A 57,671-nucleotide genomic window follows, 5' to 3' on the forward strand; every position below is an offset into this window, starting at 1 on the left:
CGGCGTGGAAGGTCCCGTTGGCTGGCACACATTCCGGCGCACGGTAGCGACGCTCCTGGTCGCCAACGGCGAGGACATCAAGACCGTGCAAGAATCGCTGCGGCACGCCAACAGCAAGCTGACGCTCGATCTCTATGCTCAGGCGGTCACGCCGACGAAGCGGAAGGCGCAGAGCAAGATAGTTCAGATGCTTCTTCCGGCACAGAAATCGCCGGCGGAAGAGCACGAGTCTGCCGAGCAAACCCGCTTAACAAACCCTAACAAACCCTCGCCGCTTGACCCACGTTCACGCAAGCTGTTGAAAGGTATGGTGGCCAGGGACGGAATCGAACCGCCGACGCCAGCCTTTTCAGGGCTGCGCTCTACCATCTGAGCTACCTGGCCACGCTCGTATCCGGAGTACCGCAGGAGAGGCGCCACACAAGCCGCGAACAGATCAGGGTCCGGAAAACACATTGTAGCAACCGGAAGCCGCATCCCTCAAATCAGGCCCTCGCTCCATTCAGAAAATCGGGATGCGCGGCGCTTCAACACGAGCGGCATAGCGCGTGCGCCTATCTTTCACCAAAACAGGAAACCGCAAACGGCAAGGACGCTTCTTCTCCGCGCCGCTTGCGGTCTGGCTGACTTCCCGGCCGGTCCGCGCGGTGGCAAACAAAGACCTACTTACTTTCCGGCGGCGCTTCCGTGCTCCTTCAACCACGTTGCCAGGACAGTGCTCTGCGTGTTGCGCACGCGGATACAACCATCGATCCGCTCCAATCCCTGACGTAGCGCACGCGGACCTCCGGGATCCGGATGTTGAGCGAACCACTGCTGTACGTCCTGCTTCGCCTGCTCGCTGCAAAATACGCTGGCCAACCCACCAAAACCGAAGCCCACCGTGGCGCCGAACTTCTTCTCAACTTCAGGCCAGTGTGACTTGAAGAAAGACCACGCCATATCGCGCGTCTCCGGGTTTTGCAACGAACTTAGCATGCTACGAAAGAAATCCTGCGCCCTGATTTCCGGCGTCAAAGACAAATCCAGTGTTCGCTGCGCAAGCTCCGGCTGGGAGAAATGAGTCAGACCTTCCATGTACGCATACAGCTCCTGCGGCGACTTTGCCTGCTTCATGTGTTCCATGTACTCGTCGTAAAGTTTCGCGTCGCCGTGCAGGGCCGCCAACCCGACCGCGAGTTCTCCCACGTTGGGATCCACCGAACCTGTATCTTTCATATATTGCTGGGCCACATCCGCGGATTGCCGCAGAAGCTCCGGATCGCGCCCGGAATACCCGAGCACCTCGATCACCGTCCTCCTCATGGTCTTCACGTCTTCGCTATCGCCCGGCCTTGCCTTCCAGCCGAATTTATCGAACATCGGGCGAAATTGATTCTGGACCCACGCGCGGTAGGGGCCTCGGTCTCGGTTGTCCACTACATAATCGGAGATGAACTGCACCCGTTCCGCGATCTGCTGCAAAACCTGGCGCGTGGGATCGCTGCGCATACCTTGTGCCAAACTCAGATATTGCGAGATGGGGTGCTGCCCACCTCGCGCCAATATCCACTCGTCGTTCAGCAGCGAGACACGCTCCTGTGGCGTCAACCCCTGCTCGGCAGCCCCGGCCAGTCTTGCGGTTAATTCCGGACTGTAGGCCGACCAGTAATACCCGCGTCCTCCCGCATTCACGAACACCCACGGCGAACAGCCGTTGACTTGGAACGTCTGCTGCCTTTGCGTCATCAAGTGGCAACTTGCGCTCGCGCTGGTGGCGCTCTTGATGCACACCGGGATCTGCCATAGTTCAGGGCTTCCGGCTTTGAGCAGTTCCGGATCGGTGTAGTACCGGGTTTGTGCCAGTTCAACATTCGTCTGGTTTCCGGCACATTGTGCTTTCACGCTCAGCAGCGGCGCGCCGGGCTGCTCCACCCACGTCGACATCACCTTGTCCACCGGCTTGCCGGAAGCTTTTGCCATGGCATTCCAAAAATCGGCTGCGCGCGTATTTCCGTAGGCATGCTGCGCCAGGTACTGGTTCACCCCTTTCTGGAACGCTTCTTCTCCCACCCAGCTTTCCAGCATGCGCAGCACGGCAGCCGTCTTTTGGTAAGCGATGCCGTCAAACAATGTTGCGATTTGTGCCGGGGTGTTCACCTCGCTCGCTGCCGCGTGGATGGCCCGAGTGGACTTCAGCGCGTCGATGCTCAAAGGCCCCTGCTGCGGCCAGACATTCCATTCCGGCTTCCAGGCCGCCAGCGGTTTGTCTGTCATCCAGGTCGCAAAGCCTTCATTCAGCCAAATGTCGTCCCACCATTGCATGGTCACCAAGTCACCGAACCACTGGTGCGCCATTTCGTGCGCCAATACCCCCGTGACGGCTTTGTGCTCGTTCACTCCCGAGGTCCGCTCATCGAGCAGCAATAACTCTTCGCGATAAGTGATGTCCGCCGTGTTTTCCATCGCGCCGGGCGCGAAATCGGGTAGCGCAACTATGTCGAGTTTCTGAAATGGATATTTGATCCCGTAGTATTGGTCATAGAACTTCAGGATCTGCTCTGCCGATTCCAGCGCAAACTTGCCCATGTCCTTCTTGTCGGGGGTGGCACAGATGCGGATGGGCGTTCCCTCTGCTTCGCCTTCGAGGCACTGGAAATCTCCCACCTCGAGCGCCACCAGGTAGGTTGACATCTTGGGACTGGTTGCGAACTTCAAGGTGTGCTTGCCCGAGCCCGGACCCGGCGTATCGGACACGATCCTGCCGTTGGAGATCGCCGTGTCGCCCTGGTCCACCACCGCGCTCAGGTCGAATGTCGCCTTCATCGCCGGTTCGTCAAACGACGGAAACGCCCGGCGAGCATCCGTCGCTTCGAACTGCGTCACCGCGTAATTTCGCTGCTTGGTCTTGCTCAGGTACAAACCGCGGAGTTGGTCGTTCAGGATGCCCGTAAACTTAATGTGGATCGTCGCTGGACCTGCAGGCACAGCATTCGCCAATGCCAGCGTCGCCATCTCGGCCTTCTCATCGGTCGTGACTTTGGCGGTTTGATTTGTCGATCCCGACGCAACGGTCGCGTCCACGAACTTGATCTCGGCCGCATTGAGCACGATCTTCGACAGCGGCTTCGTCACGCGAACTTGAATTGTCTCCTCACCCTCAAAAGTGGCGTTCTTCAGGTCAGGAGTAAGCGTGATCTGATAATGGCTCGGAATCACATCCCCCGGCAGACGTTGTGCCAATCCCACCGCCACCATCGCCAGCAACATCGCAACCCCGGCAAACAAGCGCTTCATGTGGCCTCCGAAAAACGAATGAGTGCAAGACACGAAATGCCGCGTCGGTTAGACGGACCAACCGGCCCATCGTTATCGCTTTTTTTCTATACGAATTGTGCCCCTGAAAGTTCCCGGATTGCGCCCGCCACCACCGTCATGCCGCACAGGTTAGAGCCAAACCAGTACGCGATTTCCCGGTAATCGCGAACTGCGTAAACGGCCAGGTCTGCATCTTTGCCCGCTTCGATGCTCCCCTTTCGTTGGCTGAGCCTCAACGCATGCGCGCCATTGACGGTGGCCGCCGCGATCGCCTCCGCCGGCGACATCCTCATGTGCGTGCAGGCCAGGGAGAGCACGAACTGCATGTTCGATGTTGGCGAACTCCCCGGGTTGTAGTCCGTAGCGAGCGCCACCGGCACGCCCGCATCGATCAATCTCCGCGCGCCGGGATATTCCATTCCCAAAAAGTAATTCGCCCCCGGCAAAAGTGTGGCTACGGTTTTTCCGCTCGCCAGGAGCTTCACCTCGGCATCAGCCACGTGGTCCATGTGGTCCAACGAAGCCGGTTCGAACTCCAGCAATGGCTCGACATTCTCCGCGCTGAGTTGACACACATGCGCGCGCGTTCCCAAGCCACGCTCGCGCGCAGCGGCAAAGATTTCCCCCGCTTCCTGCAGGGTAAACGCTCCGCGCTCAACGAATACATCCACGAACAGCGCCAGTTTGCGCCGCGCCGCCTGCGGGACCATCTCGCCGCAGATCAGGCGCACATACTGCTGGCGCCGGTCCGCAAATTCCTTGGCGATCACGTGCGCGCCGAGCAGCGTCGGCACCACCGTGCCCGGCCATTGCCGCGCCGCATCACGGATCGCCTCCAGCGACTTCAATTCCGCCTCGACGCTCAGCCCATATCCCGACTTCGCCTCCACCGTGGTCGTGCCCTGCGCCGCCATTTCGTTCAGCGCCGCCAGAATCTTCCGCGCTAGCTCTGCCCGGCTTGATTTCCGCACGCCCCCCACGCTCGATAGAATCCCACCGCCGGCCTCCGCTATCTGCTCGTAGCTTGCGCCGGCAATCCGCTTTTCGAAATCGAGTAAGCGCGCCGCCGCGAACGCCGGATGCGTGTGCGAATCCACGAATCCTGGCAGCACCACCCCGCCTCGGCAATCGATCTCTTGTACTTTTTTTCGCTGGGATTTCAGCCAGTCATCGCGTTCGGCGTCTCTGCGCCGGCCGACCGATACAATTCTCCCGCCGTGGCAGAGCACCGCGGCGTCTTCCATTAATCCGATCTCGCCCAGTGCGCGCCCGCGCCGCGGGCCCGGCGCTCCTTGCAATGTCAGAAGCTGGCCGATGTTGGTCAGCAGCAGCGCTGGCATCTATTGCATCGCCTTGCTGAACAGGATGTCGTGTCCCCAGTCCGTCTTCATTCCCTGCTGACGAAGCGCCGTCGCCAACTGCGCCCAATGCCGCATCCCGTGCAGGAACGCGTGCACAAAACACTTCCGCTTGCTGGCTGAAATCATGCCCGCGGACAGCGTTTTGAAGCTGATGGCCTTGTTCCAGTCCGCTTCCGTCGCGCGCGCCATGAACTCGCGAAATTTCGTGCGCGCAGTCGCCGCGATCCCGAACAGTTCATCGGCAGTTAGCTTGGGGAGCGCATCGGGCGCCGTTTCCGGCTGCTCCAGCAAACGCTCGGCATAGCGCAGTTCCACCAGGAAGATGTGGAACAGCACGCCGCGAACGTCGTGCATCATCGCCAGCTCCATTTTCGCGTCCAGCGCCTCCGGATGACGGCGAAACCATTCGTGCCATTGCTCGGTTTCCTGCTCATCGTGGTTGAGAAGCTCGGTATACGAGAGCGCCGCCGTGGCAGTTGCCGTCTCTGCTTGAGCTGTCATCGCTGCTCACCTTCCTTGCGCATGGGAATCCTGATTCCCTTCCGTTCCGCGAACTGGCCTGCCTCTTCGTATCCCGCATCCACGTGCCGCGCCACGCCGATCCCCGGATCATTGGTCAGCACGCGCTCTATGCGTTTCGCCATCGCGTCGCTTCCGTCGGCGACCGTTACCTGTCCGGCATGTTGCGAATAGCCGATGCCAACCCCGCCGCCATTGTGAATCGAAACCCAACTCGCTCCGCTTGCCGTATTCAGCATCGCGTTCAGCAGCGGCCAGTCGGCGACCGCGTCGCTGCCGTCCTTCATGCCTTCGGTTTCGCGAAACGGCGAGGCTACCGAGCCCGTGTCCAAATGGTCGCGCCCGATCACGATCGGCGCCTTGATCTTGCCTTTCTTCACCAAGTCATTCATCGCCAGCCCGAACTGCGCGCGCTCGCCGTATCCGAGCCAGCAAATTCGCGCCGGCAGACCCTGGAACTTGATCCGCTTCCTCGCCAGGTTGATCCACCTCGACAGAATGCGATTTTCAGGAAACAGTTCCAGCACCAGGTCGTCCGTAATGTGAATGTCCGATGCCTCGCCGCTCAGCGCCACCCAGCGAAACGGGCCTCGTCCTTCGCAGAACAGCGGGCGTATGTAGGCAGGCACGAATCCCGGAAAATCGTACGCCTGCTTCACTCCGCGCTCGAAAGCGAATGTCCGGATATTGTTTCCGTAATCGAAGGTGACCGCGCCCATTTTCAGCAGCGCCAGCATGCCTTCGACGTGGCGCGCGATTGAATCCAGCGCACGCTCCTGGTAGCCCCGCGGGTCGCGTCCGCGCAACTCCGCCGCCTGCTCCACCGTCAGGCCTTGCGGGATATATCCATTGAGAGGATCGTGCGCGCTGGTTTGGTCGGTGAGGATGTCAGGGACCACACCGCGCGCCGCCAGTTCCGGCACCACGTCAGCGCAGTTGCCCACCAGCCCGACCGAAACATTCTCCTTTTTTCGCAGCGCATTCTTCAGGATGCGCAGCGCCTCGTCCAGCGAGGTCACCATGAAGTCGCAGTACCCGGTCTTCAGCCGCTTCTTGATTCGCTCCGGGTCAACTTCAATCCCGAGAAATGCGGCCCCCGTCATGGTAGCCGCCAGCGGCTGTGCGCCGCCCATGCCGCCCATTCCGCCAGAGACAATCAGCTTCCCTTCCAACTGGCCGCCCAAACTTTTCTCGCCCGCGGCGGAAAACGTTTCAAATGTGCCCTGGATGATTCCTTGCGAACCGATATAAATCCACGATCCCGCCGTCATCTGCCCGTACATCATCAGCCCCGCGTGTTCTAACTCGCGAAACTTTTCCCAGTTCGACCAGTGCCCCACCAGGTTGGAATTTGCGATCAGCACCCGCGGCGCGTATTCGTGCGTCTGGAAAACCCCCACCGGTTTGCCGGACTGCACCAGCAGCGTTTCATCATTTTCCAACGACTTCAGCGCGCGCACGATCGCGTGGTAACACTCCCAGCTTCGCGCCGCTCTTCCCGTGCCGCCGTACACCACCAGGTCGCGCGGGCGCTCGCCTACCTCCTCGTCCAGGTTGTTCATCAGCATGCGCATCGCGGCCTCCTGCTGCCAACCTTTGCAGGAGATCTGCGTCCCCCGTGGCGCTTTTACTGGGACATAGGTGCTCTGTGTGATTTCCGTTTCCACCGGCATAACCGATGATGGTAGTCCTCAAGATCGGAAAGGTTCAACTGGAAGGGATCGGAAAGGTTCAACCGAAAGGGCGGATTGCCGAACTGCCGAATGGGAAATTGTCGTATTGCAATTCCGCAGTTCCGCAATTCGTCATTCCGCAATTCAGCGGCTCACCAGGTGTTATACGCAGTGCCGTCCGATGCCGTGCCGGTCGATCCGCTATGCACGTCGGTAATTCCCGGCTGGTTCTGATCGACGCTTTCCAGCACGTCTTCCTGCACGATCTGCCAGGTGTCGCGCGAGGCGGTGAATGGATCTTTTGGAATTTCGCGGAGATACCCGCCGTCCGACACCAGGTCCTGCAGCGCCTGCGGCGCTTTCCCCTTGTCCATTGTGTACTGGTCGATCGCCGACCGCATGGTGAAGAGGTCCTGCCGCAGCACCGCTTCTTTGGCGCGGAGGATGGACTGGCTGTAAATCGGGACCGCGATGGAGACCAGGATCAGGATGATGCTGATCACCACCATCAGCTCGATGATGGTGAACCCTCGCGAACTTTTGCTCCTCAACAATTTCAGACTGTTCCTCAAATCACCTGATCGCCAGGTCAGAAGATCGCTCGATGGTCAATGTTACCAGTCGCTATACTTGGTTCCATCCAGACCGGTTCCAGTGGACTGGGTGTAGACGTCAAACACGTTGTCGCCGCACCAGGACTGCGAATCCGGATCGTCCTTCATGCAGCGCTTGCCCCAATCGTCTTTGCCGGTCATCGGATCGATGGGAATCTTCCTCAAGAACCGCACTTTCTTGCCGGCCACGTCAACGCCCTTCACCAGCGTCTCCAGGTCGGGCGGGTAGCCTTCCGTCCCCAGCTTCACCTGGAATGCGCCCCGGTCGGCGGCGTCCTTGTAGCGGTCGATGGCATCCCTCAACTCCCAAAGATCGCGGCGCAGCTCACGTTCTCTGTCGCGGCGAATTCGCACCCGGGCCAGGGGAATAGCCGCGCCGGTCAGGATGGCCAGGATCGTGATCGCGACAATCAATTCCACCAGCGACAGGCCACGCTCGCGGCGCCGTCGCCAACCGGTCCCGGTTTTCTCAGGATTCCGCAAAGACACAACTCTCAGGAAAATCGGCTATACAAATTTTAGATGATTCCCCGCCCGCCAGAGAACCCCGGTTTGGGCCGCCTTGTTCGCTGCCAGCTATTTCACCGTCACCATCGCTTGACCGGGCGTGACTTGCACCGGCTGCATCGCCGGGTCGCGAGCTCCGGCGCGCGTGATCGCCAGTGTCGATTGGCCCGCCGACTTGGCCATGAACGTCAGGGTGAACACCGTGCCTGTTCCCGACACCCCTCCCGAACCCGGCGGACGTGTCGCCGACACCTGCTCCAGCCCCGGTCCATCTTCGCGATGAACGATGACCACCGGCTGCCCGTCGCGCGACAGAAAACTACCGTTCGAGACGTTGAGCAACTGCAGCGACTTCGGATCGTAGCTGAGCTGCACCGGCACCGAGAACAGATTGTTGGCGCCGCTCACCGTCACGTTCACCGCGAAGGTTGAACCCACAGCAGGCGTCACCTGCGGCGGATCGAAGCTCATGATCGCCGCCCCGCTCGTGCCCTGGGGCGGTTGGGTCGCTGCCGGTCCCGTCTGCGGCGGCACAGGCGCTGGTACTGCTTGCGCCGGTTGCGTCGGTATGGGAGTTGCTTGTGCCGGCGCCGCCTGCGCGCCCGGCATCATGGAATTTTGTCCCGTGGCCGATTGCGGCTGTGCCGGAGCCTGGGCGGTCACCGGGCGTGCCGCCGAGGCGCTGCCTCCATTGCCGTTTGGAGAAGGCTTGGGCGCGGCGCGGCGCAACCCGATAGCATTCGCGGTCCCGACCTCAATCGCTCTCAAATTCACGTCATTGACGTCCTGGCCGCGAATAATGTGCGGAATCAGGACGAACACGATCTCGTTGGTACGGCGTTCCGTATTTTGCGACGAGAACAGGTATTTCAGGATCGGCACCTGCGACAGCCATGGGTACCCGTTGACGCTTTTCAGCACATCTTCCTCTAGCATCCCGCCCATCAGGCTGACTTCGCCCTCCCGCAGCCGGATGGTATGCTCCACGCGCCGCTGCCCGATCACCGGCTGGTCGATGCCGCCGATGTTCACGTGCGAACTCACCGACGAAACTTCCATCGTGATCTTCAGCGTCACTTCGTGCGCCGCGTGCACGGTGGGCTGCACGTCGATGTTCACGCCGACGTCGATATATTGGAATTGCGTATTGACCAGCGGGTTGATGCCGACGCCGCCGATGCCCGGCTGGAACGACCCGGTCGCTACCGGCACGCGATCGCCGATCTTCAGCGTGGCTTTCTGTCCGTCGAGCGCGCGTATCTGAGGATTCTGGATGATCTTAGTATCGCTGTCTGTAAAAAGAAAATTTGCGGTTGCGCCTGGGATGGTCACCAGGAAATCGTTCGAGGTCAGGTTGGCCAGCTTGTTGAGCGTGAGTCCCGTCGTGCCTGAAGTCGTGGGAGTGGTCGTCGTTGTAGTCGTCGTCGTCCCGGTGGTGGTCGTAGTCGGGGTTACGTTGTTCTGGAGCTGGATGCTGGCACTCGTCGGCGGGGACAGTCCCAGATTTTTCAGCTTGTCGCGGCTCACCTGCATGACCGCGATGTCCACAACTACTTCCGGACGCGCCTTGTCGAGGTCGGTTACCAATTTTTCCGCTAACGCCACCTGGTCCGGAGTACCCCGGATCACAATCGCGTTTTGCGTCGGCAGCGAAATTACGCGCGTGATCTCCACCACCGTTCGCAGGGTGTTGACCACATCCTGGATCTCCGTCGTCTGCGCCAGGTTCGCCAGGTAAAACGTCTTGACGACGTTTTGCTCAATTTCCGTCCGCTTTGCCTTGGTGTCCGTCGCAACGAAGATCGTGTTCGGCGTCACCGCCCGCCAGAACGTCTTGGATTCCAGCGCCACAATTTCCAGCGCCTGGTACAGCGATACATTGTTCAGGTCGATGGTAATGCGCCGCGACACGTAATCGGGATCGAACAGCACGTTAACGCCTGCCAGTTTCCCGACCGCGGTGTACACATTCTTCGTGTCTTCGGTCATGCGCATCGTGATCGGGACAGCGGAGATCGGCTTTAATTCTGCCGGTCCTTCCGCCTCAGCCGCCATCCGGCCGAGGTCAGTCACGCGCGAGGGAGCAGCCGCCTGCGGACCTTTGCCCTTATCCATCTCCTGCGTACGCCGGATTTCCTGGCGCGCGATGTCCGACGATGGATCGATTTCGGCAGCGCGCATGAATTCCACCAGCGCCTGCTGCAAGTTGCCGTCATCGCGCAGTTTCTGGCCGCGATGCACGTGCGAGGCCCCAGCCTGGAACCGCGATCGCTCGAAAGCGGCGCGGTAACGAAGCTCCTTGGGCTTCAGGTCGTACGCCTGCTTGTAAAATTCGTACGCCTGCTCCCAGTTCTGGCGAGCTTCCGCATCTCGACCTTTGTCGTAAAAACCCTTGGCTTTGTCGGCAGCCGCGGGCAGCGCGAGGGTCAGCACCAGCAGAAAGGCGGTGGCCAGGCGCCCGAATCGGACAACTCCCCACCGCGCGCCGCTGTTGCGCGCATTTGGATGCGATCGCAGACCGGCCCTCCAAGTCTGCCGAAGGCTTTGTCGTTGTAGCAGATGCATGAGAACGCAAATTATAACATCAGGCTTCCGCCGCAAAGCGACCGTTTGACGTGGCACCTTGGATGCAAACCTCGTGCTAGCATGAAGGTTTCGGGTCATGCGGCGCGCCTTGCTGCAGGGGGGGCGCGTCGTAATTTGAGGGGCATTTATTTCCATGGCACGGCAGGCGGCACATCAAACCCGGCCTAATCCGGAGAAAAACCCGCGCCGCGATCCGGTGGCCGCCGGATTGCGAGATGCCACCGTCAATCGCGCCGCCGCCCACAACTACTTCCTGCTTGAAAAGTTCGAGGCCGGCATCGTTCTTACCGGTACCGAGGTGAAGTCCATCCGCGCCGGCCATGCCAATCTGAAAGACGCGTACGCGCTCGCCAAGGACGGTGAACTCTGGTTGCTGAACGCCCATATCGGCCATTACGAACACGGGAATATCTTTAATCACGCGCCCTTGCGCACCCGAAAATTGCTTGTCCACGCCGCGGAACTGCGGAAGCTCATTGGTAAAACTCAGCAAAAGGGTGTCACCTTGATCCCCACGCGCATGTACTTCAAGAATGGCCGCGTGAAGGTGGAGATCGCTTTTGCCAAGGGCAAGCAGCTTTGGGACAAGCGCGAAACCGAGCGCCGCCGTACGGCGGACCGGGAAGCTCGCGAAGCAATCGCGCGTTCGCGTAAAACATAGGACTCATGAGGAATGACCGGATCCCATGAACTTGCGTTCAGTTTAATAATTTTGCGCGGCAAGAATTTCTTAACGGACAGTCCAGAAATGCTTTTTGCCTGCAAGGAATAACAACATGAAGACAACGCTCTCCTTTTCCTCCCCGGCTCAGCTTGAGACTGAATGCCTCGTCATTCCGGTGCTTGATCATGGCGATAAGGACAAGCCCGTCGTTCGTATCACCGTCGGCGACAAAGCGCTCCAGGATGCCGCCGCCGAGCTCATCTCCACCGGCGAAGTCACCGGCAAAATTTTTGAAACCGTCATGTTGCATCGTCCACCCGGACTTCGAGCCAAGCGCCTGCTCCTGATCGGCGGCGGAAAAGCCAAGAACTTCTCCGCTTTCGAACTGCGCAAGCTTGCCGGCACCGCCGTGCGTTTTCTCAAGCCGAAGTCCATTCGCACCTTCGCCTTCGTTTTGCCTGCGCTGGCCACCGGCTCTGCCGATGCCGTGAAGTCCGTGATCGAAGGCGCCTTCGTCGGCAACTTTGACCCCGACAAGTACCGCAGCGACCGCAAGGACCAGCAGATCGATGACCTCACCATCGTAGCCGGCCAGGATGAACCCGCGCTGCGCGCCGTGGTTGAGCAGGGCCGCATCATCGGTGAGTCGCAGAACTTCACCCGCGAACTGGTCAACGAGCCCGGCAATCGCATGACCCCCACCATGATGGCGGAGCACGCCCGCCGCATGGTCGAGTCGCTCCATGTGCCCGAACTTACGATCGACACTTATGGTGCCGAGAAGATCAAGGAACTCAAGATGGGCGCTTTCTGGAGCGTCGCGCAGGGCTCCGACGAGCCCCCTGCATTGATCGTGGCGCGATATGAGCCCCAGGACGCCCCGGCGACGCCTGTCATCGGCCTCGTCGGCAAGGGCATCACCTTCGACACTGGCGGCATCTCCATCAAACCGGCCGACGGCATGGAGAAAATGAAGTACGACATGGCGGGCGGAGCGGCCATGCTGGGAGCCATCCGCGCCATCGCGCTGCTCAAGCCGAAAGTCCGCGTTATTGCTGTTGTCTGCGCTTCGGAAAACATGCCTTCCGGGAAGGCGCAAAAACCCGGCGATGTGCAGATCGCGATGTCCGGTAAGTCGATCGAGATCATCAACACCGACGCCGAAGGACGCCTCGTTCTCGCCGACGGCCTGTACTATGCCCGCCAGCTTGGCGCCACGCACCTGGTCGATGCGGCCACTCTTACCGGCGCCTGCGTGGTCGCGCTCGGCGCTGTCAATGCCGGTGTTTTCACCAACAATGACGCCATGTGGGAGCGTTTTCGCGGCGCCTTGCAGCGGGCCGGCGAAAAGATGTGGCGTCTGCCCGTCGATACCGAATATCTGGAGCTCATTCGCTCTTCCATCGCCGACATCAAGAACACCGGCGGACGCTACGGCGGCGCCATCACCGCGGCGATGTTCCTGAAGGAATTCGTGGACGAGACGCCGTGGATGCACCTCGACATCGCCGGCACGGCCTGGGAAGAAGAGAACAAAGCCTGGATCGCCAAGGGTCCGTCGGGAATAGCGGTGCGCTCGTTGGTGGAATTTGTGCGCGACATCGAACGCAATGGCCCGCCCACCGATGGAGCCCGCTCGCCCAATGATCTCGGAGCGCGCTCGCCCTCGAGCGCGACCTCAACCGAAGCCGCCCAAGCCCGCTCGGATCAAGGCGCAGGTTTGTAGCGGTTGCGGGCAACACGAGGAGAGCATAGGATTTCAAACTCTCGGAAAGGAGTTCCCATGCATAAAGATCCGTCACTGGGACTCAACCGCCGCAGCTGGCTCAAGCTTGGCATTTCTGCCGCGGCCGCCGCGTCCGCATCAACCCTTCTGCTGCAAGCGCAAGCTGGGCCCGAAAGCTGCGCGCCCCCCATCCCGCAAGATCACGCTGTATCCAACGGGGGCTTGTGCCCGTTTCCCATCCCGTGGCTCGACAAGAATGGCAATCACAACCAGATGCCGAAGGATAATGTCGAGCTCTCCAACATTTTTCACTTTAACGGCAAACTGGCGCGCTGTGCCGGCTTCAAGGGAATGGGCACCGACAACCAGGGCAACCGCCTCGCCTGGGGCAATCCGACTACGGATTACAGCTACATGGCCGGTGAGTACTGGGCCGCGCGCAAAGCTCAGCAAGGCATCTTCACCCATACTTGACTCACCGTCTTCAAGGGACCGGCGGTCCCTGCCAACCAGATCCACGATTTCCATCCGCCCATCTCACCGGAAGGTCTTTACTGGGTCACTCCCGTTCCTGCCAGCGGCCTCGTGTTCAGTGCCGACGGAAAAGTCGCCACCCTGCAGATGAACAATGTTGCCGTCATTGACCAGCCCAAATGGCCCGCCATGGACGCGGAAACTACGCCCGCATTCATGGACTTTAAGCTCGTTTTCAAGCAGCTTGACGAGACTGTGACCTTCGACAATCCCCAGCAGCAGTACCACTTCGAAGGACACCGGGCAAGCGCGCAACTGGAAGCCACCATCCGCGTGCCGTCGATCAATTTCACATTCAAGACCGACCCGCTGGAATCGTCGAAGTGTGATTTCGCGGTGATGGGCACCGAGGTCAACGGTAAGTACTACCCGGCGAAAGGATGAGATCTTACCGGGACGGGAGCAGTTCCAAGACGGGGTAACCCGCCACGATGGCCGCGAAGGCATCCGGCGAGAACCAGCGCGCACGCGAAAGTAGCTGGAACGAATCTAAACAGATTACTTCGCCGCTTCGTACACGGTCTTACCGCCAACCACGGTGCGCAGCACCTTGGTCTGCAGAATTTCCGCCGGCGCAACCTTGCTGATATCGCGGTCAAGAACCACGAAATCGGCAAGGAACCCGGGCGCCAGCCTTCCCTTCTCCGACTCGGCAAATTCCGCGTAAGCGGCGCCGGTCGTGTAGGCAGCAATGGCCTGGTCAATCGAGATCTTCTGTTCCGGCACGTACTCCTTCGTGCCCGCTTCATTCTTGCGCGTGACCGCGGCGTAGAGTCCGCGGAAAGGCGTGATTGGTTCTACCGGATAGTCGGTGCCGAACGCGAGCACCACACCGTTGCGCAGAAATTCATTCCACGCGTAGGAATGCTTCGCTCTTTCGGTACCGATGCGCTGAATCGCCCAATTCATGTCCGTCAGCAGGTGGTTGGGCTGCATGGAAGCGATCACCCGCAGCTGGCGAAAGCGTGCGAAGTCTTCCGGCTCGACCACCTGCGCGTGCTCCATGCGGAAACGAAAGCCGCCGGGCTGTTGCAGTTGCGGCGCGTTCGGATTTTTTTCTTCGACGTATCGTTCGGCGGCGGCAAATGCCTGCAAGGCCATGGCCACACCGCGATCGCCGATGGCGTGGAAACCCATCTGGAATCCCGCCGCCGCTCGCTGGGCAGACATCTGGTCCAGTGTTGCCTGTTCATATTGCGGCAGGCCGGAATTCTTCGGTTCGTCGGTGTACGGCGACAGCATCGCCGCGGTATGCGATCCGATCGAGCCGTCCATGAACGCTTTCAGCATTCCGGTGTGCAGCATCGGGTCTGCGGGCGAATGGAACACGCGGTGCTGCTCCAGAATGTTCAACGGCTGCGGGAACGGCAGCCACTCGGAAATACGCAGTGTCAGCTTGCCCTCATTTTCCAGGTCGGCATAGGTGAGGAAGTCCTCCCATTGCGAGTTGTCCTGCGCCGATGTGAGCCCGTAGCGCGCCGCCTGCTGCAGCGCCAGTTCGGCTCCGCGCCGCCGTTGCGCCGGCGTCGGCGGGGGAACCATTTTCCGCGCCAGGACTTGCGCAGTTTCGCGCAAGCCGCCTTCGGGTTCACCCGTGTTGTCGCGATCGATGCGACCGCCCTCCGGATCCTGCGTTTGTTTCGTAATGCCCGCGATGCGCAGCGCCGCCGTGTTCGCCACCAGCATATGCCCGTCGGTGCGAATGAAGAGCGCAGGATGGTCCCCGGTGACAGAGTCCAGGTCCTGCCGCGTTGGAATTTTCTGCGCGGTCCACTTGGTATCGTCCCAGCCCCGGCCCAGGATCCACTCGCCAGGCCCGGCGCTCTTCACGCGCTCGGCAATGCGCGCCTTCATTTCCTCCAGAGATTTCACCTCCGACAGCTCAACGTTCAGCATCTCGAAGCCGCCGTTCGCGAGGTGCAGGTGTGCGTCGTTCAACCCGGGCATGACGAAGTGCCCGCCCAGGTCGATCACTTGCGTCCGCGGGCCTTTCCTCTTGCGAAGCGCATCGCTAGTGCCGACCTCCACGATGCGCCCTTTCTTCGCCGCGATTGCTTGCGCGCGCGGATACACCTTGGCTGCAGCGCCGCCGAATCCTTCCTCTGCGCCGGTGTAAATGTCGCCGTTGATGAAGATCTGATCGGGAGCTTCGAGCTTGCTGGACTGCGCTTGCAGGTTCATGGCGAACAGAATCATTAACGGAACAACAAGTTTCATTCCTGGACTCCGGCCACCGCGAGCACGGTCAGCAGGATGCGCCGCAATCCGAGATCGCGCCCGGTAGGGTCATACCACTCGTGCAGCGTGTGCGCGCCTCCTCCAGCTCCACCGGCTCCGATCGCCACCGCGTCACGTCCTTGCGATAAGGGAATGTTGGCGTCAGTGGAAGCGCGTTGCAGGCGCGCATTGTTGTCCAGCAACGTGTCCACGGCCTGGATCACCGCCAGCAGCGGACTTCCAGCGCCCAGCCTCGCCGCCGGTCTGCTGCCGATGAGCTTGATATCGGCGGCCAAGCCGCTATGCGAGCGCCCGCCAAAAGTCGTACGAGGCTCCTGCGCGACGGCGCGCTCCACGGCATCGCGCAACGCTCGCTCCAGGCGTTCCACCTGCTCGCCTGCCACGGAACGGATGTCCACCTTGATGCTTGCCGTTTCCGGAATCGAATTCACCGACGTGCCGCCGCTGATGACGCCGATATTAAACGTCGTCTTCGGCGATGCGGGAATCGGCGTGCGCGCGAACTGATCAATGGCGCGGGCCAGCACCACGATCGGGTTGGCTGTGCCGAAATCGCTCCAGGAATGCCCGCCCGGGCCGAACAGCGTCACCAGGAAACGCTTGCTCCCGAGCGCCTCGGTCACCACGGTGTCAGTGCCGGCGCCATCGAGCACTAACGTCGCCGCAATTGTGTCCCGCCAGCACGCCTCGGCGAAAATGTAACGCATCCCGCGCACGTCGCCTTCTCCCTCTTCGCCGACGTTGCCGATGAATGCCAGCGGCCACTCGGTGCGGATTTCCGCGTGTTGCAAAGCGCCCGCCAGCGCCAGCAGTGCCGTGATCCCGGCGCTGTTGTCGGAAATGCCCGGACCATAAAGCCGATTGTTTTCGCGCCGAACGACGACTCCCGTGCCGGCGGGAAATACCGTGTCCATGTGCGCCGTAACCGCCAGGTACTTCGGCTCCGGTTGCGCCGCCGCTCCCGGACGAATACCGATCACGTTGCCGATGCCGTCAATGTGCACTTCCTCAAGGCCCAGCTCGCGAAAACGCGCTGCCAGCCATTCTGCGCGCGCCGTTTCGCCGAACGGTGGCGCCGGGATCCGCGTTACTTCCATCTGCCGTTCCAGCAACAACTCTTCGTGTGCCAAGAACCACGCAGTCGCGGCCTCCACCGGCGCCAGGGCGGCGATGCGCGACACCTGCCGCGCGACGGCGGTTTGTGCCGGCATGGGAGACTCCGCGGCTGGCATGGGATTCGCCATGGGCAAATTGGGATCTTACCTAACTTGAAACGAGGAACTCAATGAGTCGCGGATGCCGAGGGCTGGCAACATTCGAGGATCTCGTTTTCGGTCAGCATTCGGTCCGACCTCTTGGCGCGCTGGTAGATGCGCTCCACCACCTCGCTGGTGGGGTCCAGGCCGCGGCGCTCCAGCCAGAAAACAATGTTGGACTTTCCGCTCATCGGGCCGATCTCGATAATCTGTTCCAAGCCGAAATAGTGCGCTGGAACGCCGGAGTATACGTTGTTCGCCAGTTCGACGTCGTTCTTTTTGTAGGCCTTGATGACCGCCGCTGCGTGCACGCCGGTACCGGTGCGGTAGGCGTCTTCGCCGACCACCGGGTAGTTGCGCGGAATCGGCAGGCCGGTTGCGCGCGCGATCGCCACGCAATAATCCTTCAGCTTGGAAAGGTCCTGGTCATTCCACGGTGGAATCCCCATCAGCTTCAGATTGACCAGCATCTGGTCCATCTGCGTGTTGCCCACGCGCTCGCCGATGCCGAGGCCGCAGGCATGCACGCAATGTGCCCCGCCCATCAACGCCGCCAGCGAATTTGCCAAAGCCATGCCGCGGTCACAGTGGCCGTGCCAGTCCACGCGGATCATCATGCCCGACGGCACCACGACTTCCTTGACCACGTAGCGCACCAGGTGCAGCGCGCCCATGGGCGTGGCGTGACCGCAGGTGTCGCAGATCACGATTGCTCGCGCCCCGCAGTTGATCGCCGTCGCATACAGCTTCTTCACCGTCGCCGGGTCACAGCGGGTGGTGTCCTCGGTCACGTACATGACGGGCAGCCCCAGCGACACCGCGTACTTCACCGCTTTCTCCGTCGTCTGCAGCAGGAAGTCCTCGCTCCACCCCTCCGTATAGCGTCGGATCGGACTGGAGCCGATGAAGGTTGCGGCCTCAATCTCCAGGCCGGTCTTTTGCGCGATCTCGGCGATAGGACGAATATCGTTCTCGTGCGTCCGCGCCGCGCAATTGGCCTTGATCTTCATTTTATTGCCGGCGATCTCGCGTGCCAGGGCGGTGGCGTGCTCCACCGCGCGTGGTCCGGCGCCGGGCAGGCCGATGTCGAGCGAGTTGATGCCCAGCGTCTCCATCAGGTGAAGGATTTCGATTTTCTCTGCAATGGAGGGATCGCGCACCGACGGCGATTGCAGCCCGTCGCGCAGCGATTCGTCATTGAGCAACACCGGCCCGCCCGGCTTGAAATCCGGCCCGGGCACGTTGTTCCAGTCGTAAATCAGCTCCGACGCTTTCACGCTCATCCGCTTAGATGCGCTGTTTACCCCGCGGAACGCTGTCTTCCGCACTCAACTGCGACGGGAGAGTCTCCACCGGCCCGGTTGGCGGCGCTGCACCCCTGTGCCAAAACCGGCGCCTCCTCATCTACTTCGTATCCTTCGGGGGCAGGGTCAGACCGAAGGTCGATATCTCGCCGCGCCCGGCGACATTGAGCCCGCTCGGATCCTTCGGATTGGGCAGGTAGAGCGTGCGGCAGTGCTCGCAACGGTAAATCTCGGCGTTGGGGCCGAACGCCTGTTCCACATCACCGCAGGCTTTTTCCAGCACGTCGCTCGTGTAGAACCAGCGCTTCAGGTGTCCACCGCAGAGCTTTCCTTTGGCGTCTTTTTCATTGCAGGCGCGTTGCCCGGGTTTCTTGATCTTGATCTTGTGCTTTGCAAGTTGGGGCACGTTGCCGGAGTTAACGCTGTCTGTTTGCATGGGGGCGGTCGCCATTGGTTCTTTCTGAAAGATCGCGAAAATTGTGATGAAAACAGGCCATTTTACTGGTCAATCCGCGAAGAAGGAAGAGGATTGTAGCTGCCGCAGCAGGCAGCCGCATTAGAATAGCCGGATTTTGTCGAAGGTCGTGAGCCCCTGGCCGGCGGATTCCGGCCGGACGTCCCGCGACCCAGGTCCAACAAAAATGCCTGCCCCACCAGCAATCCACGAGACTGGCCTGGTTCGCGCCATCGGGCGCTGGAGCCTGGCGGCGCTGATGTTCAACACCATCATCGGCGCCAGCGTATTCGGTCTTCCATCGCTTTTGGCCGCACGACTCGGCGCGTGGAGCGTACCCGGTTATCTGATTGCCGGCGTAGGCGTGGGCGTCATCGCCGCTTGTATGGCAGAGGTGGGTTCACAATTTCGCGAGACGGGAGGACCGTATCTCTACGCGCGGGCGGCATTCGGGCCGTTTGTCGCTATCCAGATCGGCTGGATGATGTGGCTGTCGCGCATCGCCGCCACCTCGGCTGTTGCAGACCTGTTCATCTCCTACAGCACGCAATTTTTCCCCGGCATTGAAGCCCCGTTGCCGCGAGCGATTCTATTACTCTCGCTGATCTCCTTCCTGGCCATAGTGAACTATCTGGGCGTGAGTGGCGCGACCACCGTGAGCAACTTTTTCAGCGCAGCCAAACTCGGTCTCCTGGCGTTTCTAATCGCAGGTTGCGGATTGGCGCTAGTGCTCCATCCCGCCCTACGCAGTATCCCGCCGGCGATTTCGGCCAGCGTTGGCGATTGGTTCGACAGCATTGTCCTGATGGTGTACGCCTACGGTGGATTCGAAGCCGTTTTCTTAGTGACGGGGGAGTCGCGGGACCCACGGCGCGACCTCCCCTTTGCGATTGCTGTCTCCATTGCCGCCGCCGCCCTCGTGTTTGTCGCTTTGCAATATGTCGTCATTCACATCCTCCCCAACGCCGCAGCCAGTGGCAAACCCGCCGCCGACGCGGCACAGCGATTCCTGGGCCAAGTAGGAGGATGGTTCGTCGCGGCGGGGGCCCTGGTTTCAATGTATGGATATCTCAGTGCCAGCTTGCTGCACTCCCCACGCTTGACCTTCGCCATGGGAGAGCAGGGCGATTTTCCACGCTGGTTTGCCGCCATTCATCCCCGCTTCCAAACGCCCTATGTTTCGATTCTGCTGTTTGCCGCCCTGGCAATGGCCTTCTCCATCGCCGGAAATTTTCGATGGAACGCCGTCTTAACCACACTGTCCAAAATCCTGGTATACGGTGGGGTCGCCGCTGCTCTGCCCGCATTGAGGCGAAAGCAGCCTCAGGCTGACGCATTCCGACTGCCTGCCGGAAACTTTTTTGCGGTGCTCGCGCTGTTGTTCATGGCAGTGCTGGCGACGCGTATCCAGCGTAGTGCCGGGGCGGTGCTGGCGATTACGCTGTTGGTCGGATTTGCCACCTGGATGTGGGCACGGCGGAAATTCGTGATCACTCGCACCTAATCACAACCTTTTCCGCAACAGTGATCCCGCCGAGCGCAGCGCCCCCCGCATTCGCGTGAGCAGCCTGGGCGCGAAAAGCCAGTCTGCGAAGGACTCCATCTGTCGCCCGAACTCTGGCCCATAGCCGTACCACCAGGTTTTTTTCATTCCCGGCAGGCGATCGGAATCGAGATACTGCGTCCAGACCATCTCTTCCAGACCCAAGCGTCCATGCGTGCGTCCCATCCCGCTGCACTTCACGCCCCCGTGTGGCGCCTCGCTGATGCCGAAGCCGACCACAGCATCGTTGACCAGCACGGTTCCCGCTGAAATTTGCCGCGCCACCCGCTCGCCACGGCTGCGGTCTCGAGTCCAGACGCTGGCGGCAAGCCCAAATTCCGAGTCGTTGGCGAGACGAATGGCTTCCTCGTCGGAATCGAACGCCATGATGGGCAGCACCGGCCCGAACGTCTCCTCGCGCATGACCCGCATGGAGTGGTCCACTCCAGTCATGACCGTGGGCGCGTAGAAATTCGGACCCAACTCCGTTATTCGCCGTCCGCCCGCGAGCACGCGCGCGTCATGCGCCACCGCGTCGTTCACCTGCTCCTCCACGATTCGCAGCTGGCGCTCGTGGATCATGGGGCCGATGTCAGTGTCGGGCTCGGCGCCATTGCCGACCTTAAGCTTTCGCGTCTTCTCGACGCACATTTCCACGAAACGGTCATATAAGCTGCGATGCACGTAACACCGCTCCACCGATAAGCACGCCTGCCCCGCATTGACGAACGCTCCCCACACCGCGCCGCTCGATGCCACGTCCAGGTCGGCATCGTCGAGCACCAGCATGGGATCCTTGCCGCCGAGCTCGAGCACCACCGGCAGAAATCGTGCCGCACAAGCCTGGGCAACTCGCCGCCCAGTGGCGACGCTGCCAGTAAACACCAGCTTGTCGATCGGCGACGCAATCAGCGCCGCGCCAGTTGCGCCGTCGCCGACCACCACCTCGAACAATCCGTCGGGCAATTTCGCGGCCTCGAATAACGATTTCAATTCCAGAGCGCACAGCGGCGTGAACTCCGACGGCTTCAGCACCACCGCATTCCCCATGACCAGCGCCGCCACCACTTCTCCTGCCGGTGTGGAGAATGGAAAATTCCAGGGCGAAATGATGCCGACCACCCCGTGCGGACGCCGCAACAGCCGCCCGGCTTTTGCCTTCATGATTGGATTCCTGTGCGGCACCGGTTCAGCGCGCAGCATCTCCGGGGCCTGCTCGATGCAGAAGCGCGTCGCATCCAGCGCAACTACAACCTCCTGGACCAACGCCTCGGCATAAGGCTTGCCGGCCTCGCGGGTAATCAGCCGCGCAACCTCTTCTTTCTTCGCGTGAAGGCACGTCTGAAAGGCGCGCAGTATCTCGATCCGCCGCTGTATTCCGGTAGCCTCCCAGGCAAGTTGCGCCTTGCGCGCGCGCTCCACCGCGCCCGCGACCTCGCCGTCCTTCGCGCAATCGAACTCGCGCAAAGTCTCCCCGGTAGCGGGATTTACCGCGACAATGCGCCGGGCGACCACTTGGGGTTCCGTTGCCATGTGTCCGCAGATTAACGCAAAGGCCCCATCCTTGGCATTGTGTATCGCCGATTCGCTCAAACTGCCCGAATTGCTTCCCACTTCGGTTCGAAGCCTGTGGTCCCAATCCGAGGCCATGCGTCTCAATATTCCACCGAGACCAGGTACAGCCCGCCTGCCGGCGCGGTCGCCCCGGGATTCGCCGAGCGGTCGCGCGCCTGCAAGATGCGCACAACGTCGCCCGCCTGCAGTGATCTTTTGCCCACCAGCAGGAACGTTCCCACCAGGTTGCGTACCATGTGGTGTAAAAATCCGTTGCCGCGGACCGTGTACACCAATTCCTCGCCCGCGCGCTCCCACTTCGAGACCGAGATGGCCCGCACATTTGACCGGTCGCCGTTCTCGTCGCGCTTCTCCGGATCGACTGCCGCGAATGACGTGAAATCGTGCTCGCCGACGACTGCAGGCGCCGCAGCCATCATGGCCTGCTCGTCCAGCGGATATGGATGGTGATACACCTGCCTGGCCAGAAACGGCGGGCAAATGTCGCCGCGAAAGACGCGGTATCGATACGTCTTCGCCCGTGCCGACCTTCGAGCATGAAACTCCGGCTTCACTTCTTCCACCTGCATCACTCGGATGGTTGCCGGGAGGATGTCATTCAGCGCAATTACGAGGTTGGAATCCGGAATCGACGTTTCCATCGTGCACGACGCCACCTGCGCCAGCGCGTGCACGCCGGCATCGGTCCGTCCTGAGCCCTGCGGCAGTACGCTCTCGCCGGTGATCCGGCGCAGCGCCTCGGCCAGCGTCCCCTGGATGGTCGGCCGGCCCGGCTGCACCTGCCAGCCGCTGAATTCGGAGCCATCGTAGGCGAGCGTGATTTTCAGCGTACGCATGCGAGAAACTTTGCCGGCAACGAAACTCCTGCCGCTGTGTTTACACAATCTTTACTCGATGGAGGCGATGAGCCGCGCCGCCTCAGATATACTGGTGCGTTTCTGCAACATGCAGCGGGGCACCCAAACTCCGTCTGCCGGTTTTTTGAACCTGCCGGAGGGCAATTGCGTATCACCTGGTGACGAATCGCAACCTTCGGCAGTCTATCGCAATGCACGCTGTACGACGTACGGGAGAGAGAAGCATGTCATCGAGGTCTTTTTTTGTGTTTCGCGGCACTCTCATCGCTTTCACGGTTGCGGCATGCCTGGCTTCGTCGGCGTGGGCACAGCGAACCGATTATTCGAGAGGAGCACCACCCCTCCCCAATCCCATCGCGCCTTACCTGGCGCGGACTGTGCCGGCACCCAATTTCGCCAACAGCCCGCGCATTGACCAGTTGATCCAGAACGGCAAGCTTATGCTTTCGCTGGACGACGCCATTACGCTGGCGCTGGAAAACAATCTCGACATCGCCATCGCGCGCTATAACCTCGACATTGCCGACACCGACATTCTGCGCACCAAGTCGGGCGCCGCTGCCCGCGGCGTCGCCGCCGGAATCGTCAGCGGCACGCCCGGAGGCGGCGTGGGCGGTTTCGGCACCGGAGCCTCCGGGGCCAGCGCCGGCGGCACCAGCAGCGCGGCCGGCGGCGCCGGCACCGGCACCGGCGGTTTGGTCACCTCCACCACCGGCGTCGGACCGACAGTTCCTTCTTTCGACCCGTTCGTCAGCAGCACCTTGCAGATTGAACGCGCCGTCTTTCCGCAATCCAACGCTGTCATTGCCGGCGTTTCTACCCTGAACCAGAACACGAGCACCGCGAACTTCACCTATAACCAGGGATTCGCCACCGGCACCAACATGAGCGTGGGGTTCAACAACTCTCGCGTTACCTCCAACAGCGCCCGGACATTTTTGAGCCCGGCGCTCAACAGCAGTTTTCGGCTCACGATCAGCCAGCATCTTCTGCAGGGTTTCGGCATCGCGCCCAACCTGCGCTTCATCCGGCAGGCGAAGAACAGCCGCGAAATCGCCGACGTTGCCTTCCGCGGCCAGGTGATTTCCACGGTCACTCAAGTCCAGAACATTTACTGGGACCTGGTGAATGCCTATGAGGATGTGCGCGTGAAGGAGCGCTCCCTCGGACTGGCTAACCAGTTGCTCGGCGACACGCAGAAGCAGGTGCAGATCGGCACCCTGGCGCCGATCGAGGTCGTGCGCTCGCAAAGCGCGGTCGCTTCCGCGAAGCAGGACCTGATCATCAGCCAGACGGCCCTCCAGTTGCAGCAGCTGCTGACCAAGAACGCACTCTCACGCAACCTTCAGGATCCCGCGCTTGCCGCCGCCGAGGTGATCCCGACCGACACCATGTCCATGCCGAGCACGGAGCCGGTCACGCCGATTCAGGATATGCTCAACGACGCGCTCTCCCACCGCTGGGAACTGGCACAGTCGCGTATTGACCTCACCAATCGCGAGATCAACAAAAAAGGCGCCCGCAGCGCCCTGCTTCCGACCGTGGACCTGTTTGCTTTCTATGGTGCTTCGGCGCTGGGTGGCGTGGGGACACCCGCCAGCATTGCATTCGGAAGTCCCATTCCGACCACCGGCTACGGCTCCACATTCGGCGGTCTGTTCGACAGCAGCGCTCCCGACAAGGGGATGGGCCTGTCGATCAACATTCCGATTCGCAACCGCAGCGCCCAGGCTGACCAGGTTCGCTCCGAACTGGAATATAGCCAGGCGCAAATGCGCTTGCAGCAGCTGCAGAACCAGATTCGCATCGAGGTGCGCAACGCCCAGTACTCCCTGGAGCAAAACCGGGCGCGCGTTGACGCCGCGCAGGCCGGCGCCAAGCTCGCCGCCGAAAGCCTCGATGCCGAGCAGAAAAAATATCTCCTCGGCGCTTCCACCAATTACAACGTCCTGCAGTCGCAGCGTGACCTGGCGCAGGCGGAATCGAACCTGGTCAGCGCCCGCGCAGCGTACGAAAAATCGCGTGTCGAAGTCGACCGCGCTACCGGCGTCACGCTCAGTCATCTCGGTATCGATATTGCGGATGCCGAAAGTGCTCAAGTAAAGAAATCCCCGAATGTGCCGGGCGTCGTGCCTCGTACCGACAATCCGCAGGCTCCGCCGACCATTCCGCAGGCCGGTCAGCCCGCCCAACCTTTGCCGCCAACGCCGACCGGTCCTGTCGGTCAGCCCCCGGCGCAGCAGCCGCCTGCGGCGGAGAAGCCAACTCCGCCGGAACTGCAGTAAGCACATTGCGGAATTGAAATTGCAGAATTGCTTCGCGCGACGAAAGCAATTCTGCAATTCCGCAGTTCGGCAATTCCGCAATTCAATCTACAATCTCGCCGTGCTCTCGGTTGCCATCATCACGCTGAATGAGGAAGAAAACCTTCCGCGCACTCTGGAAAGCGTGAAGGACCTGGTGCGCGATCTCGGCGGCGAAATCATCATCGTTGATTCCGGTTCAACCGACCGCACTCTCGACATCGCGCGCCAGTACGGCGCAAAAATCTTTTCCGAGGAATGGAAGGGCTTCGCCGGACAAAAAAATTCCGCGCTGGAAAAAGCTGGCGGCGATTGGATTTTATCTCTGGATGCGGACGAGCCGCTGGAACCCGCTGCGGCAGAGGAAATTCACGCTCTGTTGACCGCCACTCCGTCGGTGCAGGGCTACTGGATTCCCCGCAAGAATTTCTTTCTCGGTCGCTGGATCCGTCATGGCGGCTTCTATCCCGACCGCAAGTTGCGCCTCATCCGACGCGGCGCGGGACTATGGATCGAGCACGGCGCTCATCCCACCATTCAGGTCACCGGCCCAACCGCCAATCTCCGCCACGCCATGCTCCACCACGCCTATCCCACGCTGGCCGGCTATATCGCGCACATGAACAGTTACTCCACCATGCAGGCCAAACACCTGCATCAAGCCCGCCGTCGCGGTTTCGATCTGGTCAACATCGTCCTCAACCCGATCGCCACGTTTGTCTACAACTATGTTTTCCGGCTGGGATTCCTCGATGGCCGCGAAGGCTTGCTGCTCCACCTCTACCACTCAGTGTACGTGAGCTGGAAATACGCCAAGGCGTGGGAACTTGGTCGCAGCGTTGACGAATAAGTTTCCAGCCCGTCTAACTTCCCGGAGAGTTCCATTGCGCCGACTCATACTTGCCATGCTTTTGCTGGCCGCTGTTGCCTGCGCTTTTGCTGCCGACACATCCAGGCGTGTCCAACTCCGATTGGACACCAGTGAAGCCGACGCCGTCCTCGCGATTCTTGCCAGACAGAATGCCGGCCAGTCCGTCGCCACCGGTGATTGGGAAAGACTGTTCGCTACCGAACCCTACCAGCGTCTCAAGCGACGCGAGGCCGACATGCATCGCGACTTCACCGACGACGATTTCAAGAAGTTCGTGTTGTCTGACGCAACCCTGAAGCGTTCGGCCGAACTGCGACGCACACTCGCAGAATGGAAACAGGCCGACCTGAACGCCGCCGCCCAGCGCGTGCTGGCCTACCTGCCCGCCGAGTCCGTCATTCGCGCGAAGGTTTTTCCCGTCATTAAACCGCAAAGCAACAGCTTCGTGTTTGATACGGAAACGGACCCAACCATCTTCCTTTATCTCGATCCCGCCGAGGGCCAGGCGCGTTTCGAAATTATCGTTGCCCACGAACTGCATCACATCGGCCTTTCCAGCAACAGCAAAGCTTATGACCAGGCCATCGCTTCCCTGCCTGCCGGACCCCGTGCCGCCGCCGAGTGGATGGGCGCGTTCGGAGAAGGGGTAGCCATGCTCGCCGCCGCCGGAGGTCCGGACATCGACCCTGTCGCAACCTATACGACGGAGTTGCAAGCGGAGTGGAAGCGCGACATGCAGAATTTCAATGCCGATCTGGATCGAGTTCAGCAGTTCTTCCTCGACGCATCTTCCGGCCGTCTTTCCAGCCAGGACGAAGTTCGCGGGCAGGCGATGAAATTTTTCGGAAGCATCGGCCCATGGTATTCACTGGGCTACCGGATGGCGGTCCTGGTCGAGCAACGCTACGGGCGCGCCGCCCTGATCCAGTGCATGCTGGATTTCCGCAAACTGCCGGCCTCGTATAACCGCGTTGCCGCAGAAATAAATGCGCGAGGTAAACAGCACCTCGCGCTCTGGTCCCCGGAATTGCTGAAAGCGGTCGACGCCCAGCCCGTCCCTCAAGCCCGTTAGATCTGCTTCAACATCCGCGCCGGTTTCGCCGGCAGCACGGACGGCACGGATGGCTTCTGCGGCGCCGGAGCCACCTTTTCGGGCTTCCGTTTTTCTTGCTTGGACGGCCCCTTCGGATCGGTGACGTTCATTTTCGCGTGCTGCTTGGCCAGATCCTGAGCGCGCATCTGCGTCAGTTGCTTGCTGTCGCTCCACAGCTGCTGGATCAGTACGCGCTGCTTCTCGATCGTGAGGCCCTGTTCCGCCACTACCAGCGTCATCACCAGGCAAGTCAATAAAGCCAAAATCCGCGGCCACCCCGCCTGTAGGCCGTCTTGTTCCAGCTTGTCCATGGTCGTACCCCCGCCTTGTCGACTCTGCTGCTGAGTATCGCAACCGGAGAGCCATAGCTTGCATTTGTAAGCCATTGATATGTAAAGGCTTGTTTCAGTAACCTGGCGGCCGTTACCGCAACCGTTTGCAGTTTCCAGGAAACACTTTGACCTTTTCCGGGCTGGCACTGTTTTCCGAATGCGTGCGATTGCTACGCCCCGCCGCATCTCTATATGATGGGTAGTTTGTTTCGCCACTGCGTATGGCTGACATCAAGAGCACGGACAAACCTGTAGCCGAATCGCCGATCACCGACATTTTTGAAGGTCGTCATCCCTCCGATACCGAAAAGAAATGGGCCGAGGGCACGCTGGCGAAGACCCTGGAGAAGGCGCCGGAAAAGCCCATTGGCGCCGCTACGGGCACCAACCTCGACCAGCACGGCCGCGCCCGCTACACCACCATCTCCAACTATCCCGTGCGACGTCTCTATACCCAGGCCGACCTGCCAGGAGACTGGAAGTACGACGATTATCTTGGCTACCCGGGCCAGCCTCCCTACACCCGCGGCATTCACGCCACCGGATACCGCGGCAAGCTTTTCACCATGCGCCAGTTCTCCGGCTTCGCCTCCCCGGAGGAAACCAACGAGCGCTACAAGTACCTGCTCGCGAGCGGTGGCACCGGGTTGTCGGTCGCATTCGATCTTCCTACCCTGATGGGCTACGACAGCGATCATCCATTCAGCGAAGGCGAGGTCGGCAAGTGCGGCGTTGCCATTGATTCGCTCGAGGACATGGAGATCCTCTTCAACGGCATCGATCTTGAGAACGTCACTACCTCCATGACCATCAACTCGCCCGCCTCGGTGCTGTGGGCCATGTACCTGGTGGTTGCGGAAAAGCAGAAAGCGGATTGGAAGAAAATCTCCGGCACCATCCAGAACGACATCCTCAAGGAATACATCGCGCAGAAGGAATATATCTATCCGCCCGCGCCCAGCATGCGCCTGGTGATCGATACCTTCGAGTTCGGGTCCAAGTTCACGCCGCGCTTCAACACCATCTCCATTAGCGGTTACCACATTCGGGAAGCGGGCTCCACCGCGCTGCAGGAATTGGCCTTCACCATTTACGACGGCGTGGAATACGTCGAGTGGGCGCTCCGCCGCGGACTCGATGTCGATGAATTCGGCCCTCGCCTCAGCTTCTTCTTCAATGCCCACAACGATTTTTTCGAGGAGCTCGCCAAGTACCGCGCCGCGCGCAAGATCTGGTACCGCCTGATGAAGGACCGGCTGCACGCGAAGCTCGACCGCACTCGGCTGATGCGGTTCCATACGCAGACCGCAGGCGTCTCCCTCACCGCGCAGCAGCCGATGAACAACATCGCCCGTGTCGCCATCCAGGCGCTCGCCGCCGTGCTCGGCGGCACCCAGTCGCTGCATACCGACGCCTACGACGAAGCCCTGGCGCTACCTACCGCCGAAGCCGCGCGCATTGCGTTGCGGACGCAGCAAATCATCGCTTACGAGTCCGGGGTCACCCAGACCATTGATCCGCTCGGCGGCTCTTTTTTCCTCGAGCGCCTGACGCTGGACATGGAAAAAGGCGCTTTCGATTACTTCGAGAAAATGGACGCCATGGGCGGCATGGTCAAGGCCATCGAGCGCGGCTATCCGCAGAAAGAAATCGCCGAAGCCAGCTACCAGTATCAGCGTGCCGCGGAAAATCGAGAGAAGATCATCGTCGGTGTCAACGAGTTCGCTATCGAGGAACCTTCCCCGGAAATTCTCTATATTGATGAGTCGGTTGCCCAACAGCAAACGGAAAAGCTGAAGAAATTGCGCCAACGCCGCAGCAACGACGAAGTTCGCCGCCGCCTCGAGGCCCTGAAGCGCGCCTCCGCCGAGGAGCCTCGCGCCAGGCCCGACGCTTCCATCTCCGAGGCCAATACCATGCCTTACATCATCGACGCTGTCCGCGCCTATGCCACCGTCGGCGAAATCTGTGACGCCCTGCGCGACGTCTACGGCACCTACGAGGAAGCCAGCATTACGTAATATTTGATAATGCGTAAACGTTCAAAGAGTAGGAGCGCGGGCGCTCTCGCCCGCGCATAGCGACACGAGCCGAATAGGCGTGAGCAGCCCGCCAGAGTAGCCGCGCATCTCACTCCCCATGCGCCCTCTACTCGCCGTCGGCTTGATCCTGATTGTCCTCGGAATACTTTCCTTGTTCGTCGGCATCCCGCACCAGCACAGCAGCGGTATCCAGGTGGGCGACGCCAAGATCGGGGTTCAGACCCAGACTTCCGACCGCATTCCCCTGCCCGCCTCTGTTGCCATCATCATTGGCGGCGTCGTGCTGGCTGCCGTTGGCGGTCGCTCCTCCCGCTGAGCCTTTTACACGTTTTTACCGGAATGCGAATCTATAGCGTGCGCCGGTAAATCTATAATTTCGTCATGCGCCGCGCCATCGATCACCTCAAGAAGTCCGATCCCGTCATGGCGGAACTCATTGCCCGGATCGGACCTTTTCGCCTCGACCGCCGTCCCGCAACCTTCGAAGCCATGGTCCGCGCCATCGTCTTCCAGCAATTGGCCGGCGCCGCCGCCCGCACCATCTACCTGCGCCTGCAAATCGCCTGCGAGAAGGCTGTCCACGGACAGGACACCGAGCGCTCTCTCTATGGCGGCTTCGGCATCACGCCGGAATCCGTCCTTGCGCTGACCGAGGAGCAGATGCGCTCCTGCGGTCTTTCCCGGCAAAAGCTCAGCTACATTCGCGATCTCGCCGCCAAGACCATTTCACGCGAAGTTGATTTCGAGAGCCTCCCCAACATGACCGACGAGGAGGTCATCGCGCACCTCACGCGCGTCAAAGGCGTCGGCGTCTGGTCGGCGCAAATGTTCCTCATCTTCGCCCTGGGCCGTCTCGACGTCATGCCCACCGTCGATCTCGGCATCAACATGGCCATCTGCCGCCACTACAACAAACGCAAGGTCCCCAAGCCGAAACAGATCCTGAAATTTTCAGAAAAGTGGAAGCCCTACCGCTCTTTAGCCTGCTGGTATTTATGGCGCTCTTCCGACAAACCGGAAGCAAAATCTCAGCCACAGCGAACACCTAGGAATACCAAGTCAAGACGCGCCAAGGCTTCTTGACTCCGATCCGTAGGTCCCGGCGCCTCGCCGGGACCACCTTTCCTATCTTGACCCTGGCGTCTTCTGCTTTGCGCCTTGAGTGTGTTTTCTCTGTGTCCTCTGTGGTTAAATAATGATTTGCCATGCCCGCCGAGCGCAAAATCCGTGTCCTGGTCGCCAAGCCTGGACTCGACGGCCACGACCGCGGCGCCAAGGTCATCGCCCGCGCTCTTCGCGATGCCGGCATGGAGGTCATTTACACCGGCCTCCGCCAAACGCCGGAAATGGTCGTCAACGCTGCCTTGCAGGAAGACGTTGACGTCATCGGCCTTTCCATTCTTTCCGGCGCCCATAACGCCATCGTGCCCCGCGTCATGGACCTGCTGAAGCAGAACAACATGGACGACGTCCTGGTGCTGGTCGGCGGCATCATCCCCGACCAGGACGTTCCCGCGCTGAAGCAAAAAGGCGTTGCCGGTATCTTTCAGCCCGGCACCGCTATGGACGAGATCGTCCAGTTCATCCGCCAGAACATCAAACCGCGCGGCATCCCCGCCAGCACCTAGAATTCAAGAACGCCTCAGATTGCACGGATGAACACGATTAAACGCACCCTGAACCTGTGTCATCCGGAGCGAGGGCGAATGCCCGCAGGTCCGCGGGCGTTTCGGCGAAAGTACCCCGGAGCGGAAGAATCTCTTGCCTTGTCTGTGTTCACCGTGTAAATCCGTGGTTCAATTTGCATGTCGGAAACTCACTACAACCTCGACGAGCGGGACAGCGCTACCGTCCTTCGCATCATTTCCCCCGATTCCACCAATCGCCTTACCCGCGCCTGCGTCCTCGCGCTCACTGGCGCCGTGCGAGACCTCGCTCGCGATCCGCGCCCCTTGGTCATCACCGGCAATCACAAGTTCTTTTCCGCCGGCGCCGATCTCGAAGAGATCGTCGCCCTCACCGGCCCTGCGGCCTACGAGTTTTCCCACATGGGACAAGCGCTGATGAACGAAATCGAATGCTTCCCCGCCCCCATCATCGCCGCCGTCTCCGGCTACTGCATGGGAGGCGGGCTGGACCTGGCGCTAGCCTGCCATAGGCGCATCGCTTCGCCTCATGCCGTTTTCGGACATCGTGGCGCCGCGCTGGGATTGATTACCGGCTGGGGTGGAACGCAGCGCTTGCCGCGCCTGGTCGGAAAAACGCGCGCCCTGCAGATGATGATCGAAGCCGAGAAGATCCACGCCCGCGAGGCCCTTCGCATCGGCTTGGTGAACGCAATCGAAGACGATCCGGTCAGTGCGGCGATCGAGCAGCTAGGGGCTAAGAGCTAGCAGCCAGGACGCGATTTCCTCGCGTGTGTGGATGAACCCGCTGACTGAATTCTCTACTGCTTCAACGCCACTGCCACTCCATCCCGCAGCGGCAGGATCGTTGGAAACAGTTCCTTGGATCCGTACAGCAACCTGTTGAACTCCAAAATCGCCCGCGTCGACTCCTCCCTCTCTTTATTGGCGGGATCGGCCACACGCCCGCTCCACAGCACATTGTCGGTCACGAACAAGCCTCCCCGGCGTATCCGCGGCACAGCCAGCCGGAACACCTTGGGGTAGTCCTCCTTGTCGACGTCGTTAAAGATGATGTCGAACGGTTCCAGGTTCTGTTCCGACAGAATCTCCAGCGCGTCGCCAACCTTGATTTCGATCCGCTTCTCCACCCCGGCTTGCTCGAAATTCTTGTATGCCTCCATGGCGCGATTGGAGTCGCCATCGGTGTACACCACGTGCCCTTCTTCACCCACTCCGAGCGCCCACCAGATTGTCGAATACCCGATCGCGGAGCCCATCTCGAACACGCGGCGCGCCCCGCTTAACCGCGCCAGCATGTACAGCAACCGGCCCACGGCCGGTCCTACAATCGGGATGTCGCGCTTCGCCGCTTCTTCTTCCATCTTGCGCAGCACCGGATCGCTTTCCGGCAGCAACGAATAGATATAGTTGTCCACGGCTTCGCCGGTGACTCCGCCCATCGCCCACGACGGCCGCTTTGTCTTATTCATAATCTCCCTTGCTCAACCAGTACCTCGGTGTCCAAACGTACCTGGTACTCAGGTACTTCTGCACAAAATTTCCAATTTTCAAATTTCCAATTTCAAACTCTTTCACCCGATCGTCTGCCCGGGTTTCATCTCCAACACATCCCAGGCGGCCTCCGAAGTCAACTTCTTGAACTGCGACGCCGTTCCTGTCAGCGCCGGAAAGGTTCCGAAGTGCATCGGGATCACCGTCTTCGGCCGCAGCAATTGGCACGCATAGGCCGCCTCTCGAGGCGACATGGTGTAAAGGTCTCCGATCGGCAGCATCACGATTTCCGGGTGATACAGTTCATGAATGATGCGCATGTCGCCGAACACGTTCGTGTCCCCCGCGTGATATAGCTTCAGCCCGCTGTCCAGTTCGATGACGTATCCGCAGGCCTCGCCGCCGTAAATGATGGTTCCGTCATCTTCCTGGATGCCGCACGAGTGCTGCGCCTGCACCATCGTGACCTTCACTCCCGCCACCTCCTGCGTTCCTCCCTTGTTCATTGGCAAGACATGCTGGGCGCCCTTCTTCTGCATCCACAGCGCCAGCTCGAATATGCCCACCACCTTCGGGTTGTGCTGCTTTGCGATCGACACCGCGTCCCCGATATGGTCCATGTGGCCGTGCGTGCACAGCAGCGCGTCCACTTTCTTAATCTTCTTTTCACTGTCCGGGCATGACGGATTTCCCATCACCCAGGGATCGATCAGGATGGTGCTCCCTCCGCTCTCCAGCCGGAACGTTGCATGTCCCAACCACGTCAGCTTTGCGCCTTTCAAGTCCATGATGGCTGCCTTTCTGCCGTATCAGATGCAAACGAGGCCGAAGAATTCTACCAGCCTGCATTCAATCTCGGGAGCGGAGCGAAGGGGTCGATGCATTTCGCAGAGCCTTTTCCGCCGTGTTCCTCTGTTGCCAAATAAAATATTTCTCCTTTCCGCCGTGTTCCTCTGTGCCCTCTGTGGCCAAATATGTTGTAATACCCGTCCATGCCCACGCCCACTGCCGTGACTCCACAGCTGAGAACGCTCTTCACCCGGGACCAGATCGCGCGCCGCGTCAGCGAAATGGCGGCGGAGATCACCCGCGACTTCGCCGGCCAGTCCATCATCTTCGTCGGCGTTCTCAAAGGCGCCTCGATTTTCCTGGGCGACATTGCCCGCCAAGTCAAGCTGGACGCGACCTTCGACTTCATCAGCGTCGCCAGCTACGGCGCCGGCACCCGCACCAGCGGTGAAGTCAAGATGAATAAGGACGTGGATTCTTCCATGGCCGACAAGAACGTCATCATCGTCGAAGACATCCTCGACACCGGACTCACCATGGGATACCTGCGCAAGCTTTTCCTCGCCCATCAGCCGCGCAGTCTGAAGGTGGCCGTGCTGCTCGACAAAGCTTGCCGCCGCATCGAGCCCGTCCAGGCCGATTACGTGGGCTTTGTCATTCCGGATGAATTCGTGGTGGGATACGGCATGGATTACGGCGAACGTTATCGCAACCTGCCCGACATCTGCGTTCTGCCGCCGGAATTGCAGTAATAACTTCTTACTTACAGATCAGGGCGCCAATCGCGTCTGCCACGCGTTGCAGTACTTCGATTTCGTATTCCATGAAGTTGAAGGCTTGCGCCGAATGCATTTCCACTACGCCCCGCGGCTGCGAGTTCAGCGTCACTGGGGCGGCCACGAAGGCGCCGATTCCGCTCCCACGGCAGGCCTCTGCATTGAGGCGCTTGTCGGAAATCACATCCTCGCAATCGATGAGTTTGGCGGATTGCAGGCATTGTTCCCGCAGGATCGCAATTGGATCTTCCGCGCTGCGACCTTGGATTGCCAGCCCGGCGCTGGCACGCAGGGCGCCCGGGCTGCCGGCGTTCAGGGTGGCGACACATCGGTCGGCGCGCGTCGTGGTGCAAAGGTACTCCACCATCGACTGCAATGCCCTGCGGTCTTGCTCAGCCTGTGAGCCTTCTTCGAACTCAGGCTTGGCGCTGGTTGCTTCCATATCTCGGCGCCAGAGTAGGACAATCGTCTTCGCTTAGCAATAATTTCATGGGTTCGGCGCGTGCTCGTTCCGCCGGGATGGAACAGCCCCTCAACGGGCTGGATGCGTGATTGCTTTCCTTACTCTGCCGGCGTACTGGCCTGTTCCGCTTCACGGCGCGAGCGTCGCCGCTTCGGGCTCACCAGCCAGGCGATGAAAATGCTCGCCACGTACAGCGCCACCATCGGGGCCGCGAACAGGCACATATTCAGGATATCGGTGGTCGGTGTGACGATCGCCGCAATGATGAAAATGACCAGGATCGAATAGCGCAAGTTGCGCCACATCCATCCCGCGCTTACCACTCCCATCAGCGCCAGGAAGAACACCAGGATCGGCATTTCGAAGATAATGCCCAGCCCGATGATGATGGTCAGGAACAGGTCGGTATATTCCCCGATCGTGATCATGGGCTGGAATTGCGCGCCGTAACCGATCAGGAAATCCAGCGCCGCCGGGTACACCATCTTGTATCCGAACAGCCCGCCGCCGATGAACAGCCCTACCGAGGAAAACATGAAGGGCAGCACGTAGCGCTTCTCGTGGCGGTAGAGGCCAGGCGCGACGAACGCCCACACCTGGTAGAGCACGGCCGGCGAGGCCACGAATACTCCCGCGATGAACGCCACCTTCAGGTACATGTTGAACGGTTCGGTCGGGTTCAGGTACACCAGCCGCTCGGCGAGGTGGTGGTTGCGCAGCGCCTCCATGATCGGCGCCTGCATATAACCGTAAATCCGCTCCGCGTAGTACCAGCAGGCAAAGAAACCGGCCGCCACGAACAGCAATGACCAGATGATTCTCCGCCGCAGTTCCTCCAGGTGATTGAGGAAGCTCATGCTCGCCATTTTTTCGGAAACGGCTCGCCGTGCCGCGGCGGGATTGAAATCAGACATCGGCTGCCTTGGCCTGTCCAGGATGCTCCGCGTCGGTTGGAGCGCGCTCGCCCCCAAGCGCGACTTCCGCCTGCTCCGTGCGCGCGCGATCTTGCACGGTCACCGCCAACGCGTTGCTTGCGCTGGAATTCGGTACACTTTCTTGTGGCGGTAGGATCTGCGGCGTCGCCTCGCGCTTGGTGGCTTCTTCCAGCTCCAGGTTGCGGATCTCGCCTTCGATCTGCGACTTGAACTCGTTGCTGGCGCGCTTGAACTCGTTCATCGCTTTCCCGATCTGCTTGCCGATTTCAGGCAGCTTCTTGGGCCCGAAGATAATCAGGGCCAGCAAGAAGATAAAAATCATTTCGGGAAGGCCGAGGTTCATAGCTCCCATGATACTGCGGGCTGCCGCGCCCGGTCTATGGCGACCTGGCGCGATTTGGCATGGCTGGCGCGCTCGCCCTCGAGCTCGACTCCCGCAGGCCCTCCCGTGCGACTTGGAGCGCGCTCGCCCTCGAGCGCGGCGGGTACCCCCGGGGACAATCGCTACGCAGAGCGTGGTACTTTCGTGATTACACAGGGACCAAGGGCGGCAAATCCCTCAAAAAACCCATGTTATACTTTCAGCAGCTCACGGTGAGGACAACTTCGTTATTCAGCCGCACCGTACAGGATTTCTATGCTCCGTGGTGCTCGCCGCTCCATTCTGCTGGTCGTTCTGGTCATTCTGACTTGTGGTTTCATGGGCGCCCTGTTCGGTCAGCGCGCTGCCAGTTCCCAGCCGGCCTCCGATTCCGACGTCCGCGACAGCCTGCGCGCCTTTTCCCAGGTTTATGACGTCGTCGAGCAGAACTATGCCGAGCCGGTCAATGCCGATAAAGCCATCTTCAATGGCGCCATTCCCGGTATGCTGCGCGTGCTCGATCCTCACTCCAACTTCTTCGATCCCAAGTCTTACTCCTTGCTCCGGGAAGAGCAGCGCGGCAAGTATTACGGCGTCGGCATGTCGGTTGGCCCGCGCAACAACAAGGTTATCGTGCTTATGCCCTTCGTGGGCACTCCCGCGTACAAGGTCGGCATCCATCCCGGTGACGTGATCGCTGCCGTCGACGGCAAGCCCACCGACAATCTCAGCACCAGCGAAGTCGCCGACATGCTGAAGGGACCGAAGGGCACCCAGGTGCGCATCACCATCCTGCGTGAAGGCGCTCCCAAGCCCATGGAATTCACCGTCACCCGCGACGAGATTCCCCGCTACAGCGTGGATCTCCATTTCCTCATCCGTCCGGGCGTCGGATATCTCCATGTCACCGGCTTCCAGGAGACCACCGAAAAAGAAGTGAGTGATGCCCTGGCGCAGTTCGGCGATCTCAAGGGCCTGGTTCTCGACCTCCGTCAGAACCCCGGCGGTCTGCTCAGCGAAGGCGTCGGCGTGGCCGACAAGTTCCTGCCAAAGGGCGCCGTCATCGTTTCGCACCATGGCCGCTCATCGCCGGAAAAGATCTATCGCGCCAGCCATGGCAACGGCGGCCGTAATTACCCCATCGTCGTGCTGGTCAACAAGGGCACCGCTTCGGCCGCGGAAATCGTAGCCGGCGCCATCCAGGACCACGACCGCGGCCTGGTCATCGGTGAGAACACGTTCGGCAAAGGTCTGGTGCAAACGGTTTATCCGCTCTCGGAGAACACCGGCCTCGCTCTCACTACCGCCAAGTATTACACCCCGAGCGGACGCCTCATCCAGCGCGACTACAGCAGCGTCTCGCTCTATGACTACTACTACAACCGCGAACCCTCTGATCCCAACAACGGCGGCCGCGAGGTCAAGATGACCGACGGCGGTCGTCCCGTCTACGGCGGCGGCGGCATTACCCCCGACGTGAAAGTCCCGGCCATCAAGACCACCCATTTCCAGGACACGCTGCTCCAGCACTACGCATTCTTCAATTTCGCCAAGCACTACCTCATCAACCGGCATATCCCGAAGAATTACGAGGTGGATGACCAGGCCATGATGGACTTTCGCAACTTCCTCACTGACCAGAAGATTCCGTGGTCGGAAGCGGATATGGCGCCGGTCAGCGATTGGCTCCGCGCCAGCATCAAGAGCGAAATGTTCATCGACGAGTTTGGCCAGATCGAAGGGCTGAAGGTTCGCGCCGAAGCCGATCCCCTGGTGCAGAAAGGGCTGGAACTGCTGCCCAAGGCCAAGGAACTCGCTGACAATGCGCGCCGGACGATCGCCGATCGAAATAGCGCGCGCGCCAACGCACCTTCGAACTAATTACCGTTATCGGTTTTCGGTTTTGGAAAAAAGAAAAGGCACGGATCCCCTCCGTGCCTTTTCTGTTCGGCCAAAAACTGAAAACCGAGACTTCAACCGAAAAATCGTTAACTGATAACGACTACCACTTTCACGCCGCCACGTGGTAATCCGCAACGCACTTGCGTACTTCTTCCAGAACTTCGCCGTAATTCCATTTGCAGGCGACACCGTGCGCCCCTAATTGTTCCAGATACTCCACTGCAAACGGATGTCGCGGCACCGTATGCATTACTACACATGGCGTCCACGACTGCCCTTCGCGCAGCAGCTTGAGGACGCGCTCGCAGTTCAAGTCCGGCGGATGATCTCCCACCAGCAGCACATCAAAACGTGTTTCCTCCATCAACTTCAGGGCGTCCGTCAAATTCCAGGACGTCGTGGTTTCGTATCCTTCTTCCTCCATGACCTGTTGCAAAGCGATGAGTACCGATTCGTCGTTGTCCACGATGAGCACTTTTTGGCGCTGCTGGCCCATGGGATTGGCCTCCTCTTCATCGATTTCACCTGCGCAGGCGGAAAGCCGGACCGGGACCCGCAACAGCGGCCCGCAGAACACACAGGGATTATTAAGAATCGCGCAACCGAGACAATCGCGCTGGAAGATGGTGCGCATGGGCTCTATCCCCTCGCAGGACAGGTACCCGGCTCACCTAAAGCATACTCCCGCCGCCGCCCCAATTCAGCCATTACTTCGGTTTTGCAGCCGGTTCATCCCGAATTAGAAAGCTAGTTGCATTTCGGGCTTCCGCCCGCACCGGTTTTCCAGGCGTCCGGACCAGCGTGTTGCTGCTTCTGTCTCTAAGTTCCGCAATCCCGCAGTTCTGCAATCACCCAATTCCGGAGTCAATGAACGCAAACAAGCAAAGCGACTCTTAGTCGCCTTGCTTGTCTTGTAGTCAGAGCGCTGCGCGCCAATCATCGGCTACGCCGATTTCTTCTGCGTCCTCATGCTTTCCCAGAACGCCTTGGAGCGCTGCTCGACTTCCTGCTTGGTCAGGATCTCCTTGCGCGTCGCGACCCCCCAGGTGTGTCCAAAAGGATCCGTGAATGAGCCATAGCGATCGCCCCAGAACATGTCGGCAACCGGCATGGTTTCCTTCGCGCCTGCTGCAATCGCTTTCTTGAACGATGCATCCACGTCGGGCACATAAAGGTTCAGGGTGGAGGTACACGCCCCCACAGTCTGGGGAGATTTCGGGCAGCCCGGAGCGCCCGGGAACTCGTCGGCCAGGAAGATGATCGAATCGCCGATCTTCAGTTCCGCGTGTCCGATCTTGCCATCGGGACTCGCCATGCGCGCCAGTTCCTGCGCGCCCAGGGCCTTCTTGTAGAACTCAATCGCTTCGGCTGCCCCGCGAATTACAAGGTGCGGCGTGACGGTGTGAAATCCCTCGGGAATCGGTTGCACTGTTTCTGCCATGGTTCCTCCTTCGAAAATTTTTTCCCATCTTCCGCTAAGCGGCTAAGGTTTTAAATATCGGAGGGACGAACTGTGCGCGCGGGAAATTATACGAGCTTGCGACGCCCGCGGAGCATTGAGCCAACGATTTTACAATTTCCTGATGTGCACTATTCTTTAGGCAGGGTGCAGAACGCCGGCACGAGTGACTTAATCGGCGCTCACTGCCTCTCGCGCCGCTTCTTCTACGCTTTCCGCTTCCCGCTTTTTGAACCGCTTCCGCGACCATTGCTGCACCCGGTCGAGATAGATGTAGAAGACCGGAGTGATGTACAGCGTCAGCATCTGCGAGAACACCAGCCCTCCCACCACCGCCAGTCCCAGTGGACGCCTTGATTCCGCTCCTGCCCCGAAGCCCATGGCGATGGGCAGGGTGCCCATCAGCGCCGCCATCGTCGTCATCATGATCGGCCGGAACCGCACCAGGCACCCGTAGTAGATGGCGTCGGCTGCTGTTTTGCCGGCATTGCGCTGCGCATCCAGCGCGAAGTCGATCATCATGATGGCATTCTTCTTCACGATGCCTACCAGCATGATGATTCCCACAAACCCGTACAAATTCAGGTCCAGGTGAAACAACTTCAGCGTGAGCAGCGCGCCCACGCCGGCGGCGGGCAGCCCGGACAAAATCGTGATCGGGTGAATGAAGCTCTCGTACAAAATTCCGAGCACGATGTAGATCACTAGGATGGCCATCATGAGCAGGATACCCATGCCTTTGAACGATGACTCAAAGGCCTGCGCCGCGCCCTGGAAGCTGGTGGTCACGCTCTCCGGCAGCACGCGGCGCGAAATCCGGTTGATCTCGGTGACCGCGTCGCCCAGCGCCACGCCCGGCTTGGTATCAAAGGAAACCGTGACCGCCGGCAACTGTCCCAGGTGATTGATCGCCATCGGGCCCAGGTTACGCGTGATGTTGGCCACCGTGTACAGCGGCACCAGTTGCCCGTCCTTATTGCGGATGTACAGCAACGACAGCGCTGACGGGTCCATCTGGTACTTCGGCTGCAGCTCCATCACCACCCGGTAGGCGTTGTTGGGGGCGTAGATGGTGGAGATTTGCCGCGAACTGTAGGCCGTATACAGCGCGTCTTCCACCTGCGTCGCCGTCACTCCCAGCTTCGCCGCCTTGTCGCGGTTGATCTCGATATTCACCTGCGGATTCTTGATCAGCAGGTCGCTGGTCACGTCCTGCAGCACGGGACTCTTGCGCAGCTCAGCTTCCAGCTTGGGCGCCGCCTCGTACAGGTCCTTGGTGTCCGGGCTCTGCAGTGTGTACGCATACTGGCTCTTGGTGAGCTGCCCGCCGATGCGAATCAGCGGCGGGTTCTGCAGGAAGCTCTGGATGCCAGGAACCTTTGCCAGCATCGGCCGCCAGCGCTGCATGATTTCGTCCACGCCCGGGCGCTGGCCCAGCGGGACGAAACGCGCCACCAGAAATCCCTGGTTTTGCGCGCCCCGCGGCACCGCCGAGAACATGGTGTTGATGTACTTGCCGTCGGGTGAGTCCAGCAGTGCACGCGCTACCGCCACCTCGTGCGTCTTCATGTCCTCAAAGGAAATGCCCTGCGCCGCCTCGGTGAAAACGTAGATCTGTCCCTGGTCTTCGCTGGACAGAAATCCCTTGGGAATGGTGACGAACAGGTAGCCGGTGGCGACCAGCACCAGGGCTGAAACCCCCATGACCGTGAGCTTGTGCCGCAGCACCGCCTGCAACGACTTGTCATAGACGCGCAGCATGCCGTCGAAAACCCTCTCCGACATCATGTACAGCTTGCCGTGCTTGACCTCGGCGTAAGGGCGAAGAATGCGGCTGCACAGCATCGGCGTCAGGCTCAGCGACACCACGCCCGACACCAGGATTGCCGCCCCGATCGTGACCGCGAACTCGTGCAGCAACCGCCCCACGATCCCGCCCATGAACAGCACCGGGATGAAGACCGCCGCCAGCGAGAGCGTCATGGAAACGATGGTGAACCCAATCTCGCGCGATCCGCGGAATGCCGCCTGCATCGGCTTCTCGCCCTGTTCCAGGTGGCGCACGATGTTTTCCAACATCACGATGGCATCGTCCACCACGAAACCCACCGAGAGGGTCAAGGCCATCAGCGACAAATTGTCGAGCGAGTAGTCCAGCGCATACATCACCGCGAACGTTCCCACCAGCGAGAACGGAAGCGCGAGGCTGGGAATAAAGGTCGCCGACAGGTTGCGCAAGAACAGGAAGATCACCAGGATCACCAGGATGAGCGCCAGGAACAGCGTGAACTTCACGTCATCGACCGAAGCCCGGATCGTCTTCGACCGGTCGTAGAGAGTGTCCAATGAAACCGAGGCCGGTATTTGCGCCCGGAAGGACGGCATCAGCGCGTTGATGCTGTTGACCACCTCCACCGTGTTCGTGCCCGGCTGCTTCTGGATGGCCAGCACAATGGCCCGGTTCAGCTTGTGCTGCGGCCCGGCGTACCAACTCGCGGTCTTGTCGTTCTCCACGCTGTCGAAGACATCGCCCAGTTCGCCCAGGCGCACCGGATTTCCATTGCGGTAGGCGACGATCAGCGGACGGTACTGGTCTGCATTCGTAAGCTGCCCGTTGGCCTGCACCGTGAACGCCTGCCGGCTGCCCCACAAAGTGCCGGTCGGCAAATTGACGTTGCCGTTCTGCACCGCCTGGTTGACTTCATCGATGCCGATCTGGTGCGCTGCCAGCTTCTTGGGATCCAGTTGTGCCCGCACTGCGTACTTCTGCGCGCCGTAGACGAACACCTGCGCCACGCCGCTGACCATGGAGATGCGTTGCGCCAGCATCGTCTCCGCATATTCGTCAACCTCGGACAGCCGCAGCGTAGGAGAGCTCACCGACAGATACAGCACCGGCTGGTCCGCCGGATTGACCTTCTGATAAGTAGGAGGAGAAGGCAGGTCCTGCGGCAGGTCTTTGGCCGCCTTCCCGATCATCGCCTGCACGTCCTGCGCCGCGGCGTCGATGTTGCGGCTGAGGTTGAACTGCAGTGTGATCGACGTCGAGCCCAGCATGTTGGTCGACGTCATCTGGTCCAGCCCGGCAATGGTGGAGAACTGTTTCTCCAGCGGCATCGCCACCGCGGACGCCATCGTGTCCGGACTCGCTCCCGGCAGTCCGACTTGCACCTGGATGGTCGGAAAGTCTACGTTCGGCAGGTCGCTCACCGGCAGCGAGCGATACCCCATCACTCCAAACAGGAGGATAGCCAGCATGACCAGCGTGGTCATCACCGGGCGCCGGATACATAGTTCCGCGATGGTCACAGTCCGCTACCCTGCCGCGCAGGCCGCTGCCCGGCGCGCGATGCGGTCCCTCGCTTCGCTCGGGATTTCGGCAGCGGGCTTCCATCCGCCACGGCGGGCTCACGCCCGCTAAGCACCTCAACTTCCGCGTTGCTGGCGGCATTGGCCGGTTTCGACAGCGCCACTTTCTTGCCCGGCGTCAGACGCACCTGCCCGTCGATCACCACCTGGTCGCCCGCCTGCACCCCGGACGTAATCACCGAATCGCTTCCAATCACTCGCGAGACCGTCACGTTCCGCAGTTCCGCCGTGTTGTCCGGCTTGACCACGAATACATACTGGCCATTTTGTCCTGTCTGTACCGCCGCGCTCGGCACTACGACTGCGTTCTTTTGCGTGCTCAACGTCATGCTGACGTCGGCAAACTGGCCCGGCCACAAGCGCCGGTCGAGATTGCTGAATGTGGCTTTCAACTTGATGGTGCCGGTCGCCGCGTCCACCGTGTTGTCAATGAAGGTCAGCACGCCTTCTGCCGGCTTAGGCTCGTTCGGCACCCGCACCTCCACCGACAGCTTGCGGTTGCCTTCGTCCCGCTTGATCTCCGGCAGGTACATCTCCGGCACGGCGAAGGTCGCGTAGATCGGCTGGATTTGATTAATGGTCAAAATGTTAATGTCATTCGCCTTCACCACGTTTCCGCGGTGCACCATCAGGTTTCCCGTCCGCCCGTCAATCGGCGAATAAATCGTGGTATACGTCAGGTTGACTTTCGCCGTTTCTACCGCGGCCCGGTCCGCCTCCACCGCCTGTTTCAGCGCGTCGGCCGCCGTCGTTACCTGGTCGTACTGCTCGCGCGAAACCACGCCTTCCTTGAAGAGAGCCGCATAACGGGTCGCCTGCGCCCGGGCGTTGGCTTCCTGCGCCAGGTCGCGCGCCAAGTTTCCCTGCGCCTGCGCCAGCGCCGCCTGGTAGGGCCGTGGATCGATCACGAACAGCAGATCGCCCTTCTTTACGTCTTTTCCTTCGGTGAATCCAACCTTGGTGATCTCGCCCGCGATCATCGACTTCACCTGCACGTTGGAGTACGCCTCGACCGTGCCCACCGCCTTGACCTCTACCGGGACGTCGCGCTGCACCGCCGCCGCCACTACCACCGGTGCCGCCATTTCCGCCGGCGGTCCAGCTTTACTCTTACCGCACGCAGTCATTGCTGCGATGAACGCCAACACCACCGCGAGTGCCCAGGGTTGTCGTGTGCCCTTCCCCGCGTTCCTTCCGCCTCGAATGAGTTCATTCATGATGATTGACAGTTTTCCCGGCTCTCGATAATCGTTACCTGGTACTGGTCACCCGCTACTGCTTAGTCTTTCCCCGCTCTATCCCGGTCAACCACAGGTCCACCATCGCCTCCGCCACACGATGTGGATCGAATGCCTGCACCCGCTTCCCCCCGAACAGCTCCTGAATTTGAAAGTGATACACCAGCATGCCCAGGAATCCGCGCGCTGCCAGCGCCGGATCCACATCGCGAAACCGGCCTTCGGCAACACCGTGGCGGATGTAATCCGCCAGCACTTCCAGATATTGCGTTACGTGGGTGCGGAAAAAACGATGCGTCAGTTCGTGGTTCTCCAGCGCAGTGTAGAGCAACAACCGGCTGAGCGTGACATCGCGGCTGAGCAGTTCCTCGGCGATGGCGGTCAGCAGTTCCCGATCGCTGCCTCCGGCCGCCAGCTTCGCTTCCAGGCGTGCACGCCCGCCGCGAACCTGGATCTGGTTCTCGATGACCGCCCAGTACAGCTCTTCCTTCGTCGCAAAGTGACGAAATATGATCGCTTCGTTGACGCGAACTTGCTGGGCGATCTGGCGCGTCGTCGTTCCTTGGTATCCCTGCCGGGCGAATAACTCGGTGGCCAGTTCCAAGATCTGCTGACGTCGCTCCTCCGCTGGAATTCTCACCTGGGAGGTCGACATTGTAAGTACCCGCTTACCTTTTAACCGACGTACGTCGCCATGTCAATTGGAAACCGGTTCGGCGGGGACAGGCTGCGGCGAAACCGCGACTTCCTTCCTCCTCAGATACTGCTCGGGATTGGCGCTGGGCCGCCGTAGCATCAAGCGGTTCGCCGTGCGTTGCGCTTTGTAAGCCTCGCGCCGGTCGTTTTCCGGCTAGCGCACGACGAAATTCAGGTACGAAATCCCAACCCGCATGTGCCGTATCCAAACATCGGGCACCGTAATCGCCAGCGATAGACCCAGCATCGCGTGGGCGATTCCCAGCGGGTAAATATTCCGGTAACGCCGGAACACGGTCACGAAAAATATCGACGCCACCAGCGTTCCCGCCATCAGCACCGGATTAGGGAGATGCGCGAAGCAGAACAGCGCGGCCGCCGCCCACAGTGCTCGCTCGCTGTCGCCCAGCAATTCTTCAAAGTTGAGGTAGAAAAAAGAGTTCAGGATGAACTGCTGCATCAGCGCCCAGATGGCGTATCCGCTGGAATGCCAGAGCGGCGGGCGCGCACCGAACAGGCCGCGCAGCGTGCCTGCTTCCCACCCCAGAAGCACAATCACTGCAGCCGCCGCCATAGCCAACGGAATCGCAATCAGCGACTTGGTGAATCCCTTCCTGGCCAGCCCCAGGTCGCGAGCTGTACGCCGGTTTACCAGGGTCGCGGCCACGATCCACACCGCCGTCCCGAGCGCGAACATCCGCTGCGTGTGCCCGGTGGTCCACAACGATGCCTCCAACAGGCCATAGGCGACGACCGTCTCCGTCCATACCCAGGTGCGGTTCAATGTCATTTCAGTGTAAGGCGGAAACGTGGAGCACGACAGTGACGGCGGAGTCATGGTGCGGTTACCTAAGTGGCAGGGTGCTTCTATTGTCCACTGTATGCAGCAGATAAAAAAGGGATGGTTGCCCGCAGGCCCCATCCCTATTTTTGCGAAACAGCCCGCATCCAGCTATTCAGAGTAGTTGCCGACTCGAACAGTTGCCTGCGGAGCCGATAGCCCTTACTTACGTTTGCGCGACGCGACGCCGAGTCCGATCGAACCCAGGCCCAGCAAGCCGATCAGCGGCAGGGGCGAAGCGGTTTGCGGCAGGCCGCCGCGGCTCTTCTTGCTCTTGGTCGCGGTCGTGTCGCTCGCATTCGCGTTCTGATCGCTGGAACTGGTGGCCGCGTTGCCGGCGTTCTGGTCCGTGGTGGTTGTCGTTGTCGTCGTCTGGTTATTCTGGCTGGACGAAGGGTTCTGCGAAGAGCTGGCCGCGTTCTGGTTCGGGCTCGAGGTGCTCGAGCTGCTGGTCTGCGCCACTGCCATGCCCACCGCGAAAATTACTACGACTAAGAGAAGCAGAATCTTCCTCATTTTTTCTCCTCAGGTTTGTGGGATTTTCCGATACCGTCTTTAGACCTCCCACGTCAGGGCGGGGTTTGCTACCGCCGGCCTGAATTCGAGAGCTGCCGGCCGTGGTTGCTTCCGCTTGGTTGCGGCGCTTTTTTCCTTCTGTGCAGCGGCTATAATCGAGGTGACTTGACCTGCTTCTCGCGTATTTTCGCCCTGATTTTGGTGCTGCTTCCCCCGCTCGGCGCCGGCGCCCAGACGCGTCCGGCCAATCTTTCAGCCCAGACCCTGCTCGTTCTTCCCTTTGAAAACGAATCCAAGGCGCCTGGTCTGGAATGGATCAGCGAATCGTTTCCTGAGCTCCTCGGGCGACGGCTTGCCTCCCCGCAGCTGTATATCTTGTCGCGCGAGGACCGCAACATTGCCTTCGACCGCGCCGGCATTCCCGCCAACGTCCATCTTTCGCACGCCACGCTTTATCGCATCGCCGAGCAGATGGACGCCGATTTCGTCGTGCTCGGCTCCTACAGCTTCGACGGCCAGACCTTCACCGCTCGCGCACGATTGCTGGACATGAAAGCGCTCCGCCTCTCTGCGGAACAAAGCGAATCCGGCGCCCTCGTCAAGCTCATCGACGTCCAGAGCGCCCTCGCCTGGGACCTGCTGCGCCTTATCCATCCTGAACTGCTGCCTTCCCGCGACCGCTTTTTGGCCTCCGCGCCTTCCATCCGTCTCGATGCGTTGGAAAACTACGTTCGCGGCGTGGTTGCCACCTCGCGTCCTGACAAGATCCGGCGCCTTCACGAAGCCATCCGCCTTAGTCCCGATTACACCCTCGCCATGCTTCAGCTCGGCCGCACCTATTTCGACGGACGAGACTACGAGCAGGCCGCCACTTGGTTTGGCCGCGTTCCCCACAACGATCCCGGCGCCCGCGAAGCCGGCTTCTATCTCGGCCTGGCCACTTACTACCTTGGCGATTTCGCCAGGTCCGAAGAGGCGTTCTCTTTCGTAGCGTCCCGTCTGCCGCTCACCGAGGTTTTCAACAATCTCGGCATCGTTGCCGGACGCCGCGGCAAGCGCGCCGAGATCGAATATTTGCAGAAAGCGGTCAAGACAGATCCCAACGATCCCGACTACCACTTCAACCTCGGCATCGCGCTCTACAAGGCTGGGGACATCGCCGGCGCCACGCGCCAGTTAAGGGATACGCTGGGCCTGCATCCGGCGGATTCGGAGGCCAAAGCGCTTCTCGATAGCATCGCTCTCGCCGGCGTCACCCGCGGTTCCGATCCCAGCGGAGTCGCGCGAGTCTCCGATGCGGGTCGCGCCAAGGTTCCACTCCAGCGCATCAAGCGCAATTACGACGAGACATCGTTCCAGCAACTGGCGCTCGAGATTCAAAACGCCACCGAGCAGCGCCTCTCCCGGGCTGACCCGCGCACTCATGCCGCGTTTCACGTCACCCGGGGCCGCGAGTACCTGGCGCAGGGCTTCAAGGCGGAAGCCGAACGGGATTTCCGCGAGGCGGTTCAACTCGACCCCACCAGCGTCGAGGCGCATCTCGGACTCGCCTATTGCCTGGAGGACATCAGCGATGCCTCGGCGCGTGCCGAGGCGGAGACCGCCCTCCGTCTGCAGCCTATTTCCACCGACGCACTGCTGGTCCTCGCCCGTCTCGACCTGAAATCCAACCAGCGCCAGGCCGCCGAAGAGACCGTGGATCGCGTGCTCGTGCTCGAACCGAACAACTCCGCCGCGCTCGCCCTCAAGCGCACCATTGCAGAAAAGGAATTGAAATGAAGACTGCGGAAGTCAGAATGAATGGCGAACTCACTTCTCGCTCTCACCTCGGTCCTAACGGAGCGGTTATACGTCAATCGTCATTCTTCTTGACTGTGCTGCTGCTCCTGTCCGCCGCCGTCACGGCCCGCGCCGACGTCCTCCGACTCGACATCAACGACACCATTCACCCCATCACGCTGGAATACATCACCCGCGCCATTGAAACCGCCAAGACCGAGCACGCTGACGCCATCCTCATCCGCCTTTCTACGCCCGGCGGCCTGGCTGAATCGACGCGCGAGATCATCCAGCAAATCGTCGCCTCGCCCGTGCCTGTCATCATTTACGTCGGCCCCAGCGGCGCGCGCGCCGCCTCGGCCGGCTTCTTCATCCTGGAATCCGCCGATGTCGCTTCCATGGCCCCCGGCACCAATACCGGCGCTGCCCATCCGGTGACGATCGGTGGCGGACAGCCCGACAAGATCATGTCGGAAAAAATCGAGAACGATTCCGCCGCCCTCATGCGTTCCGTGGTCGCCAAGCGCGGACGCAATGTTGAGATCGCCGAGAGCGCGGTGCGCCAATCCAAGTCCTTCACCGATCAGGAAGCGCTCCAGGACAAGCTCATCGACCTGGTCACCCCCAACGAGCGCGATCTCCTCACTCAGCTCGATGGCCGCACCATCACCCGCTTCAATGGCGACAAGCTCACTCTTCATCTTGCCAACAAGCCAGTGCGCCAATTCGACATGACGCTCAAGCAGCGCATCCTCGCTTACCTCATGGATCCCAACATCGCCTTCGTGCTGCTCGCCATCGGGCTGCTGGCGCTCTACGTCGAATTCAACCACCCGGGCGCGGTCGTACCCGGCGTGGTCGGCTTCTTCTTCGTTGTGTTGGCTGTTTTTGCCCTGAATATCCTGCCGGTGCGTTACGCCGCGCTTGCTCTCATCCTGGTCGCGTTCGTCTTCTTCGCTCTGGAGGCGAAGTTCGCCTCGCACGGCATCCTCACCATCGCCGGCATCGTCTCTATGGTGTTGGGCGCTCTGCTGCTGGTGGATGCGCCGATCCCGCAGATGCGCGTCCGCCTCTGGACCGCCCTCGCCGTCGCCGTTCCGCTCGGCCTCATCACGACATTCCTGATGGGTATTGCGCTCAAGGCCCGCCACAACAAGATCGCCACCGGCGTGCAAGGCCTGATCGGCGAGATCGCCATCGCGCGCACCGTGCTGGCGCCGCAGGGCAAGGTGTTCGTGCACGGGGAATTGTGGAACGCTATCTCGTCTGCTCCGGTTGAAGCCGGCGCTGAGGTCCGCATCCGCGCCGTCTCTGACCTCCACCTGGAAGTTGAGCCCTTGACCGGCATCGAGCGCAACCCGCGCCAATACGTCACACCCTTCGCCAAGCCCTGATTAGCCGCGCGGTCGGCGCTCGCTTCACTGTTCGGCGTCGTACACGACCATTCTCGCCACTGGTCTTCCCTTCTCCTGTTCTTCCGGTGCATAAACGCGGTGCGTTCGTGGATCGACGGCAATGCTGTGCACCTTGCGTTCCACCGGGAAGTCTTCCAACTTCCGGTAGTGGTCGGCGTCGTCCTGTTGGATCACGGCAATCGCTCCGCTATAACACGCGACATAAATGCGGCGCAGCCCCGGGTCGAACTTCACGACATCGCCCCCGGCCGGAATCGCGAGGGTCGCGATTGCCTTGTGCTTTTCCAGGTCGAAGACTGCCACGCGGTCGTTGCCCTCGCACACCAGGAATGCGCGCCGGCGCTCCTGGTCGAGCGTAATCCCGTGATTATCCTTGCAGTCCGGGACCGGATAGCGCGCTGTAACGGTGTCGCTTGCCGGGTCAATCTCCGCGATCGTGTCCTGGTCCTGCAGATTGACCAGCACCTTCCTTGATATCGGGTCGTACACCGGCGTGCCCATTTCGCTCTCGAAGCGCATTGTCTTGACGACTTTGTCGGTGGTGACGTCGATCACCGATTCTGTTTTCCCGCGCTCGTTCGACACATAAAGCTTGTGGAACGGGGCAGCGTAGGTGCTTCCGTCGGGCTTGTCGTCCACCGCAATCTTCGCCGTCACTTTCATCTGCTTGAGGTCAACGACGCCCACCTTGTTCTCATACCAGTCGGAGGTGTACGCCTTCTTCAGTTCCGGGACATATTCAACTCCCTCGCTTCCGGGTAGATCGGGAATCGATTGCACCACGCGATTGGTCTTGAGGTCGATCACGTACAGCAGTCCGGCCCCGAGGTGGGACGCCAGAAGGTAGTTGTCGTCAAAGTCGATCGTCATGTAGTCAAAGCGTTTTCCGACCGGACCCGGAAGATCGATGACGGCGACTCTTTTCAGCGTCGTCCCCTTGCTCGGGCGCTGCGAGTACCCGGGAACCGCCAGCGTCAGCAGGATGAGAGCAAGAAGTGTCAATCTGTGTTTCATTGGTTTCGCACAATTCCGGCCCGCGTCACGAATCCTACGCTCGCAGGTTACTTTCGGCCAATGGCTTCGAGCCGCACAGCGTTACACCTTCGCGAATTTCATGCCCCCCGCAAAGTCGATAAGCTGTAGCTTTGACGAGGGTGAAATGTCGATATCCAAAAAGAATCTTCTTGTGTGTGCCGTTCTATTCGTGACCACAGCCGCCATCGCGCAGCGCAGCCCCAGTCCAGCCCTGAACCAATCGGGACTTTACGAGTACACCACCCTGGGCGCGGGGCACGATTCCTCCGCCGGATGGTCCAGCGTAATGAGTTCGGCCGTCGGCTATAGCTTTACTCCGGCTGTCTCCATCGAGGCGGGCATCCCCTTTTACCTGGTGACGACCACGCAGGCGCTATCCACCACCGGCGCCACCAGCACTACGCATGCTGGTTCACTGGGCGATGTCTTCCTCAATCTCAACGCCCACAAAGATTCCAGCGCGATTAACTATGCCACCGGCCTCACCTTCACGGCGCCTACCGGCGACACCAGCACGGGCGTCAGCACCGGGCGCGCTACCGCGACTTGGAATAACCGCCTGGAGCACGGCTTCGATCACCTCACGCCTTTCGGCGAAGCTAGCCTGGGCAACAGCTTGACGAGCACTCGCCGCTATCGCCGCGACTACACCACCTTGGGTGCTGTATCCGAATTTCGCGGCGGAGTTGGTATCGACTTGCTCAAGAACCTGGGTTTGGAGACATCCGCCTTTGCCGACGTCGGCTACGGCAACCAGAAGATCTTCAGCCGAACCGTTCGCAAAGGCGCCCTCGGAGTTGCAGGGGTTCCCAAGCACAACCGCGCCTTCGACACTGCCTATCTGACGACTGGCACGGCCAGCCTGGTCAACGACAACGGCCTCACTGCCGACCTGTCTTGGAATCCGACCGCGCGCCTGAATTTTGACTTGGCGTATAACCACAGCCTGCATTTCGCGACCGACTCGGTTTCGGCCGGCATCGGCTTCCGCCTCGGACACGTTGCTGCGAAGCCCCGCTGACGCAATGATTCGCGCGTTAAGCGGCTTCCGCTGAGTGTAGCGGCAGAATATCGGCGGATTGAAATCAGCCGCTACGCAAGAACAGTCTATTTTGTGTTTAGTTGGATTTGCCCTTAGCCCGGGCGATGCGTTGGTCGATGGGCTTGCGGCCGGCGAAACCTTCCTCGACCCCGTGCCAGTGCGTGATGCGCTCTTCGCCCAGCTTCCAGCACAACAGGATGGTCTCACCCTCAACCACACAGGGAAAATCCAGCAGGCCGCTGTCCATGTCCTTCACCTGTACGCCGGTGGACTCGATTTCGGCGAGCGAGTCCTTGATCTGCTGCAACGACTTGTCGCTTTCGGCGCGGCGGCGGGCCAGCGCGACGACATCGACTTCCAATCCTCCGCTGAGAAAAATGCGGTGGTTCAGCTTCTGGAACTCCGCCTCGATCTCCTCCACCCGCTGCTTGGCTTCCATGCCGCGGCGGAGGAGGGATTGGAGCACCGGCAGCAGCGCGTGCGCTTCGTCGAGACTAAAGGTGCGTTTGGACACGAAAGGTAGATTAACACTCGCCGCGTACTTTGGAACCGGCGGCTTTGGGCGGCACTACCCAAATCCATTTATGAGATAACTTCGCCCCTCCTACTACAACTCGCGCAATGCAACCGCCACCCGGGCGCGGGCGGCGCGGAATGCGGGGGGAACTCCGCCGACGATGCCCATCAGCAGCGCAAAAATTACTCCGCCCGCCAGCAGTGCGGGGGTGACCCGAAACGCGAACGCCATGTGCGAAAACGTTTGCCAGTTCATTGTCCCGGTAGTCAGCCCGTTAAGCGGCAGGACGGCAAGGCAGCCCAGCACGCCGCCGACGAGCGCGATACACAGCGCTTCAAAAACGAAGGACGACACCACGCTGCCCGCCCCAAATCCCAGGGCGCGCATGGTGGCAATTTCGCGGGACCGCTCCGCCACTGCCGAGTACATGGTATTGAGCGCGCCAAACACCGCGCCTACGCCCATTACCACCCCCACCATGGTTCCGAGCACCAGGATCAGGCGCGTGAGCGTGCGCGATTGCTTGTCGTAGTATTCAATCTCGCGGTCCACTTGCACCGTCAGCCGCGGGTCGGAGGTCAGCGCATCCTTGAATTGCCCGAGCGCTTGCGGCGACGTCAGCCGCACGGTGACCGAGGATGAATTGCCCGGCGGACGTTTGTAGACGTCGCGCACCACCTTGGCATCAGCCCAGATTTCGGAGTCGAAGGCGCTGCCGCCGGCGTCGAAGACGCCGACGACCCTCCACGTGCCGCCACCGAACTTAACCGTGTTACCCAGATCCAAGCCGGTATAAGTGCCGGCTACGTAGCGGCCTATCACCAATTCGTTAAGTCCCGGCTGGAACATGCGCCCGGAAACGATCTTCACGTTATCGCGAACCTGCAGGGCGGTGGGAGAGACCCCGCGCACCTGGACGTTGGCGTCGGTGCCGGTCGCGCGCAGCGGAAAGGCCGCGATGACGACGGTTTCCGGGCTGACCAGCGGCCCTGACGCGCCGCGCTCCACCCCGGGCGCGTCCTGGATGATGTTGAGGTGGTCCACCGAGACCGCGCTCATCAACTCCGAAGTCGATCCGGCGCGGCTGACGATGGCGTTCCGCGGCGAACCGGAGGAAACCAGCGTTGCCTTGAATCCCTTGGCCAGAGCCAGCATGGCTACGAATACGCCGACTGTGCCGGCGATCCCCAGCACGGCCACAACCGTCGAACTCCAGCGCACACGCAAGCTGCGCAGGTTGTAGGTGAGTGGGATGGCCAAGCTCACACCCTCCTCAACGCGTCTACCACGCGCAGGCGCATGGCTGTCAACGCGGGAATAATTCCACCCAGGATCCCGATCGCCAGCGCCAGAACGATGCCGAGCGCCGCCGCGCCCGTCTTCAGATAGAAAAATGGAAGCAGTCCGCGCGTCGGATCTCCGCCCAGGGTGAGCAGCTTCGCCAGTCCGATGCCCAAGCTTCCGCCCACCAGCGCCAGCAGCAAGGCTTCGGCCAGCACGAGCGCCAGCACGAAGCCATCGGAGTAGCCGACTGCTTTCAGCACCGCCAGTTCGCGGATGCGGTCGCGCACGGCGATCGCCATGGTGTTGCCAGTCACCAGCAGGAGCGTGAAGAAGACCACGCCGCCGATGCTTAACATCAGGAACTCGATATTGCCGGCTTGCTTGGCGAAACCTGTGGCAAACGCCTTTTCGGTTTCGGTCTTGGTTTCCCAGGGCGAGTTGCTGAAAACCTCGTCAATCGTCTTGGCGGCCGGAAGCGCGCGATCGGGACTATCGATCTTCACCGTGTACCAGCCCACCAGCCCGTGCCAGTACTGGTTCTGCCGCTCCTCCAGCAGCTTGTAATGAAACCAGAACTGCGTGGGATCGTCCCCCTGCCGGCTGCCGTGATAGATGCCTCGCACATTGAACTGCCACGTGCCCGGAAAGATGGTGCCCTTGATGGGAACACGGTCCCCGATCTTCCAGTGAAAGCGCTTTACCAGGTCCTCTCCGACAATGGCGCCTTCGCGGTCGGCGACAAACGCCTTCCACTGCTCCTCCGGAACCACAAACTCGGGAAAGATCTCGCGGTAGGTTTCCGTGTCAATGGCGAACTGCGGGAAGAAGTTGCGCTCGTCCTGGTACACGCCCCCGAACCAGTTGGCGTGGGTCACCGCTTTCACGCCGGCAACCTGCATCAGCCGTTCCTTGTAGGAACTCGGAAGCGGCTGGATGATGGAAACCTTATTCACCACCACCAGGCGGTCGGTGCCCGCAACATCCAGGCCCTGGTTGAATGCACTGCGGACGATCGCCAGCAGCCCGAACAGAAACAAAGCCACCGCGAACGAACCGACGGTCAGCGTGGTCCGGATCTTCTTGCGCCACAGGTTCGAGAACAGAAGATGGCGGTATTTCATCTCAGCTTCTCGTCATTTTTTCCGCCCACCGTGCTTCCTCGAGCACGCCTTTGTTGAGGTGCAGAACAGCGTGAGCGCGCTCGGCGGCGGCAGGGTCGTGCGTGACCAGCAGCACCGTCTTCTTGTGTTCGCTCACCAGGCGCATCAGCAGGTCCATGATCTCGTCGGCGCTTTTGCGGTCCAGGTCGCCGGTGGGCTCGTCGCAGAGCAGGAAGGTAGGATCGGCGACGATGGCACGCGCGATCGCAACCCGCTGCTCCTGCCCGCCTGAAAGTTGTCGCGGAAAGTGTTGCATGCGATCGGCGAGGCCCACCACCTGCAGCGCTGTTTCCACGTGCCGGCGGCGCTCGGCTTTTGAAAGTTTCGTCAACAGCAGCGGCAGTTCCACGTTCTGGAACGCGGTCAGCACCGGGATGAGGTTGTACATCTGGAAGATGAATCCAACGTGGCGCGCCCGCCAGTCGGTAAGCTTGCCCGCCGACATGTGCGTGATCTCGTCTCCGGCCACGGTGATGCTTCCTGCGGAGGGCAGATCCAGCCCGCCCAGCAGGTTCAGCAAAGTGGTTTTGCCCGAACCGCTAGGGCCCATGAAGGCGACAAAATCGCCGGCGTCTACGTCCAGGTTCAGTCCTTGCAGTACGTGAATTTCCTCGCTGCCGCGCTGATACTTTTTGTCCAGCCCGCGTACGCGGACCAGGCTGTTCCCATCGCCGCGGCCGTCAATCCTGACCATCGGTGGCTCCCTCTGTGCTCTGCCCGTGCGTGCGTGAAACTCGAAACGTGAAACGTAGAAGTCTGACGCTTTCCCCACTCAAGCCAAGAGAAAGCTTGAGACGTTCTTGCCCGCGCTGTTCTCGTTAAGCGTGAAACTTCACGCAAACTGTCGCTAATGTGCAGTTACTTTTTTATGGTGACCCGGCTGCCGTCCTTCAACCCCTCCGCCCCACTGACCACTACCTGGTCGCCGTCGGAAATCCCAGCCAGGATGATCTGCTCCTCGCCTCGCGTGCCGCCGGAGCGGATGGCGCGGCGCTCCACGTGCCCATCTTTATATACGAACACCGCCCGGCCTTCGTCGCGCAACGCTGATTTCGGAATCACGACCTGCGGCTGAGCCGGCTGCGACGCACTCGGCGCGTCCTCCAGGAATGCTACTTTCACTCCCATGTCCGGCAGGATGCGTGAATCAAGCTTATCAAAAGAAATCCGCACCTTGACCGTTGCCTTCTGTCGGTCGGCGGTAGGAATGATCGTTCGCACTTTGCACGGAATTTTCCAGTCGGGATAGGCGTCCAGCGTTGCCGTGACCGGCTGCCCGGGAATCACCCGCGCGATGTAAGACTCGTTGACGTCCACCTCGATCTCGTTGGAGTTCATGTCGACCACGGTGGCGATGCCGGTGCGCGTGAAGCCCCCGCCGGCCGATACCGGCGAAACCATTTCTCCTACCTGCGCGTCCTTGGAAACCACCAGGCCGTCGAACGGAGAGCGAACCGTGCAGTTATCGAGGTCCTGCCGTGCCACCTGGATGCGGGCGTCGGCAGCCCTGATTTGCTCCTGGGCGAGGGAGATCTTCGCCCGATAGCTGTCGGCCGTGGTGCGAGCCAGGTCGAGCGCCTGCTGGCTGCTTACGCCGCCGCTTTTCAGGCTTTCCGTGCGGCGCAATTCGCGGTCGGCATTGGCCAGGTTGACTTCCAGGTCGCGCAAGGCGGCCGAAGTCGCGTTCCGGTCGGCGATGGCCGATTGCAGACGAACCCGGGCGTCGGAATCATCCAGCAGCGCCAGCACCTGCCCTCGCTGCACCCGCATGCCCTCGTCGGCATACATCGTGGTAACGCGAGCGGTGATCTTGGCGGCCACAGTAGCGCGGCGGCGCGGCGTGACGTAGCCACTGGCATTCAGCAAAGCTACCCGCTCGCCGGGGCCTGTCGTGGTATGTGCGACAGCCACTTGCACCGCCGGCGTCTTGCTCTGCACCGATACCACAACCGCCAGCAGCAGCAGGATCGCTCCCACAATGGCGGCGAACCAGCGCAAGAACTTCTTGCCGCCGCGACCGGCTCGGGCCCGGTCTTCGATCCTGAGCGTTGACAGGTCTGGACGTGTCGACCCCGAAGCGGGCGCCATGCCACAAGTCTCCTCAGTGTTCCGTACACACGAGGATTACACGGCTCTGCGGACCTTGCAACCGGGTCGGAACCGAAGGCAGCAGTTCCAGATCGAAATCAGTAACTCCGGAATCCAACGCGCTTGACGTCATCATTTTTCGCCGAGATCGTCGCGCGACTCTTCGCGGGAAGCTTTGCGAATTTCGGCGCGAATTTCGCCTGCGGGGAAATTCACGGTGTGGATATTCCCATATGCCGCGTCGGCGAACAGCGCATCCGTCACGGCATCAAAATCTCCGGCGCTGACGTTTTGGCCGGGAATCGCCCTCACGCTGGCGGGCGTAATGGTTCCCGTGACTGTTCCTGCGACCGTAGGACAAGTCGGAGTTCCCGCCGGGCCGTTATTCAGGTTCGTGCACAAGAACACCATGATCCCGCCCGGGGTGTGGATTCTGCCGAAATGGATGTGAGACTGCGAGACGTTGGCGCTCAGGCCTGAATAAGTCAACTCGTAGCTGATCGTCTGCGCGTCCTTGTCCAACTCGAGCTTGAGTGTACCTTTGCCCTCGGAGAGAATGGCTCCGGTTTCATTGTTGAGCGCACCAAGCTCGTTAAAGCCCGAAAATTTGCCGGAAAACTTCTGCGCACTCGCTGGAGCTAACGACAGAACGAGCACGAATGTGGCCAGAAACACGCCCGTGAAAACTTTTCGACACATGGCTTTCCCTCCGGTGGATTTCTTGTTTCGTGCCCCAAGGCGCACGGAGTATATATCAGGCGAACATGCAAGTTGTCGTGGCTAGGGGCCACTCGCCACCCTGATGGGATGAACCGCGCTCTTCGCTTTTCGCTCAAATTTACGACGCATCAAATTTATTCCGCTCCTTAGTCAAACTGAGATTGCGATGGCATTAATGCGCCATCTTCTGACAAAAACTGTCAATAAGCCTGCATTTCCGTCTTCAATCAAATGCGCGGAAGCTCGCAAACTCGGCCGCTCATCCCTGCAAGTCTTCTTGAATCATCAGCTCCGGCGGGGACCTCTTCCGGCACTGGGTCACGCCCTTTGCGGCCTATGGCGTGCATTGTTATTCGAGGAACCGGAAGGTTCCTGGAAGAAAGAGGTTTTGATCATGCGCAAACAGAAAGGTTTCTCACTGATCGAGTTGCTGATCGTAGTGGCGATCATCCTGATCATCGCCGCCATTGCCATTCCCAACTTGCTGCGCTCGCGCATTGCCGCCAATGAAGCTTCGGCAGTGGGCTCGATTCGTACTATTAACACCGCGCAAGTCACCTTTGCTTCTACCTATCCGAACCACGGCTTTGCCGCTTTGACCGATCTCGGCCCGCCGAGCTCGGGCTCGGTTGGCGACACCGGCGCCGGCCTGCTTGATTCCGTGTTGGCGAGCGGTACCAAGAGCGGTTACGTGTTTTCCGTCGTAACCAGCGGCGCCCCCAGCGGCGGCGGCGCGGCAACGATCTATACCGTCAACGGCGACCCCCAGAACTCGCAGACCGGTCAGCGGCACTTCT

Annotated in this window: 52 protein-coding genes and 1 tRNA gene (1 of these 53 running past the window's edge); 19 read left to right on the plus strand and 34 right to left on the minus strand. The window is 60.6% G+C overall.

Annotated features, from left to right (window positions below; translation table 11 throughout):
* Positions 1-308: 308 nt before the first annotated feature.
* The 8 genes from VFI82_10285 to VFI82_10320 all read right to left on the minus strand — a co-directional run bounded on the left by VFI82_10285 (position 309) and on the right by VFI82_10320 (position 10,536).
* Positions 309-384, minus strand: a tRNA-Phe gene (locus VFI82_10285).
* Between the two features lie 282 nt (positions 385-666).
* Positions 667-3,276 (minus strand): M1 family metallopeptidase, encoded by a 2,610-nt coding sequence (locus VFI82_10290; GenBank protein HET7185064.1) that lies wholly within the window; start codon positions 3,274-3,276, stop codon positions 667-669.
* 86 nt (positions 3,277-3,362) lie between these two features.
* Positions 3,363-4,637: an imidazolonepropionase gene (hutI, locus tag VFI82_10295; protein ID HET7185065.1), complete on the minus strand. Its 1,275-nt coding sequence runs from the start codon at positions 4,635-4,637 to the stop codon at positions 3,363-3,365.
* The gene (locus VFI82_10300) at positions 4,638-5,159 is read right to left on the minus strand and encodes a DinB family protein (protein ID HET7185066.1); all 522 of its coding nucleotides are present in this window, start codon (positions 5,157-5,159) and stop codon (positions 4,638-4,640) included.
* Positions 5,156-6,850, minus strand: coding sequence for a urocanate hydratase (gene hutU / locus VFI82_10305; GenBank protein HET7185067.1), 1,695 nt, complete (start codon positions 6,848-6,850; stop codon positions 5,156-5,158). Before hutU ends, VFI82_10300 begins: the two co-directional genes overlap by 4 nt.
* Before the next feature lie 152 nt (positions 6,851-7,002).
* Complete coding sequence (locus VFI82_10310) at positions 7,003-7,404, minus strand: prepilin-type N-terminal cleavage/methylation domain-containing protein (protein HET7185068.1); 402 nt, start codon at positions 7,402-7,404, stop codon at positions 7,003-7,005.
* Positions 7,405-7,464: 60 nt separating this feature from the next.
* On the minus strand, positions 7,465-7,947 hold the full coding sequence (locus VFI82_10315) for a type II secretion system protein (GenBank protein ID HET7185069.1): 483 nt from the start codon (positions 7,945-7,947) through the stop codon (positions 7,465-7,467).
* A gap of 93 nt (positions 7,948-8,040) precedes the next feature.
* A complete protein-coding gene (locus VFI82_10320) occupies positions 8,041-10,536 on the minus strand; it encodes a cohesin domain-containing protein (protein ID HET7185070.1) in 2,496 nt (831 codons plus the stop codon).
* Between the two features lie 154 nt (positions 10,537-10,690).
* Between VFI82_10320 and smpB the strand changes: the two genes are divergently transcribed.
* The 4 genes from smpB (at position 10,691) to VFI82_10340 (ending at position 13,865) form a co-directional block, all read left to right on the plus strand.
* Positions 10,691-11,218 carry an SsrA-binding protein SmpB gene (smpB, locus tag VFI82_10325; GenBank protein ID HET7185071.1) on the plus strand — a complete coding sequence of 176 codons (528 nt, stop codon included), beginning with the start codon at positions 10,691-10,693 and terminating at the stop codon, positions 11,216-11,218.
* A gap of 115 nt (positions 11,219-11,333) precedes the next feature.
* A complete protein-coding gene (locus VFI82_10330) occupies positions 11,334-12,947 on the plus strand; it encodes a leucyl aminopeptidase (protein ID HET7185072.1) in 1,614 nt (537 codons plus the stop codon).
* 57 nt (positions 12,948-13,004) lie between these two features.
* Positions 13,005-13,421 (plus strand): hypothetical protein, encoded by a 417-nt coding sequence (locus VFI82_10335; protein ID HET7185073.1) that lies wholly within the window; start codon positions 13,005-13,007, stop codon positions 13,419-13,421.
* A 111-nt stretch (positions 13,422-13,532) separates the two neighbouring features.
* Entirely contained in the window at positions 13,533-13,865 is a 333-nt protein-coding gene (locus VFI82_10340; GenBank protein HET7185074.1) for a hypothetical protein, read from the plus strand.
* Between the two features lie 114 nt (positions 13,866-13,979).
* On the opposite strand, the gene VFI82_10345 is transcribed toward VFI82_10340, so the two are convergent.
* The 4 genes from VFI82_10345 to VFI82_10360 all read right to left on the minus strand — a co-directional run bounded on the left by VFI82_10345 (position 13,980) and on the right by VFI82_10360 (position 18,730).
* Positions 13,980-15,698 (minus strand): amidohydrolase family protein, encoded by a 1,719-nt coding sequence (locus tag VFI82_10345; protein ID HET7185075.1) that lies wholly within the window; start codon positions 15,696-15,698, stop codon positions 13,980-13,982.
* The gene (locus tag VFI82_10350) at positions 15,695-16,930 is read right to left on the minus strand and encodes a M20/M25/M40 family metallo-hydrolase (protein ID HET7185076.1); all 1,236 of its coding nucleotides are present in this window, start codon (positions 16,928-16,930) and stop codon (positions 15,695-15,697) included. Before VFI82_10350 ends, VFI82_10345 begins: the two co-directional genes overlap by 4 nt.
* A 71-nt stretch (positions 16,931-17,001) precedes the next feature.
* Positions 17,002-18,252, minus strand: coding sequence for a hypothetical protein (locus VFI82_10355; GenBank protein HET7185077.1), 1,251 nt, complete (start codon positions 18,250-18,252; stop codon positions 17,002-17,004).
* Between the two features lie 127 nt (positions 18,253-18,379).
* A complete protein-coding gene (locus VFI82_10360; GenBank protein ID HET7185078.1) occupies positions 18,380-18,730 on the minus strand; it encodes a hypothetical protein in 351 nt (116 codons plus the stop codon).
* Between the two features lie 190 nt (positions 18,731-18,920).
* Here VFI82_10360 and VFI82_10365 point away from each other — a divergent pair, with 190 nt between their 5' ends.
* The gene (locus tag VFI82_10365; GenBank protein HET7185079.1) at positions 18,921-20,237 is read left to right on the plus strand and encodes an amino acid permease; all 1,317 of its coding nucleotides are present in this window, start codon (positions 18,921-18,923) and stop codon (positions 20,235-20,237) included.
* On the opposite strand, the gene VFI82_10370 is transcribed toward VFI82_10365, so the two are convergent.
* Together VFI82_10370 and truA are read right to left on the minus strand one after the other, a co-directional pair.
* Positions 20,238-21,809 (minus strand): aldehyde dehydrogenase family protein, encoded by a 1,572-nt coding sequence (locus tag VFI82_10370; protein HET7185080.1) that lies wholly within the window; start codon positions 21,807-21,809, stop codon positions 20,238-20,240.
* A 122-nt stretch (positions 21,810-21,931) separates the two neighbouring features.
* A complete protein-coding gene (gene truA / locus VFI82_10375; protein ID HET7185081.1) occupies positions 21,932-22,687 on the minus strand; it encodes a tRNA pseudouridine(38-40) synthase TruA in 756 nt (251 codons plus the stop codon).
* Between the two features lie 245 nt (positions 22,688-22,932).
* Here truA and VFI82_10380 point away from each other — a divergent pair, with 245 nt between their 5' ends.
* The 3 genes from VFI82_10380 to VFI82_10390 all read left to right on the plus strand — a co-directional run bounded on the left by VFI82_10380 (position 22,933) and on the right by VFI82_10390 (position 26,954).
* Entirely contained in the window at positions 22,933-24,993 is a 2,061-nt protein-coding gene (locus VFI82_10380) for a TolC family protein (GenBank protein ID HET7185082.1), read from the plus strand.
* Between the two features lie 100 nt (positions 24,994-25,093).
* Entirely contained in the window at positions 25,094-25,861 is a 768-nt protein-coding gene (locus VFI82_10385) for a glycosyltransferase family 2 protein (protein HET7185083.1), read from the plus strand.
* 55 nt (positions 25,862-25,916) lie between these two features.
* Positions 25,917-26,954, plus strand: a complete 1,038-nt coding sequence (locus VFI82_10390; protein ID HET7185084.1) for a DUF5700 domain-containing putative Zn-dependent protease — start codon at positions 25,917-25,919, stop codon at positions 26,952-26,954.
* Here the strand turns inward: VFI82_10390 and VFI82_10395 are convergent.
* The gene (locus VFI82_10395) at positions 26,951-27,286 is read right to left on the minus strand and encodes a hypothetical protein (GenBank protein HET7185085.1); all 336 of its coding nucleotides are present in this window, start codon (positions 27,284-27,286) and stop codon (positions 26,951-26,953) included. The two genes, VFI82_10390 and VFI82_10395, sit on opposite strands and share 4 nt — an antisense overlap.
* A gap of 242 nt (positions 27,287-27,528) precedes the next feature.
* Between VFI82_10395 and VFI82_10400 the strand changes: the two genes are divergently transcribed.
* The 5 genes from VFI82_10400 (at position 27,529) to VFI82_10420 (ending at position 31,742) form a co-directional block, all read left to right on the plus strand.
* A complete protein-coding gene (locus VFI82_10400) occupies positions 27,529-29,328 on the plus strand; it encodes a methylmalonyl-CoA mutase family protein (GenBank protein ID HET7185086.1) in 1,800 nt (599 codons plus the stop codon).
* Positions 29,329-29,446: 118 nt separating this feature from the next.
* Positions 29,447-29,665 carry a hypothetical protein gene (locus VFI82_10405; GenBank protein ID HET7185087.1) on the plus strand — a complete coding sequence of 73 codons (219 nt, stop codon included), beginning with the start codon at positions 29,447-29,449 and terminating at the stop codon, positions 29,663-29,665.
* Between the two features lie 65 nt (positions 29,666-29,730).
* Entirely contained in the window at positions 29,731-30,432 is a 702-nt protein-coding gene (locus VFI82_10410; GenBank protein HET7185088.1) for a DNA-3-methyladenine glycosylase, read from the plus strand.
* Between the two features lie 122 nt (positions 30,433-30,554).
* Positions 30,555-30,977 (plus strand): cobalamin B12-binding domain-containing protein, encoded by a 423-nt coding sequence (locus VFI82_10415; GenBank protein HET7185089.1) that lies wholly within the window; start codon positions 30,555-30,557, stop codon positions 30,975-30,977.
* Positions 30,978-31,154: 177 nt separating this feature from the next.
* Complete coding sequence (locus VFI82_10420; GenBank protein HET7185090.1) at positions 31,155-31,742, plus strand: enoyl-CoA hydratase/isomerase family protein; 588 nt, start codon at positions 31,155-31,157, stop codon at positions 31,740-31,742.
* 53 nt (positions 31,743-31,795) lie between these two features.
* Here VFI82_10420 and VFI82_10425 read toward each other — a convergent pair whose 3' ends face one another.
* Both VFI82_10425 and VFI82_10430 read right to left on the minus strand, forming a co-directional pair.
* The gene (locus VFI82_10425; protein ID HET7185091.1) at positions 31,796-32,467 is read right to left on the minus strand and encodes an O-methyltransferase; all 672 of its coding nucleotides are present in this window, start codon (positions 32,465-32,467) and stop codon (positions 31,796-31,798) included.
* Positions 32,468-32,569: 102 nt separating this feature from the next.
* Positions 32,570-33,277, minus strand: coding sequence for a metal-dependent hydrolase (locus VFI82_10430; protein ID HET7185092.1), 708 nt, complete (start codon positions 33,275-33,277; stop codon positions 32,570-32,572).
* Between the two features lie 204 nt (positions 33,278-33,481).
* Between VFI82_10430 and hpt the strand changes: the two genes are divergently transcribed.
* Positions 33,482-34,030 carry a hypoxanthine phosphoribosyltransferase gene (hpt, locus tag VFI82_10435; protein ID HET7185093.1) on the plus strand — a complete coding sequence of 183 codons (549 nt, stop codon included), beginning with the start codon at positions 33,482-33,484 and terminating at the stop codon, positions 34,028-34,030.
* Between the two features lie 7 nt (positions 34,031-34,037).
* Here the strand turns inward: hpt and VFI82_10440 are convergent, their stop codons facing one another.
* From VFI82_10440 to VFI82_10450, 3 genes are all read right to left on the minus strand, one after another.
* The gene (locus VFI82_10440; GenBank protein ID HET7185094.1) at positions 34,038-34,496 is read right to left on the minus strand and encodes a GAF domain-containing protein; all 459 of its coding nucleotides are present in this window, start codon (positions 34,494-34,496) and stop codon (positions 34,038-34,040) included.
* Positions 34,497-34,615: 119 nt separating this feature from the next.
* Entirely contained in the window at positions 34,616-35,431 is an 816-nt protein-coding gene (tatC, locus tag VFI82_10445; protein HET7185095.1) for a twin-arginine translocase subunit TatC, read from the minus strand.
* Positions 35,424-35,795, minus strand: a complete 372-nt coding sequence (locus tag VFI82_10450; protein ID HET7185096.1) for a TatA/E family twin arginine-targeting protein translocase — start codon at positions 35,793-35,795, stop codon at positions 35,424-35,426. Before VFI82_10450 ends, tatC begins: the two co-directional genes overlap by 8 nt.
* 294 nt (positions 35,796-36,089) lie before the next feature.
* On the opposite strand from VFI82_10450, the gene VFI82_10455 reads away from it, so the two are divergent.
* Positions 36,090-37,694 (plus strand): S41 family peptidase, encoded by a 1,605-nt coding sequence (locus tag VFI82_10455; protein ID HET7185097.1) that lies wholly within the window; start codon positions 36,090-36,092, stop codon positions 37,692-37,694.
* Between the two features lie 130 nt (positions 37,695-37,824).
* Here the strand turns inward: VFI82_10455 and VFI82_10460 are convergent, their stop codons facing one another.
* From VFI82_10460 to VFI82_10490, 7 genes are all read right to left on the minus strand, one after another.
* A complete protein-coding gene (locus tag VFI82_10460; protein ID HET7185098.1) occupies positions 37,825-38,349 on the minus strand; it encodes a response regulator in 525 nt (174 codons plus the stop codon).
* A 309-nt stretch (positions 38,350-38,658) separates the two neighbouring features.
* Complete coding sequence (locus VFI82_10465) at positions 38,659-39,156, minus strand: VOC family protein (protein HET7185099.1); 498 nt, start codon at positions 39,154-39,156, stop codon at positions 38,659-38,661.
* Between the two features lie 189 nt (positions 39,157-39,345).
* Entirely contained in the window at positions 39,346-42,483 is a 3,138-nt protein-coding gene (locus VFI82_10470) for an efflux RND transporter permease subunit (protein HET7185100.1), read from the minus strand.
* Positions 42,480-43,760 carry an efflux RND transporter periplasmic adaptor subunit gene (locus VFI82_10475; GenBank protein HET7185101.1) on the minus strand — a complete coding sequence of 427 codons (1,281 nt, stop codon included), beginning with the start codon at positions 43,758-43,760 and terminating at the stop codon, positions 42,480-42,482. The genes VFI82_10470 and VFI82_10475 overlap by 4 nt, the downstream gene beginning before the upstream one ends.
* 55 nt (positions 43,761-43,815) lie before the next feature.
* Positions 43,816-44,436 (minus strand): TetR/AcrR family transcriptional regulator, encoded by a 621-nt coding sequence (locus VFI82_10480; GenBank protein ID HET7185102.1) that lies wholly within the window; start codon positions 44,434-44,436, stop codon positions 43,816-43,818.
* A 195-nt stretch (positions 44,437-44,631) separates the two neighbouring features.
* Positions 44,632-45,261, minus strand: a complete 630-nt coding sequence (locus tag VFI82_10485) for a CPBP family glutamic-type intramembrane protease (protein ID HET7185103.1) — start codon at positions 45,259-45,261, stop codon at positions 44,632-44,634.
* Between the two features lie 219 nt (positions 45,262-45,480).
* A complete protein-coding gene (locus VFI82_10490; protein ID HET7185104.1) occupies positions 45,481-45,834 on the minus strand; it encodes a hypothetical protein in 354 nt (117 codons plus the stop codon).
* A 165-nt stretch (positions 45,835-45,999) separates the two neighbouring features.
* On the opposite strand from VFI82_10490, the gene VFI82_10495 reads away from it, so the two are divergent.
* Together VFI82_10495 and VFI82_10500 are read left to right on the plus strand one after the other, a co-directional pair.
* Positions 46,000-47,613, plus strand: a complete 1,614-nt coding sequence (locus tag VFI82_10495; protein HET7185105.1) for a tetratricopeptide repeat protein — start codon at positions 46,000-46,002, stop codon at positions 47,611-47,613.
* Positions 47,610-49,007, plus strand: a complete 1,398-nt coding sequence (locus tag VFI82_10500; GenBank protein HET7185106.1) for a nodulation protein NfeD — start codon at positions 47,610-47,612, stop codon at positions 49,005-49,007. The genes VFI82_10495 and VFI82_10500 overlap by 4 nt, the downstream gene beginning before the upstream one ends.
* A gap of 24 nt (positions 49,008-49,031) precedes the next feature.
* Here the strand turns inward: VFI82_10500 and VFI82_10505 are convergent, their stop codons facing one another.
* Positions 49,032-50,042, minus strand: coding sequence for a YncE family protein (locus tag VFI82_10505; protein ID HET7185107.1), 1,011 nt, complete (start codon positions 50,040-50,042; stop codon positions 49,032-49,034).
* A 145-nt stretch (positions 50,043-50,187) separates the two neighbouring features.
* Here VFI82_10505 and VFI82_10510 point away from each other — a divergent pair, with 145 nt between their 5' ends.
* Positions 50,188-51,084 (plus strand): hypothetical protein, encoded by an 897-nt coding sequence (locus VFI82_10510; protein ID HET7185108.1) that lies wholly within the window; start codon positions 50,188-50,190, stop codon positions 51,082-51,084.
* Positions 51,085-51,181: 97 nt separating this feature from the next.
* Here the strand turns inward: VFI82_10510 and VFI82_10515 are convergent, their stop codons facing one another.
* From VFI82_10515 to VFI82_10540, 6 genes are all read right to left on the minus strand, one after another.
* Positions 51,182-51,619, minus strand: a complete 438-nt coding sequence (locus VFI82_10515) for a DUF2203 domain-containing protein (GenBank protein ID HET7185109.1) — start codon at positions 51,617-51,619, stop codon at positions 51,182-51,184.
* Between the two features lie 93 nt (positions 51,620-51,712).
* Positions 51,713-52,888 (minus strand): ABC transporter permease, encoded by a 1,176-nt coding sequence (locus tag VFI82_10520; GenBank protein HET7185110.1) that lies wholly within the window; start codon positions 52,886-52,888, stop codon positions 51,713-51,715.
* The gene (locus tag VFI82_10525; protein ID HET7185111.1) at positions 52,885-54,027 is read right to left on the minus strand and encodes an FtsX-like permease family protein; all 1,143 of its coding nucleotides are present in this window, start codon (positions 54,025-54,027) and stop codon (positions 52,885-52,887) included. Before VFI82_10525 ends, VFI82_10520 begins: the two co-directional genes overlap by 4 nt.
* A gap of 1 nt (position 54,028) precedes the next feature.
* Positions 54,029-54,760, minus strand: coding sequence for an ABC transporter ATP-binding protein (locus VFI82_10530; protein ID HET7185112.1), 732 nt, complete (start codon positions 54,758-54,760; stop codon positions 54,029-54,031).
* Positions 54,761-54,924: 164 nt separating this feature from the next.
* Positions 54,925-56,154, minus strand: coding sequence for an efflux RND transporter periplasmic adaptor subunit (locus VFI82_10535; protein HET7185113.1), 1,230 nt, complete (start codon positions 56,152-56,154; stop codon positions 54,925-54,927).
* A gap of 132 nt (positions 56,155-56,286) precedes the next feature.
* A complete protein-coding gene (locus VFI82_10540) occupies positions 56,287-56,853 on the minus strand; it encodes a CHRD domain-containing protein (protein ID HET7185114.1) in 567 nt (188 codons plus the stop codon).
* 415 nt (positions 56,854-57,268) lie between these two features.
* Here VFI82_10540 and VFI82_10545 point away from each other — a divergent pair, with 415 nt between their 5' ends.
* Positions 57,269-57,671, plus strand: the 5' portion of a protein-coding gene (locus tag VFI82_10545) for a prepilin-type N-terminal cleavage/methylation domain-containing protein (protein HET7185115.1). The gene runs 74 nt beyond the window's last position; the window shows 403 of its 477 coding nt (coding positions 1-403); it begins with the start codon at positions 57,269-57,271; its stop codon lies off the right edge, out of view.

It is taken from the genome of Terriglobales bacterium, from assembly GCA_035691485.1.
Taxonomy (GTDB): Bacteria; Acidobacteriota; Terriglobia; order Terriglobales; family Acidobacteriaceae; genus JAIQGF01.

Bases quoted from the DNA above. Each gene is read 5' to 3' on its own strand.
- VFI82_10290 (HET7185064.1), bottom strand. From the start codon at position 3,276: ATGAAGCGCTTGTTTGCCGGGGTTGCGATGTTGCTGGCGATGGTGGCG.
- hutI (HET7185065.1), bottom strand. From the start codon at position 4,637: ATGCCAGCGCTGCTGCTGACCAACATCGGCCAGCTTCTGACATTGCAA.
- VFI82_10300 (HET7185066.1), bottom strand. From the start codon at position 5,159: ATGACAGCTCAAGCAGAGACGGCAACTGCCACGGCGGCGCTCTCGTAT.
- hutU (HET7185067.1), bottom strand. From the start codon at position 6,850: ATGCCGGTGGAAACGGAAATCACACAGAGCACCTATGTCCCAGTAAAA.
- VFI82_10320 (HET7185070.1), bottom strand. From the start codon at position 10,536: ATGCATCTGCTACAACGACAAAGCCTTCGGCAGACTTGGAGGGCCGGT.
- smpB (HET7185071.1), top strand. From the start codon at position 10,691: ATGGCACGGCAGGCGGCACATCAAACCCGGCCTAATCCGGAGAAAAAC.
- VFI82_10330 (HET7185072.1), top strand. From the start codon at position 11,334: ATGAAGACAACGCTCTCCTTTTCCTCCCCGGCTCAGCTTGAGACTGAA.
- VFI82_10335 (HET7185073.1), top strand. From the start codon at position 13,005: ATGCATAAAGATCCGTCACTGGGACTCAACCGCCGCAGCTGGCTCAAG.
- VFI82_10345 (HET7185075.1), bottom strand. From the start codon at position 15,698: ATGAAACTTGTTGTTCCGTTAATGATTCTGTTCGCCATGAACCTGCAA.
- VFI82_10350 (HET7185076.1), bottom strand. From the start codon at position 16,930: ATGCCGGCACAAACCGCCGTCGCGCGGCAGGTGTCGCGCATCGCCGCC.
- VFI82_10360 (HET7185078.1), bottom strand. From the start codon at position 18,730: ATGGCGACCGCCCCCATGCAAACAGACAGCGTTAACTCCGGCAACGTG.
- VFI82_10365 (HET7185079.1), top strand. From the start codon at position 18,921: ATGCCTGCCCCACCAGCAATCCACGAGACTGGCCTGGTTCGCGCCATC.
- VFI82_10370 (HET7185080.1), bottom strand. From the start codon at position 21,809: ATGGCAACGGAACCCCAAGTGGTCGCCCGGCGCATTGTCGCGGTAAAT.
- truA (HET7185081.1), bottom strand. From the start codon at position 22,687: ATGCGTACGCTGAAAATCACGCTCGCCTACGATGGCTCCGAATTCAGC.
- VFI82_10380 (HET7185082.1), top strand. From the start codon at position 22,933: ATGTCATCGAGGTCTTTTTTTGTGTTTCGCGGCACTCTCATCGCTTTC.
- VFI82_10390 (HET7185084.1), top strand. From the start codon at position 25,917: ATGCTTTTGCTGGCCGCTGTTGCCTGCGCTTTTGCTGCCGACACATCC.
- VFI82_10395 (HET7185085.1), bottom strand. From the start codon at position 27,286: ATGGACAAGCTGGAACAAGACGGCCTACAGGCGGGGTGGCCGCGGATT.
- VFI82_10400 (HET7185086.1), top strand. From the start codon at position 27,529: ATGGCTGACATCAAGAGCACGGACAAACCTGTAGCCGAATCGCCGATC.
- VFI82_10405 (HET7185087.1), top strand. From the start codon at position 29,447: ATGCGCCCTCTACTCGCCGTCGGCTTGATCCTGATTGTCCTCGGAATA.
- VFI82_10410 (HET7185088.1), top strand. From the start codon at position 29,731: ATGCGCCGCGCCATCGATCACCTCAAGAAGTCCGATCCCGTCATGGCG.
- VFI82_10415 (HET7185089.1), top strand. From the start codon at position 30,555: ATGCCCGCCGAGCGCAAAATCCGTGTCCTGGTCGCCAAGCCTGGACTC.
- VFI82_10420 (HET7185090.1), top strand. From the start codon at position 31,155: ATGTCGGAAACTCACTACAACCTCGACGAGCGGGACAGCGCTACCGTC.
- VFI82_10425 (HET7185091.1), bottom strand. From the start codon at position 32,467: ATGAATAAGACAAAGCGGCCGTCGTGGGCGATGGGCGGAGTCACCGGC.
- VFI82_10430 (HET7185092.1), bottom strand. From the start codon at position 33,277: ATGGACTTGAAAGGCGCAAAGCTGACGTGGTTGGGACATGCAACGTTC.
- hpt (HET7185093.1), top strand. From the start codon at position 33,482: ATGCCCACGCCCACTGCCGTGACTCCACAGCTGAGAACGCTCTTCACC.
- VFI82_10440 (HET7185094.1), bottom strand. From the start codon at position 34,496: ATGGAAGCAACCAGCGCCAAGCCTGAGTTCGAAGAAGGCTCACAGGCT.
- tatC (HET7185095.1), bottom strand. From the start codon at position 35,431: ATGTCTGATTTCAATCCCGCCGCGGCACGGCGAGCCGTTTCCGAAAAA.
- VFI82_10450 (HET7185096.1), bottom strand. From the start codon at position 35,795: ATGAACCTCGGCCTTCCCGAAATGATTTTTATCTTCTTGCTGGCCCTG.
- VFI82_10455 (HET7185097.1), top strand. From the start codon at position 36,090: ATGCTCCGTGGTGCTCGCCGCTCCATTCTGCTGGTCGTTCTGGTCATT.
- VFI82_10460 (HET7185098.1), bottom strand. From the start codon at position 38,349: ATGCGCACCATCTTCCAGCGCGATTGTCTCGGTTGCGCGATTCTTAAT.
- VFI82_10465 (HET7185099.1), bottom strand. From the start codon at position 39,156: ATGGCAGAAACAGTGCAACCGATTCCCGAGGGATTTCACACCGTCACG.
- VFI82_10475 (HET7185101.1), bottom strand. From the start codon at position 43,760: ATGAATGAACTCATTCGAGGCGGAAGGAACGCGGGGAAGGGCACACGA.
- VFI82_10480 (HET7185102.1), bottom strand. From the start codon at position 44,436: ATGTCGACCTCCCAGGTGAGAATTCCAGCGGAGGAGCGACGTCAGCAG.
- VFI82_10490 (HET7185104.1), bottom strand. From the start codon at position 45,834: ATGAGGAAGATTCTGCTTCTCTTAGTCGTAGTAATTTTCGCGGTGGGC.
- VFI82_10500 (HET7185106.1), top strand. From the start codon at position 47,610: ATGAAGACTGCGGAAGTCAGAATGAATGGCGAACTCACTTCTCGCTCT.
- VFI82_10505 (HET7185107.1), bottom strand. From the start codon at position 50,042: ATGAAACACAGATTGACACTTCTTGCTCTCATCCTGCTGACGCTGGCG.
- VFI82_10510 (HET7185108.1), top strand. From the start codon at position 50,188: ATGTCGATATCCAAAAAGAATCTTCTTGTGTGTGCCGTTCTATTCGTG.
- VFI82_10525 (HET7185111.1), bottom strand. From the start codon at position 54,027: ATGAAATACCGCCATCTTCTGTTCTCGAACCTGTGGCGCAAGAAGATC.
- VFI82_10530 (HET7185112.1), bottom strand. From the start codon at position 54,760: ATGGTCAGGATTGACGGCCGCGGCGATGGGAACAGCCTGGTCCGCGTA.
- VFI82_10535 (HET7185113.1), bottom strand. From the start codon at position 56,154: ATGGCGCCCGCTTCGGGGTCGACACGTCCAGACCTGTCAACGCTCAGG.
- VFI82_10540 (HET7185114.1), bottom strand. From the start codon at position 56,853: ATGTGTCGAAAAGTTTTCACGGGCGTGTTTCTGGCCACATTCGTGCTC.